Here is a 55,801-nt window from a genome sequence, read left to right on the forward strand (position 1 = left end):
GACCTGGCAGGTCCGACGCCCGATCTGCGCGCGGCCGTTCGTCAGCCGGTTGAGGCGGATCCGGCGTGCGGGTCTCCCGAGAGCCGCCTCAGGGGCCCCGATCGCTCGTCGGGCTCGAGCAGCAGCGCCCGCACGAGCAGCGTCAGCGGGATGCAGAGGATCGCCCCGATGGGGCCGATCACGAGCGTCCAGAACACCACGGAGAAGAAGGTCAGCGTGAGGCTGAGGCCCACCGCGTCGCTCACGAACTTCGGCTGCACGAGCACTTGCAGCACGACGTTGATGACGCAGTAGGCGGCCACCACAGCGAGCGCGAGCGGCCAGCCGCCGACGACGAGCGCGAGCACCGCCGGCGGGATGAGGCCGATCACGAAGCCGATGTTCGGGATGAAGTTCGTGACGAAGGCGAGGATCGCCCACACGATCGGGATCGGCACGCCGATCCACCAGAGGAAGAGACCGTCGAGCACGGCGACGACGAGGCCGAAGCTCGCGTTCACGACGTAGTACCGCCGCACGCCCGAGAAGTACCGGGCGCCGATCACGTCGGCCGCCGCGGTGCCGAAGACCCGGTCGCGACGACTGAGGCTCGAGGCATCCGCCGCCATGAAGATGACGTAGGCCAGCACGAAGAAGAAGGCGGTCGCCGCGCCGAGCACGGCGTCGGCGACGCCGGCGGCGAAGGCGAGCAGCGTCTTCGGGTCGATCGCGGCGGCGGCCGACGCGGCCGCCTCGCTCGTCATGCCGAGCGACGTGAGCCAGTCGTACACGGCCTGGACGGTCGCGGCCAGCTCGTCGGCATAGTCGGGCAGCATGCCGATGAACTGCGCGGATGCCACGACGAGCAGGGTGCCGAGGATGGCGAGGATCAGGTACGCGACCACGATCACCGTGGTCGTCGCGAGCCAGCTCGGCCAGCCGCGACGCTCGAGCGGGCGGCGCACCGGGTGGGCGATGATCACCACGACCGCGGCGACCGCGGCGGGGGCGAGGATGTCGCGGGCGAACCACACCCCGGCGAAGACGATGGCCGCCGCAGCGATGGTGATGAGCACCCGCGTGCCGTGGGCGAGCCCGCCCTCGGTGCCGCGTGCGGGCGTCGGCTCGGTCGAAGGCCGGTGGAGGGCGTCGTCGGAGTCCGCGACGGCGGCCACCGGCGTTGCGGCCTCCTGGACGGCAGCGGTCTCGACCGGCGGCCCGGCCGGCACCGGTTCGGCGGGAGGGTTCGGCTCGGCGGCATCCGTCATCAGAAGCTCCCGATCCCCTTGCCGATCATCACGACGCCGATGACGAGCAGGAGCACCGCCATGACGGTCGCGTTGTTCTGCACGAGCCAGCCGCGAAGCGACTCGAGCGGGGCGGCCATCCTCTCGGAGGCGATGAGGTAGGCGATCACGGGCACCGCGACGGAGCACGCGGCGATGAGCACGAAGATCACGATCACGAGCGTGATCTCGCCGCCGTTCAAGCCGGCCGTGCCGATGAGCACGCCGGCTCCGGCGGCCATGAGCAGGTTCTTCGGGTTGACCGCGGAGAGCAGGAACCCGAGCACCGCACCGCGCACCGTCGTCATCGAGTCGATCGCCGACATCCACTTCGGCAGGGCTGCCGCCTCGCCGTCCTTCGGGCGACCGCGCCACTGCTTCAGGGCGAGGAGGAGCAGGCCGGCGCCGAGGAGGAGCTTGATCACGCCGGCGATCGGCTTCGAGGCATCCGGGTCCTGTTCGGGGATGATCGAGGCGAGCAGCGTGAACACGACGACCGCGACGACGATGCCGAGCACCCAGCCGATGAGGAAGCCGACGCTCGTGCCCTTCGCCTTCGGCGAGAGCAGCATGAGGATCGCCGCGATGATCGGGATCGGGCTGATCGCGATGCCGAGCGCGAGCGGCAGGATGCCGCCGATGACCTCGCCCATGTGTGTGTACTCCTGTCTGGCGACGGGGCCGCCGCCGTTCGTCTACCGCTGCTGCGGCGTGCTCGAGAGCACCGCGATCGCGGCGCGGTTGGTGTCGAAGATGCGGTGCTCGCCGAGCAGGCCGAGGTCGGTGAGCCGCGCTCGCGCGTCGGGCCGCACCCGGCTGAACTCGAGCTCGATGCTCCTCGCGTCGAGCCAGCCGACGAGCGCGGTGAAGCTCTCGGCGCCGGTCACGTCGACGTCGGTGACCGCCTCCATATCGATGACGATGTGCCGCACCGAGCCGTCGGGCACCGCCTTGACCGCCTTCTTCACGGCGTCGTCGAACACCGAGCCGTTGGCGAAGAACAGCGGCGCGGCGAGGCGGATGACGATCACGCCCGGCGCGGTCATCGTGCCGGGAGGTGCCTCGCCGAGGAGCGATTGGGTCGGCGAGTCACCGGCCGCGAGCACGTCGATCGGCGGGTTCGCCGCGCGCTTGGCGAGGTTGATGAGGGCCAGCACGAACGCGACGACGATGCCGGGGATCGACCCGATGAGGAGCGTCACGAGGAAGCACACCGCCGCGATGGCGAACTCGAACCGATCGGCCCTCCACAGCATCCTGAAGTCCTTGATGCCGAGCAGCGGCAGGATCGCGACGCCGACGATCGCGCCGATCGCGGGCGACGGGATGTCGGCGAGCAGGGCGGTGCCGAAGAGCAGGAGCAGGAGCGTGCCGACCGCGAGCACGAGCGACGGCAGCTGCGTGCGCGAGCCCGCCTGGTCCATGGCCGCCGTGCGCGAGGTCGACGAGCCCATGGCGAAGCTGCCGCTCGCACCGGCCGCGACGTTCGAGAGGCCGAATGCGAAGAGGTCGCGGTTCGGCCGGGTCGGGTAGTTGCGCTTCTCGCCGTAGGAGCGGGAGACGAGCAGGCCCTCGGCCGTCGTCACCATCGTGAGGGCGATCGCCGACGGCACGAGCATGAGCCACATCGACCAGTCGATGACGGGCCAGGTGAGTGCCGGCGGGCCGGCGGGCACGTCGCCGAGCACGTCGACGCCGGCACCGTCGAGCCCCCCGATGACGACCGCGACCGTCGCGACGACGAGCACGATGAGGGCCCACGGCACGAGGCGCAGGAACCGCTGGCCGACGATGAGCACCGCGACCGAGAGCGCCGCGATGAGCAGCGACCACCCGTTCACCGTGCCGAGACCGGTGATGAGCCCGACGACCTTGTCGGTGAACTCACCGCCCGAGTCGATCTTCACCCCGAGCATCTTCGCGATCTGGCTCACGAGGATGTCGAGCGCGAGCCCGCCGACGAAGCCGACGAGGATCGGCTTCGACAGGAAGTTCGCGATGAAGCCGAGCTTGAAGACCGACATGAGCACGAAGAGGATGCCGCAGATGATCGCCTGCGCGAGGGCGAGCGTCGAGTAGTCGGCGCTGCCGGCGGTCGCGAGTCCGCCGAGCGACGAGGCGACGAGCGCGGCGGCCGCGGCATCCGGCGACACGATGAGCTGGCGCGACGAGACGAGGAGCGCGTAGACGATGGTCGGCACGATGAGCGCGTACAGACCCGCGGTCGCCGGCAGGCCGGCGATCTGGGCGTAGCCGATGTTCAGCGGAATCGCGATCGCGAGCAGCGTGACGCCCGCGGTCAGTTCGCGAGCCAGGTTCTTCCTCGTGAGTCCTGCGAGCGGTTTCTGCACCGGTCCCCCTCCGTCTGCTCAGAACGACACTAGCGAGCGGATGCCTCGCAGCACCGCCGGTCCCCCGCCGCGTCGCGGCGCCGTCAGTCGGCGCCGGTGGTCGCGGGAGTCGCTGCGGGCTCGGGGCCCTTCTTCGGAGCGGCGATCCGGAACTCCGGCGCCCCGGTCACGAGGAGCCAGGCCGGCAGCACGATGACGCACAGCATCGGCAGGATCGTGATGTCGCCGGCGACCGCGACGGCGACGAAGATCGCGATCCACCCGTCGCGGGTCACGACGAGCAGCACGCCGACGATCGCGCAGCCGACCGCGAGGCCGAGCGGCAGCGACGGGATGAGCGCGTGGCCGAGCATGCCGAGCGCCACGGCGATGAACGTGGCCGGGAACACGCGACCGCCGCGGAAGAGGGAGCTCGCGGCGATGAGCAGCGCGAGGATCTTGATGCCCGCCATCGCCGCGAGCTGCGGCGCGTCGTAGGCGTCGGGGTCGTTCAGGAGGTCGCCGATCTCCTCGAGGCCCTTGAACATCGTGATCGGGCCGCCGAGCAGGCCCAGGAGCCCGAGCAGGAGCCCGCCCGCCGTGGCGATGAGCACCGGATGCCGGAGCGAGTGCATCGCCCGGTAGATGATCGGGAATGCGGCGAGCATCGCCAGTCCGATGACCGCGGCGGCGGTCGCGACGATCGCGCCGGTGAGGAGGTCGAGCGCCTGCGGTGCGCCGTAGGGCGGCAGGCTGAACGTGAACAGCGGGGCGCCGACGAGCCGCATCGTGAACGAGCCGGCACCGGCCGCGACCAGCGGCAGGAAGAGGCGGTCCCAGAGGGCGCCGCCCGACTTCAGCGCCGCGACGATGCCCGTGAAGACGAGGGCGGCGGCCACGGGGGTGCCGAAGAGGGCGCCGATCGTGGCCGAGGCGGCGAGCAGCACGGTGAGCTGCTTCGGCACCGAGGGGATGAGTCGCGCGATGACCGCGACCATGAGGGCGGTGTTCACGGCGATGATCGGGTTCTCGGGGCCGAGGCTCACTCCACCGGCGAGCGCCAGCACCGTCACGATCAGGAGCCCGGGGAGGTTCCGCAGCGGCTGCGGCTCCTCGACGAGCTCGGTGGTCGCCGAGTCGGGGCCGCCGTGGCCGGGCACGAACCGCAGCACGAGTCCGACGGCGAGCCCGGTGAGCGTGAGCACGACGACGATCCACCAGCCGTTGGGGTCGACGCCGAGGGTGTCGGGGAGCGAATCCCAGAGCGCCGACTGCAGCACGGCGGAGAGGCGGTCGAGCCCGAACAGGATGAGCGCGGACACCACGCCGATCGCGAGGGCCGGAATGGCGAGGAGGAGGAGGCGCTTCGGCGTGACCTCGGGGTCACGCGGCGGGATGGCGAGGCTCACGGTCAGATCCTGTCTGCGGGGGTGAGGGGTGCGGTCGGCACGTCGCTCGTCACCACGGCGTCGAGCGAACGGGATGCCAGCGCGTCGGCGACGGCGTCGACGACCGCGGAGCGCACGGCGACGCCGTGCAGGGGGTGGTGCCAGAACTGGAGGTGCAGCACGGAGCGCGTCGAAGTGCGTGCGATGGTCTGCACGACGAGCGGCTCGTGGCGGTGCACCCCTGCCGCAGCGCCGACGGCGTCGATCGCGACGCCGCCGACCTCGTCGATGGAGGGCCCGCCGGTCGCGGTCGCGACGCGCACCTCGACGGTGCTCCGGCGTGCGCCGTGGGCCGAGTTGTTCACGAGCGGGTTCTGCAGCACGTTGGCGTTCGGCAGGTGCACGGTCTGCCCGTCGGCCGTCCGCACGACGACCGACCGCCCGTTCAGCTCCTGCACGATCCCGACGGTGCCGTCGCTCTCGATCTCGTCGCCGATCGCGATCGGTCGACGGGTCTGCAGCACGACGCCGGCGGCGAAGTTGTCGGCGATGCCGCGCAGCACCAGCACCAGCACGACGCCGACGATGATCGCGACCGCGATGAGCGGCTGGATCGAGGCGCCGAAGAAGCTCAGGGCGATCCCGACGCCGAGCAGGATGATGGCGTAGTTCACGACCCGGACGATGAGCGTCTGGAGCGCAGGAGTGAGGGCGGGAACCCTGGCGAGGAGCTTGCGCGTGCCCTTGCGGGCGAGCACCGCGAGCAGCCACGTCGCGATCGCCGTGAGCAGCGCGAGGCCGAGGCTCCATCCGTCGATGTCGAGCGATGCCACCCAGTCCGCCACGTGCCCTCCCGGTGCCGAGGGTACCGCTGCACCGGCCGCGCCGTGGGGATGCACGCCGTGGATGCACGCGTCAGGCCGCGAGCCGCCGCCCGCGCGGCATATGGACGCGCGACCACGCCAAGCGATAGGTTCGCCTCAGCGGCGCTCATTGGGGGGCGCGCAAAGTGAAAGGCTGCACACACATGAGTTTCTGGGAAAGCTTCTGGGACCTGATCTGGTGGTTCCTCTGGGCGTTCGCGTTCATCGCCTACCTGTTCGCGCTGTTCGCCATCATCGGCGACCTCTTCCGCGACCAGAAGCTGAACGGCTGGTGGAAGGCGGTGTGGATCATCTTCCTGATCTTCGTGCCGTTCCTCACCGCGCTGGTCTACCTGATCGCACGCGGCAACGGCATGGCCGAGCGCTCGCAGAAGGAGTACAAGCAGGCGCAGGCGGCGACCGACGCGTACATCCGCCAGACCGCCGGCGCGGCAGCCAGCCCGTCCGATGAGATCGCGAAGGCCAAGGGCCTGCTCGACTCGGGCAGCATCACCCAGCAGGAGTTCGAGCTCCTGAAGGCGAAGGCGCTCGCGCACCCCACGCAGACCGTCTGATTCCAGACCTGCAGCTGAGAGGGTCGGATGCTTCGGCATCCGACCCTCTTCGCGTCTGCGTACCCGGTGAAGAATCGAATACCGGACGGGAACTGGCCGGATGACTCCGTAACGTCGCTCACATGACTCACGACAGCACCGAGATTCGGCCCTTCCGCATCAACATCCCCCAGGCGGAGCTCGACGACCTGGACCGCCGCCTCGCCGCGACGCGCTGGCCCGACGAACTGCCGGGCGTCGGGTGGTCGTACGGCACGCCGAGCAGCTATCTGCAGGGCATCGCCGACTACTGGCGAACGGCGTTCGACTGGCGCGAGCGTGAGGCGGAGCTCAACGCGTTCCCGCAGTTCACGACGACGATCGACGGCCAGAACGTCCACTTCCTGCATGTCCGCTCGCCCGAACCCGACGCCATGCCGCTGCTCCTCACGCACGGGTGGCCGGGTTCGATCGTCGAGTTCATGCGGATCATCGGGCCGCTCACCGACCCGCGCGCGCACGGCGGCGACCCGGCCGACGCCTTCCACGTCGTCGCCCCCTCGATGCCCGGCTTCGCGTTCTCGGGCCCGACGCACGAGACCGGTTGGGACATGTCGCGGATCGCTCGCGCATGGGCCGAGCTCATGAGCCGGCTGGGCTACGAGCGATACGGCGCCCAGGGCGGCGACACCGGCGCGGTGATCTCGCCGATGCTCGGCCGGATCGCGCCCGACCACGTGATCGGCGTGCACGTGAACGGCAGCCTCGGCTTCCCCTCGGGGGATCCGGCGGAGTTCGCGGCGATGAGCGAGGCGGAGCAGGCGCGGCTCGCCGCCATGCAGCGGCAGATGGAGGAGGGCACCGGCTACGCGGTCATCCAGTCGACCCGGCCGCAGACGATCGGCGTCGGGCTCTCGGACTCGCCCGCCGCGCAGCTCGCCTGGATCGTGGAGCGGTTCAAGGAGTGGACGGACCCCGCGGCGGAGCTGCCCGAGGACGCCGTCGACCTCGATCAGCTGCTCACGAACGTGAGCGTGTACTGGCTCACGGGCACGGCGACGTCGGCCGCCAGGCTCTATCGGGAGGGCCGCGCCAGCTGGGGGCAGGAGACTCCGCCGAGCGGTGTCCCGTCAGGGGTCGCGGTGTTCCCCGGCGACTTCGGGATCCGGGTGATCGCCGAACGCGAGAACAACGTCGTGCACTGGTCCGAGTTCGATCGAGGCGGCCACTTCCCCGCGATGGAGGTCCCCGATCTCCTGGTCGGCGACGTGCGCACGTTCTTCCGCGGGCTGCGCTGAGCGCGACCCGGCGTTCGGCGCCCTACCGCTGCGGCGACACCGACGCCCCGTCGGGAATCGGCGTCGCCGCGGCATCCGCCGTCGACTGCCCGTGCATGGCGCCCGTGTTGCGGAGGAAGACGATGATCCAGCTGAAGATCAGCACGGCCGCGACGAGTTCGACCGCGGTGAGGTTGTAGTACCCGGTCGCGAAGAAGACGGCAAGCATGACGATCACGCCGACGTAGACGTAGCCGAGCAGGATGAAGACCTTCGGCATCGACGGGATGAACCACCGCAGCCCGATCACGAGCACCGCGTATGCCACCGCCATCCCGGTGGCGACCGTGTTGTGCAGCACGAAGAACCGGTCGACCGGGAAGATGCCGACGCACGCGAGGAAGATGCCGATGAGGATCATGCCGACGCGCACGATGTTGCGGCCGCGCAGTTCGGCATGCGTCGTCGTCGGCACCGCGGCGGTGGCATAGCGGGCGATCGTCGTGACGATCACGCCGGCGATGATGAGGGTCAGGTTGAAGGCGAGGGCCGAGATGTCGTTCGTCATTCCGAGCGCGCTCAGGTTCATCTGCCACCAGAGCGGATCGCTCGAGCTCAACATGCTCGCGAGCGCGCCCACCACGAGGAAGAGGGCGAGCACGAACGAGAGCAGCATCGGCGTCAGGTGCGCCGCCGAGAGGAACACGGCGTACGCGGTGACGGCCATGCCGACGCCGGCGAGCACGGCGCCGGGGATCGTGAAGACCACCGCACCCTGGAAGCTCTGCTCGAGCAGGTCGGCGAGGCCGATCCAGCCGAGCAGCGCGATGAACGCGTGCGCCAGCGCGATGGCGGTGAGGTCGAACCAGTGGATGCGCGCGCCCGGCGCATCGAGGCCGGGCAGCGCTGCGTCGGCGAAGCCCGCGGCGCTGCGGGTGCGCAGCGAGAGACGGCCGAGCAGGAAGGCGATGAGGGTGACGATCGCGGAACCGAATGCGACGAACTCGCCGAGCGAGCCCTCGCCCGCGATCGGCAGGTCCTTGCCCATGAACACGAACCATGCGACGAGTCCGCCGACGACGAAGACCGCCGCCCCGATGAGCAGGGCGATCGACTCGAGCGACTCGGCGTTGGCCGCCGGATGGCGGAGCACGCGGCCGATCGACGTCGGGGCGATCGAGACGGGCGTCGCCGGGGAGTCGATGGTCGTGGTGTTGCGGCTCACTGGCGCTCCTCGAGATGTGCACCACGCGCGGGTCCCGGCTGCGCCGGCGGCGACGGTGATTCGGCATCAGCATGGCAGCGATCGGGCCCGCCGATCGAGAGCGACCCGCCCACGGACACGGCTCAGCCCTTGATGGGGTCGAGCACCTCGAGCATCGAGCCCTGCACGAACCCGGCCCATTCGTAGGCCGCCCGCAGGTAGTCGTCACGGGTCTCGTCGGCGTCGGCCTCGTCTTCGTCGACGATGCCGACCCGCTCGGCGAGGATCAGGCGCAGGTCGGTGAGGAAGGTCAGCCAGCCCCACGCCTCCGATTGGTCGAGCTCGATCTGCACGACCCCGCCGTGCTCCTCGACGGCGGTGGCGTCGCGCACCCGCTGCGCCGCCTGCCGCTTGCCGTCGACGAGGCTGTCCCGCGTGTAGCGGGTGTAGTCGTGGCCGGCCTCGTGGTCGTCGGGGTACGCGTTCGGCAGCAGCCGACCGAGCGCGGGGTCGTCGGCCTCGCCGAGGAGCAGCACCGAGTCGACCTGGTCGGCGAGCTCCGAGAGGAGCATCGCCTCTTCGGTCTCGAGCACGATGCGCACGCCCTCGCCGCCGCCGAGCCCCGCGACGATCACGGCTCGGTCCGCTCGACGGTGGCCTGCAGGCCGTAGCCGTGCATCGCCTGCGCGTGCCGCTCCATGGCCTCGCGGTTCCCGGTCGCCACGATGGCGCGGCCCTCGGTGTGCACGAGCATCATGAGCCGCTCGGCCTCGGCCCGCGGCAGGCCGAAGTAGCTGCGGAAGACGTAGCTCACGTAGGTCATGAGATTCACCGGGTCGTCCCACACGACCGTGCGCCACGGCAGCTCGACCCGGGCGTGCAGGGCGCCTTCGGTGTCGAGTTGCTCGAGCGTCGATGTCATTCTCCAAGCCTGACACGATGTGCTCGCGTCCGCACCCCGCCGGGCGCTTCCGTCACCGGCGGGCGGGGCGGGTACACGAGCGTCACGAGCACCACCGAGATGATCATCAGGAGGAACCACGACACGAGCTTCGACGGCGACACGAGGTGCCAGCCGTCGAGCTGGTCGGGGTAGAGCCATGCACCCGCCCACGTGCCGATGTTCTCGGCGAACCAGATGAAGAGGGCGACGAGCAGGAAGCTCACGAGCACGGGCATGCGCGGCGTGCGCCGCCACACCCGGAAGTGCATCACCGTCGGCCACCACACCACGACGACGGCCGCGACGAGCACCCAGCGCAGGTCGACGACGAAGTGGTGCGTGAAGAAGTTCGCGTAGATCGCCGCTGCGACGACGACCGTGAGCCAGCGCCGGGGGTACCGCGTGAACCCGAGGTCGAAGAGCCGGTAGACCCGCACCATGTACGACCCCACGGCCGCGTACATGAAACCCGTGAAGAGCGGCACGCCGGCGATGCGCAGCACCCCGTCGCCGTCGTACGACCACGAGCCGACGTCGGTCTTGAAGAGCTCCATGACAGTGCCCGTGATGTGGAAGAGCACGATGACCCAGAGCTCGCGCCCCGACTCGAGTCGCGTCGCGACCATCACGACCTGGATCACGACCGCGGCGATCGTGAGGGCGTCGTTGCGTGCGAGCGCCGCGTCGTCGGGGTACCAGAGCCGCGCGGCGACGATCACCGCGAGCAGCGCGGCACCGAAGATGCAGGCCCAGGCCTGCTTCGCGCCGAACACCAGGAACTCGATGAGCCCGGCACGGATGCCGCGTTCCGACGCCCCCGCGAGCAGGCGATGCGCACCTCGATCGAGGGCCCGTTCGACCGCCGTGAGCTGTCGTGCGTCCTCCCGACCGACCGCTCGAGTCCCGGCGGTCACGACCGGCGCCTCGTCGGTCACGCCGCCCGCCGCGAAGCCGTGACCGTGAACTTCGGGTTCCTGGCGATCTGCCGAGTGCGCCCGACGACCCGTTCGAGGAGCGGCCGGTAGGCCAGGTGCGAGTTCCACACGCACCAGAGCTCGCCGCCCGGAGCGAGCACGCGTGCCGCGTCGGCGAAGAGGTGCGCCGCGATGCCGGTCGAGATCGCCGCGTCGCTGTGGAACGGCGGGTTCAGCACGATGAGGCGCTCGCTCGCGTCGGGGAGCGCTTCGAGGCCGTCGGCGCGGGTGACGTGCACGCGGTCGCCGACGCCGTTGGCATCGGCCGTCAGCCGAGCGGATGCCGCGGCCGACGCCGACCGGTCGGTCGCCGTGACCTGCAGCCCGGGTCGCTCCCGTGCCAGCCACGTCGCCACGACGCCCGTGCCGCACGCGAGATCGACGGCGGTCGCGGCATCCGGAACCGCTTGGCCGAGCTGCCCGAGCAGGAACCGGGTGCCGATGTCGACACCGGTGCCGGCGAAGACGCCGCCGTGGGCGACGACGGTGAGGCCGAGGTCGTCGTGCCGGGCGCTCCGCGGCCAGGTCTCGACTGCCGGAGCCGGGGCCCGCGGCGCGGCGGCGGGCTCGCGCGCGAGCAGCACGCGCGACTTCTGCCGGGCGCGGCTCACGTCGAGCCGCCCGAAGCTGCGACCGAGCACGTCGTTCATCGCGAGGGACATGTGCTTGATCCTGCCGCCGGCGACGACGACGACCTCGCGGTCCGCGTGCGCCGAGATGAGCTGCGACACCTCGTCGAGCCGGTCGAGCGAGCGCGGCAGGCGCAGGAGCACGACGCGCGCGCCCGCGACGAGCTCGGGGCCGAGCGGCAGCGAACGCACCTCGCCGTCGAGGCCGAGCCGATTCGCGTTCGCGGCGAGCGCCCGCTCCCCCGTCACGAGGTCCTGGTGCACGCGGATGCCCTGCGCGCCGGCGTCGGCAGCAGCGAGGGCGAGCGCCCCGTAGGAGTCGTCGATGACGACGACGTCGCCCGGTGCCGCGGCGCCGATGAGCGCCTCGGCCTCGTCGAGGATCAGACGGTCCGCGGCATCCGATGCCTCGAGGCCCGGGCCCTCGACATCGGGATGGCGCCGCAGGGCGCCGAAGTCGAAGGGCATCACCCCAGCGTACGGCGCGTCGAAACGATGTCGATTCCCTCTCCCGCTCGGGGCATCCGGCGGGCTAGCCTGTCGATTGTCGACAGACTTCTGGGGGTTCGCGATGACCATCGAAGCTCAGCACAGCACGACCGACGACCACGCCGTCGCATGGTGGGCGCTCGCCCCCGACGACGTGGTCGCGCGGGCGAAGACCGACGCGACGCGCGGACTCACCGCCGCGGAGGCCGAGCGGCGACTCGCCGAGGCAGGGCCGAACGCCCTGCAGAGCGCCCCGCCGCCGAGCGTCTGGCGCATCGCGCTCAGCCAGGTGCTCGAGCTCATGACCCTGATGCTCATCGCGGTGACGATCGTGTCGCTCCTCATCGGGCAGGTCACGACGGCGATCATCGTGGCGATCCTGGTGCTCTTCAACGTCATCACGGGCACCCAGCAGGAGGTCAAGGCGCGCCGCAGCGTCGATGCGCTCGCGAAGCTGCAGACCCCGAAGGCACGGGTCGTGCGCGATGGCGCCCTGCTCCAGATCGACGCGACAGGGCTCGTCCCCGGTGACATCGTCGAACTCGAGTCGGGTGATCTCGCGCCCGCCGACGGCCGGATCCTCCGCTCGGCGAACCTCGAGACCCAGGAGTCCTCGCTCACCGGCGAGTCGCTGCCGATTCCCAAGGGCCCGGCCGAGAACCCCGCCGAGACCGCACTCGCCGATCGCACGTCGATGGTGTTCCAGAACACGTCGGTCACCCGCGGCACCGCGCGCGTCGTCATCGTCGAGACCGGCATGCGCACGCAGATGGGCCGCATCGCCTCGCTCCTGACGCAGGTGGGCGACAAGAAGTCCCCCCTGCAGCTCGAGCTCGACGGGCTCACGAAGGTGCTCGGCATCATCGCCTGGAGCGCCGTGCTCGTGATCGTGATCATCGGCTTCGCGCGGGGGCAGAGCCTCGACGAGCTGCTGTTCCTCGCCACGGCCGTCGCGATCTCCGCGATCCCGACCGGCCTGCCGGTGTTCGTGCAGAGCCTGCTCGCCTGGGGAGCCTCGCGGCTCGCGAAGGAGCGCGCGATCGTCACGTCGCTGAACGACGTCGAGACGCTCGGCGCGACGAGCGCGATCTGCTCCGACAAGACGGGCACCCTCACGCTCAACAAGATGACGGTGCGCACCGCCTGGTTCGGCGGCAACACCTACCGGGTCGTCGGCGAGGGCTACTCGTTCGAGGGGAAGGTGCTCGGCACGTCCGACGAGCCGCTCGACGCGCCCACCCTCGGACTCGCGATCAGCCTGCCGAACGACGCGACGGTGTCGCCCGACGGCGACGTCGTGGGCGACCCGACCGAGGCCGCGCTCGTGGTGCTCGCCGCGCGACTCGGCATCGACGCCGACCAGGCCCGGAAGGACTACCCGCGCCTCGCCGAGGTGCCGTTCGACTCGGACTACAAGTTCATGGCCACCCTGCAGCGCATCCCGGTGCAGGGCGAGCGACGGCTCGTGCTCATCGTGAAGGGCGCACCCGACGTGGTGCTCGGGCGCTGCGTCACGATGCTGAGCGAGACGAGGGAGATCGTGCCCGTGGCATCCGACGCTGCGACGGCGGAACTCGAGCGCATGTCGGCCACCGGCCTTCGCACGCTCGCCTTCGCCGCCCGGTTCCTCGACGACGCCGACGAGGGCCGGGTCGCGGCCGACCCGATGTCGTGGGTGTCCGATCTCGCACTCCTCGGCATCGTCGGCATCGTCGACCCGCTGCGAGCCGAGGCGAAGGCGGCCGTCGAGGTGGCGCACCGGGCCGGCATCGACGTGCGCATGATCACGGGCGACCACGCCGTCACCGCCGGCGCGATCGGCGCCGAGCTCGGTCTCGGCACCGGAGCCGTCAGCGGCGCCGACCTCAAGGCGATGAACGACGAGGAACTCGCGCGCCGCCTGCCCGACCTGCACGTCTTCGGTCGGGTCACGCCCGACGACAAGCTGCGACTGGTCGGGCTCCTGCAGGCCGACGGCGCCATCGTCGCGATGACGGGCGACGCCGTCAACGATGCGGCGGCGATCAAGCAGGCGAACATCGGCGTCGCGATGGGCTCGGGTTCCGAGGTCACGAAGCAGGCCGCGAAGCTCGTGCTCACCGACGACAACTTCGCGACGCTCGTGCACGCCGTGGAGCTCGGCCGCATCGTCTACTCCAAGATCACCGCGTACCTGCGCTTCCAGATGACGCAGCTGCTCAGCCTGATCATGCTCTTCCTCGCCGCGAGCGCGTTCTCGATCGCGGAGGGCGTCGCACTCTTCCCGGCGCAGGTGCTGTTCATCAACTTCTTCGTGGCCCTGTTCGCGGTCATCGCGATCGCCGCCGACGCGAATCCGCCCGGCATCATGAACCACCCGCCGCGCGATCCGAAGGTCGGCGTCGTCAACCGGGTGTCGCTCGTGGAGTGGCTGGTCTACGGCGCGGTCATCTTCCTCATCGCGCTCGTGCCGCTCGTGTGGGGGCCCGATGTGCCGAGCCCGGTCGAGCCGACCGCGTCGATGACGATGGCGTACGTCGTGCTCGGGCTCTCCACCGTGCTGAGCGCCCTGCTCATGCGCCGCACGCCCGAGTCGGGCCTGCTGCCGCCCATCGCCGCGGTCGCGAAGATCCTGATCTGGCCGGTCGTGCTCATCGTCGTCTCGACCGAGCTGGGACTGTTCCAGCGCATGCTCGGCACCGTGTCGCTCACGGGCTGGCAGTGGCTCGAGTGCATCGGGCTGACCCTGATCCTCCTGGTCGTGGTCGAGGGCGACAAGTGGTTCCGGCGGCGCCGGCTCGCGCGCCGTCAGGCGGCCTCGCCGGTGGCCACGGCGGCGGTCATCCGCTGAGGGTCGAGCACCGCCGATCTCTTCGCTGGGTGCGGCTCTCGGCGGGGTTTGCTACCCTCGGTGCCGCATGCAGGACGCACGGGCCGGGGGACGACGGGCGGCGCGACATGAGGTCGCGACGCCCGTGACGCGTCCCCGGCGGCCGTCGCCGTCGCGTGCGCGCCCGCCGCGCCGATCGCTCGCAGCAGCCGCAGTGCTCTCGGTGCTCGGCCTGCTCGCCGGCCTCGCCTTCGCGCCGCTGCCGCAGCCCGGCGGTCTCGCGTCGTTCGCCTCGGCGAGCGCACCGCACCTCGGCGACGTGCAAGACCTGAAGGTCGCATCAGATGTCGCGGCCCCGACCGTCTCGCACGAGTCCTACGTCGCGACCACCGGCGCCCAGACCTTCGTCGCCGGCGGCACGAACGCCGACTGGGCCAAGCTCGTGCTCGTCGAGGGCGCCTGGCCGGTGACCGAGGAGAACGTCACCTTCATGATGCGCTGGATGCGTCAGGAGAACGGCGCCGACAACTGGTGGAACCGCAACAACCCGTTGAACAACGGACAGGGTTCGGGCGGCGGCTCGGGCCTCGGCAGCTACCCGACGCTCATCGAGGCCGCGTTCTACGCCGCCCAGAACCTGCAGTCGGGTCGCTACCCCGAGGTCGACGCCGCGCTCGCTCGGGGCGATTCGGCCGATGCCACCGCGCAGGCGATCTGGGCCTCTGCGTGGGCCTCGAGCCACTACGGCTACGGCACCCACTGGAGCTCGCGGCCCTACGAGGTCATCGAGGCGCCGGCCTCCGCCTGGGGTCGCTGAACACCCGGCCGAAGGCGAGCCACAGCAGCCAGCCGAGCCCCGCGGTCGCGGCGAGCGCGAGCACCACGAAGATCGTGAGCGGCACGGGCTCGCCCCCGAAGAAGACGAGGCCCACGGGCCCGGGGCCGATCACCAGCGCCACGAGGAGCACGGCGAAGTAGACGGCTCCGTTGACGAGGAGCTGGAGCACGAGGCCGAGGCCGGCCGCCGACCAGGTCACCGCGTGCGGTGCCGGGCTGCCGCGCCGACGCAGCGCCGCCACGCTGCCGGCGATGCCCGCTGCGAATGCGGCGACGCCGACGAGCATCGGCAGGATGACGAGCCACGGCTGCTCGGCGAGCACACCGCCGCCGACGAGGGTCGTGAGGAAGCCGACGAGGGCGGCTCCGCCGAGTCCGCCGGCGACGAGGCCGATGCTCGTGAAGACGAGGAGCGCGCCGACGAAGACGAGCGCCGGCAGCACGCCGATCACGAAGCCGAGGGTGATGAGCGGCAGGGCCCAGGCGCCCACCGGGCCGGCGGACGGCGCTGCGACGGTGGAGGACGGCGCCGCCGGAGCGGCGATCACTCGCGCTCGAGCGGGCGCCACACGACGACCGCGTTCTCGCGGCGCACGCGCGTGCCGGCCTTCAGGGAGATGACCTCGCCGGCCGAACCCGCTGCGAAGACGCGGCGGCCGGGGCGGTTCAGCATCTCGTCGGCGAGGGCGCCCTCGAGTTCGCGCACGCGGGCGCGCAGCGTCGCCACCTCGTCTTCGAGCCCGAGCACCCGGCGGATGCCCTCGAGGCTCACGCCCTCGCTCGAGAGCTGGGCGATCTCGCGCAGCTGCACGACGTCGTGCATCGAGTAGCGGCGCGACTTGCCCGCGGTGCGGGTCGGTGAGACGAGCCCGAGCCGGTCGTACTGGCGGAGCGTCTGCGGGTGCATGCCCGCGAGCTCGGCGGCGACGGAGATGACGAAGAGCGGGCTCCTCTCGTTCATCTCCACCGCCTAGCCCTTCGCCTTCGCGAGCAGCTCGGCGCGGGGGTTCTCGTCGGGAAGCAGGGCGGCGAACTCCTCGAGCTTCGCCTCCGCGTCCTTCGAGAGGTGCGAGGGGACGGCGACCTGCACGACCGCGAGCAGGTCTCCGGTGCCCTTCGACGTCGTGACGCCGCGACCCTTGACGCGCAGCACTCGGCCGCTCGGCGTACCGGGGGCGACCCGCAGCTTCACGGGATCGCCGCCGAGCGTCGGCACCTGGATGGTCGCTCCGAGCGCGGCCTCCGCGAACGTGACGGGCACGGTGACCCGGAGGTTCAGGCCGTCGCGCTCGAAGACCGGGTGCTTGCGCACGGTCACGGTCAGCACGATGTCGCCGGGCTCTCCGCCGTCGGGCGAGGGCTGGCCCTTGCCGCGCAGGCGGATCTTCTGCCCGTCGGCGACGCCCGCCGGGATGCGCACCGTGATCGGCTTGCCCTCGGAGGTCTGCAGGGTGATCTGGTCGCCCTTCGTGGCGGTGACGAAGTCGAGCGTCGTCGACGCCGTGACATCCCGGCCCCTGGTGGGACCGCCGGCGCCGCGGTAGCCGCCCGTCGGCTGGCCGAAGCGGCCGCCGCCGAAGAGCCCGCCGAGCAGGTCGTCGTAGTCGCCGCCCTGCTGGAAGGTGTACGACTGGCCGCGGCCCCCGCCGCCCTGGCCGAACATGCCGCCGAAGACGTCCTCGAAGCCGCCGGCGCCGCCGGCACTGCCCGGCGCGGTGAATCGTGCGCCGGAGCCCATGGCCCGCACGGCGTCGTACTCCTTGCGCTGCTCGGGGTCGGCGAGCACGGAATGCGCCTCGCTGATCTCCTTGAACTTCGCCTCGGCGGCAGCGTCGCCGGGGTTGGAGTCGGGGTGGTACTTGCGCGCGAGCTTGCGGTACGTCTTCTTGAGCTCCGCGTCGCTCACATCTTTGGAGACGCCGAGCACCTTGTAGAAGTCCTTGTCGAACCAATCCTGACTGGCCACCGGCACCTCCTCTCTCGTGTGTGTCTGAAGTCTGTCTTGAGTCTGTCGGAAAACCGTGTCGGCCGGCCGGCGACATCCGCGAACGGATGCCGCGGGCCGGCCGAGTCGGGTCTACTGCGGGGTCTTCACGACGACCTTCGCTGCGCGGAGCAGCGTGCCGCCGAGGGTGTACCCGGTCTCGACGACGTCGGCGATCGTGTCGATCTCGACGTCGTCTGAGGGCTGCTGGAAGATCGCCTCGTGCCGCTGCGGGTCGAACGCCTCGCCGACCTCGCCGAACGCGGTGAGGCCGAGCTTCTCGACCGAGCCGCGCAGCTTCGCGGCGATCGTCGCGAACGGAGCGTCGCCCTCGAGGTCGCCGTGCTTCTCGGCACGGTCGAGGTCGTCGAGCACCGGCAGCAGCACGGCCACCGCCGCGCCGACGGCGCGCTCGCGCTCGAGCTCACGGTTCGCCTCGGTGCGCTTGCGGTAGTTGGCGTACTCCGCGGTGATGCGCTTGAGGTCGGCCAGGTGCTCGTCGCTCGGGTCCTGCACCTCGGCGTTCGCCGCGTTCAGGATGTCGTCGACCGTGAGCACCTCGTCGTCGTCGACCTCGAGGTCGGCCCCCTCCGGGGTGACGGATGCCGCGGCATCCGTCACCTCGTCGGTGGCGCCGGCGTCGGGATCGGGGACCTCGGGAGTCTCCTTCTCGTCTGCCATGGCTACTTCTTTTCTTCCTCGTCGTCGATGACCTCGGCGTCGACCACGTCCTCATCGGAGGACTGGTCGCCCTCGGCGCCCGACGCGTTCGCGTCTTCGCCGGCCGCGGTGCTCGCGTCGGCCTGCTGCGACTGGGCGTAGATCGCCTCGCCGAGCTTGCCCTGCGATGCGTTGAGCTTCTCGAAGGCCGACTTCACGGCCTCGTCGTCGTCGCCGGCGAGCGCGGTCTTCAGCGCGTCGACGTCGCCCTGCACCTCGGACTTGACGTCAGCGGGGAGCTTGTCGTCGTTGTCCTTGATGAGCTTCTCGATCGAGTAGACGAGCTGCTCGGCCTGGTTGCGGGTCTCGGCCGACTCGCGACGCGCCTTGTCTTCGGCGGCGTGCTCTTCGGCCTCGCGCACCATGCGCTCGATGTCGTCCTTCGGGAGGCTCGAGCCGCCCGAGATCGTCATGCGCTGCTCCTTGCCGGTGCCCTTGTCCTTCGCGGACACGTGCACGATGCCGTTGGCGTCGATGTCGAACGTGACCTCGATCTGCGGGACGCCCCGCGGCGCCGGCGCGATGCCGGTGAGCTCGAAGGTGCCGAGCGGCTTGTTGTCGCGGGTGAACTCGCGCTCGCCCTGGAAGACCTGGATCGCGACCGACGGCTGGTTGTCGTCGGCGGTCGTGAAGGTCTCGCTGCGCTTCGTGGGGATGGCCGTGTTGCGCTCGATGAGCTTCGTCATGATGCCGCCCTTGGTCTCGATGCCGAGGCTGAGGGGGGTGACGTCGATGAGCAGGACATCCTTGCGCTCGCCCTTCAGGACGCCCGCCTGGAGGGCGGCGCCGACGGCGACGACCTCATCGGGGTTGACGCCCTTGTTGGGCTCCTGGCCGGTCTCCTTCTTCACGAGCTCGCTGACCGCGGGCATGCGCGTCGACCCACCGACGAGCACGACGTGCGCGATGTCGGAGAGCTTGACGCCCGCCTCGCGGATGACGTCTTCGAACGGCTTCTTGGTGCGGTCGAGCAGGTCGCTCGTCATGTTCTCGAACTCGGCGCGCGTGAGCGTCTCGTCGAGGTTCGCGGGGCCGTTCTCGGTGAGCGAGAGGTAGGGCAGCTGGATTGACGCCTTCAGGTTCGAGGAGAGTTCCTTCTTGGCCTGCTCGGCGGCCTCCTTCAGGCGCTGCTTCGCGATCTTGTCGTTCGAGACGTCGACGCCCGTCGACTCCTTGAACTTCTTGATGAGCCAGTCGACGATGCGCTGGTCCCAGTCGTCGCCGCCGAGGCGGTTGTCGCCCGCGGTGGCGCGCACCTGGATGGTCGAGAAGTCGTCGTCCTTGCCCACCTCGAGGAGGGACACGTCGAACGTGCCGCCACCGAGGTCGAAGACCAGGATGAGCTCGTCTTCCTTGCCCTTGTCGAGGCCGTACGCGAGCGCGGCCGCGGTGGGCTCGTTGATGATGCGCAAGACGTTCAGGCCCGCGATCTCGCCGGCCTCCTTGGTGGCCTGGCGCTCGGCGTCGTTGAAGTACGCGGGGACCGTGATGACGGCGTCGGTGACGGTGTCGCCGAGGTACTGCTCGGCGTCTCGCTTCAGCTTCTGCAGGATGCGCGCCGAGATCTCCTGCGGCGTGTACTGCTTGCCGTCGATCTCGTCGGTCTTCCAATCGGTGCCGACGTGGCGCTTGACCGACGCGATGGTGCGGTCGACGTTGGTGACGGCCTGGCGCTTCGCGGTCTCGCCGACGAGCACCTCGCCGTCCTTCGTGAATGCGACGACCGACGGAGTGGTGCGCAGACCCTCCGCGTTCGCGATGACCGTGGGCTCGCCGCCCTCGAGGACCGCGACGACCGAGTTGGTGGTGCCGAGGTCGATTCCTACTGCACGTGACATGTGTGTTCTCCTTCTCTCCGCCAGCGGTCCGGGCCGCACTGGAGTGCCGCACGGCCTGTGGATCAGCTGGCCGGATACCGGTTCGACCCTTCCTGGCCCGCAACCGAAGTACCTGAGGCAAGACTTGAGCCTTGCCGACTCAAGCTTCTCAGCGCCCCGTGAACGTGTCAAGTCGAGGCGGTAAAACTTGAGTGTACTTGACTCAACTCACAGCGGGCGTCCAGTATTCCGCGTCGGGGGCTACCGGCGTCGTCCGCGCATCCCTAGAGTTTCGCGCAAGTGCGCCACGTGGAGACGATGAGGGGGACGATCGTGAACGGGAGACGGATGAAGCTGGTCGGCGGCCTGGCGGTCGCGCTCGCGGTGATCGGGGGGCTCGGGGCGACCGGAGCGGTCGCAGCGCCCGGAGCAGCGGGTGGGCCGCGCTACACGGCGGGCGCGCCAGGGGCGGGCGATTCGTACTTCCCGTACGCCGGCAACGGCGGCTACGACGTGCAGCACTACGACCTCGGCGTCACGTACTCGCCGCCCGCGGCCGCGCCCGCACCCCTCGCGGGACGGTTCGACGGCACCGCCACGATCGACCTCGTCGCCACGCAGGACCTCGACCGGTTCAACCTCGACCTCCGCGGCATGACGGTCAGCTCGCTGACGGTGAACGGCAAGACCGCGAAGCTCGTCGCACCCCCGGCCGCCGGAGCAGTGGTCGACGGAGCCGCCTACTGGCAGGTCCAGAACGACGCCGAACGCGTCTGGGAGCTCACGGTGCAGCCGCGCCCGAAGCTCAAGGCGGGCCAGAGCGCACGGGTGGTCGTCGAGTACGGGGGCCCGACCACGCGGCCGCTCGACATCGAGGAGGCGCTCTACGGCTGGGTGACCACACGCGACGGCGCCATGGTGGTGAGCGAGCCCGAGGGCTCGATGACGTGGTACCCCGTCAGCGACCACCAGACCGACAAGGCGAGCTACAGCTTCGCGATCACCGTGCCGGAGGGCAAGGTCGCCGTGGCGAACGGCACCCAGCCCCGGCCCGAGGAGACGGCCGGCGGATGGACCACGTGGTTCTGGGACGCCCCCGACCAGCAGGCCAGCTACCTCACGACCGCGTCGGTCGGCGACTTCGACCTCCGCGAGACCTACTTCTCGTCGAGCGGGGTGCCGATCGTCGACGCGGTCGACACGAAGCTGTCGGCCGGGCGACTGGCGACCACCGACGCGAGTCTCGCGCGACAGGTCGCGATGATCGACTTCTTCGAGAGTCGATTCGGCCCGTATCCGTTCTCCTCGTTCGGAGCGATCGTCGACAACGACTCGGTCGGATACGCCCTCGAGACGCAGACCCGCCCGGTCTACTCGAGCCAGGCGAGCCAGGGCACGGTCGCGCACGAGCTCGCGCACCAGTGGTTCGGCGACGCCGTGAGCCCCGAACGCTGGCAGGACATCTGGCTCAACGAAGGCTGGGCGACCTACGCGACGCGGATGTGGACCGAACACACGGGCGGCACTACCGCGCAGCAGGCCTACGACAACTGGTACAACCAGACCCGCCCGGCCTCGTACTGGCAGCTCCGGATCGGCGATCCCGGCGCACTGGGCCTCTTCGCCGGCCAGATCTACGACCGCGGCGCCGGCACGCTGCACGCGCTGCGCGTCGAGCTCGGCGACGAGGCGTTCTTCGCCGGCACCCGGCTCTGGCTCGAGCGCTACGACGACTCGGCCGCGACGGCCGACGAGTTCCAGGCCGTCTTCGAGGAGGCATCGGGAGCGGACCTCGACGCCTTCTTCAAGATCTGGCTGTACGACCAGGTGAAGCCGCCGGCCACCTGGACGACGCCGTAGCGACGACGCCGTAGCGACGGCGCCGTCGGGCAGCCGCCTCGAACGGCCGGGCCCACCGAGCGCCGGTGCAGCCGGCGACTATGGTGGGTCCGTGCGAGGTGGTTCCGGGGTGCGGCTGGCGTCGAGAGCGGTCGCGGCCGCCGGACTCGTGGGCGTCGGCGTGCTGCACGCCGCCTGGGCGAGCGGTTCGAGCTGGCCCGCGAAGAGCCGTGCCGAGCTGGCGGACGCGACGGTCGGATCGACGACCGCCCCACCGGCGCCCGTCGCGACCGCGACGGTGGCGGTGATGGCGACGGCGGCCGGCATCATCGTCGGCGGAGCGCTCGGGGATCGTCCGATCGCCGTGCTCGCCCGGCGCGCTGCGGGGCTGGCGCTCCTGACCCGAGCGGCAGTCGGCGGCGTCATCGCCGGCCGGGCCCTCGGCCTGCCCGACCCGAGCGATCGGTTCCGCACGCTCGACGCACGCTACTACCGGCCGCTGTGCCTCATCCTCGGCGCCGGGGCGCTGCTCGGCGCTCGTCGGCAACGGCGGGGCTAGGCTCGCAGCCATGACACGAAGCCCTTCCTTCGGCGGTGCCCTGCTGATCGCCGTCACGGTCGGCCTGCTCAGCGGGTGCACGGCCACCGGCGATGTCGCGGCGCCGACACCGTCGACATCTCCGACCGCGACCGCGACCGCGACCGCGACGCAGGATCCATCGCCGACGCCGAGCGCAGTTCCTGCTGCGACATGCGGGACGGTGCTCTCGGCCGAGGCGTACCAGAAGCTCGCCGACGACGGCCTCGAACCGCTCCCCACGCCGCAGGTGTTCGATGCACTCGCCATTCGGATGGTCGAGGCGGACGGCATCGCCTGCGCCTGGGGGAAGCCGAGCACCGACATCACGCTGACCGTCGTCGAGGTCGGCGTCGCTCCCGCCGACCAGGTCGCCTGGACGGAGATGCTCGGCGAGACGGGATACGTCCTCACCGACGACCCGGTACCCGGGGCCTACGTCGGACCGGTGGAACCGGGCAGCGGCATCAGCCCGATCGCCGTGCTCACCGACGCGTCGCTCACCTTCGTCAGCGCCCCGTCGTACGCGTCGATGCTCGCGCCCGCGGCATAGCCCGCGACGAGACCCGACCGCACCTCAGCCGAGCGCCGCCCCCTCGGCGGATGCATTGGGCTTCGGATCCGGCAGCCGTCGCATCCGCAGCGCGTTCGCGACGCCGAGGAGCCCCGCGAGGATCGGCACCAGCAGGGCGACCTGCAGGGCGATGAACCGCGAGTCGGTGTTGATGCGCAGGATCTCCTCCTGCACTTCGGGCGTCTGATCGACGAGCAGCGACTCGAGGCCGGTGTTCGTCATGATCTCGGCGTCCTCCTCGAGCACGGTGGAGACCTGCTGCTGCTCGTCGGGGGTCAGCACCGAGCTCGCCTCGGCGCTCGCGGTGAACGTGAAGGCGAGCGTCGCGAGCATGATGGCACCGGCGAAGGCGAGGCCGAACGAGAGGCCGAAGGAGCCCGCGGCCGAGTTCACGCCCGCCGCCTCGCTCACGCGCTCGTCGGAGATCGGCGAGAGCGTGTAGTTGTTCAGCTGCGAGACGAGCAGGCCGAGGCCGCAGCCCGCGACGATGAGCGGCAGGGTGAGGTACCAGCCCGAGTCGGCGATGGGCACGATCGGCACCAGCACCGTGACGCCCACGACGACGAGCGCGAAGCCCCACAGGATGATGGTGGCCGGGCGCCGCTTGAGTCCCCGGCCGGCGAGCAGCGCGACGACGAACATGCTGAGCGAGAGCGGCGCGATCGACAGCCCCGCCTGCAGCGCGTTGTACTCGAAGACCATCTGCAGGTAGATCGGCAGCACGATCATCGTGCCGCCGAGGGCGATCTGCTGCAGCAGCTGCCCGCTCGCACCCGACCGGAACATCTTCGAATCGAACAGCGTCGGGTCGAGCAGTGTGGGCTTGCCGCGACGCTTGCGGCTGCGCAGCCAGAACACCAGGAGGCCGAGGCCGAGCACCCCGATGCCGATGATGAGGCCGACGTACCCGCCGCCCTCCTGCCAGACGAGGATGCCGGTGACGACGCCGCCCATGCCGACGATCGACAGCACCGCCCCGACGAGGTCGATCGATCGGTCGCCGTGGTACGGCACGTCCTTCACGAGCCCGATGCCCGCGAGCACGACCGCGATGATGACCGCCTCGAGGGCGAAGCCGACCCGCCAGGAGAGGAAGGTCGTGATGAACCCGCCGAGCAACGGCCCGACGGCGGCGGCGATGGCGGCGGATGCCCCGACCAGCGCGTACACCCGCGTCTGGTGCGCGCCCTCGAAGTTGCCGTGGATGAGCGACTGCATCGCGGGCAGCAGCAATGACGCGCCGATTCCGCCGATGAACGCCCAGAAGATGATGATCGCGGTGAGGTCCTGCGCGAAGACCATCGCGATGGCCCCGATCGCATAGCCGAGCAGGCCGAGGATGTAGGCGAGCTTGCGCCCGATGAGGTCGCCGGTCTTGCCGCCGATGAGGATGAACGCCGCCGAGACGAGCGCCTCGAGCGCGATCGCACCCTGCACACCACTCACCGTGGTGTCGAGATCGCGTACCACGGCCGAGATCGACACGTTCATGAGCGAGGTGTCGACGACCAGTACGAACATTGCCATCGCGAGAAGGATGGCGAGTCTGCCGTTGAACCGCCCCCCGGCGGCTGCGTTGGGGTCCATGGCTCACTGAACCACATCGCGGACCTCGACGGAAGAGCCGTTCACGGCGCGTTTCCCTGCTGGGGCTACGATGCGGCCATGCCGAAGCCGCCCTCCGCCGACACCACCGGCCACGTCGTGCACCTGCTCGATCGACTCGACGCCTTCGAGAGCGTTCCCGAGTCGCTCGGCCTCCCGGCTCGGCTGGGCCCGGTCGGCCATTCGCTGTTCGCGGCCGCGAACGTGGTCGCGACCCTCGGCGTCGTCGCGGTCCTCATGCTGCTCTGGTCGGGCGCGACGCCCGGGTGGTGGTTCGATGCGATCTTCACGATCCTGCTCGCCGCGATCCCCGTGACCATCTGGGCACTCCTCGTCGGATCGATCTCCGGGGCGAGGAAGGAGCGCGCGATGCAGGCGGAGTGGGCCATGCTCCGCGACGGCGTGCGCGCTGAGCACGGAGTGGTGCTCGCCCGCGACATCCGACTCTCGGAGGACGGCACGGTCTCGTCGTTCGACCTCACGGTGTCAGGTGCCGAGGAGTCGGTGTTCCACGCGGAGTGGCGTCCGCGATCGGCGACGAGCCGTGGACTGCTGCAGCCGCAGGTTCCGGGCATCGGTGCACCGGTTCGGATCTGGCGGACTCCCGTTGACGGCGACGGCGTCGAGCCGACGTCGCTGATCGTCGTCGAGGTCGCCGATCCGAGTGTGGTCGCGGCATCGGGGCGCGTGTGAGGGAGCCCGTCCCGACGCGGTGCTTCGCCCCGTCAGCGACGCGGCGCTGACGGCCGCGCGGCGGGCACCCGCTCGACCGCGGTCTCGACGAGTCGCCGCATGGCCGAGGGGATGCGGTGCTCGTCGAGTGCGTCGATCATGAGCGGCGCGAACTGCGCCTTGCGCCCGGCGTGGGTGCCGAGGAACCGCCGGAGCTGCGCATCAGCCGCCCGCAGGCGCTGGGCGGGCTGGTGCTGGAACCCTCGGAAGCGCACGATCTCACCGTGCTCGGCGAGCAGCTGCTGCATGCGATCGATGCCGAGCGCGCGGATCAACTCGCCCTCGAGGTCGGGATCGCACGCGAAGAAGCCCAGCGCGGCGAGCTCGTCGAGCGTGCCCGCCGAACCGAGGCCGGCGTCGTCGACGGCACGTCGCACGTAGCCGATCTCGGCGGCGTCGTAGAGCCCGAGCACGCGCGGCGGCCGGTGCCGTCCGGCGATCTCGCCGAGGTGGCGGTGCAGGTTGGTCACGCCGTGCATCGAGACGACGCGCGCACCCGCCGAGGCGAGATCGTGCCCGAGCCGGGTCGCGAGCGCCTCGACCGCGAGCCGGTCGCTGTCGCCCTCGACGAGCACCACGGTGGCGGATGCCTCGTGCTCCACGTCGCCCTGCATGGCGCCGACCCTACTCCGCGCGCGCCTGCGCAGCGACGAACTCGGCTCTGGACGTGGCGCTCGAACGCACCTAGACTGCCGGAGTTGCCGATTCGCGCAGCATCCGCTCCGGTGCATCCGGTGAAGAAAGGAGTCGATCATGGCTGTCGTTGTCGTGAACCTCCACGTTCCCTTCACTTGCGAGGCCTCCACCCGCTAAGCGGCCCGGTGGCCTCCGCGACCTTCGGAGATCCACCTTGCACATCACCTCGTCTCTCGACGAATCCGCCGTCGTGCGTGCGCACACGGCATCCATCGCCTTCACGACCCCGCGCTTCGACGCGGGCGACCTCGCCTTCCAGACCACGGAACCCGGCGAGGGCCAACGCTGGTCGACCTGGCCGGCCACCACTCCCCTCGAACGCGGCCCCCAGCCTCGGCCAGCCTGGCTCGTCACGGATGCCGCGGCGATCGACACCGAACTCGGTGTCGTGAAGACCGGCAAGGAGGCCTACCTCTTCCTCATCGAACGCGCCGTGCCCGATGCCGAGCCCGGCACCCTCGGCGCGCACGTGCTGCTCGCCGCGAAGCGGTACCGCGGCACCGAGCACAGCGACTTCCACCGCTCGACGGTCTACACCGAGGGGCGCGGCACCCGCCGCAGCCGCGACGCCCGCGCCCTCGCGAAGGGCACGACGTTCGGACGCGAGGTCGCTCGCGTGCAGTGGGCCTACGCCGAGTTCGAGGCGCTCAAGCGGCTGACCGAGCTCGGGGCGGCCGTGCCGTACCCGGTGCAGGTGAGCGGCACGGAGGTGCTCATGGAGTTCATCGGCGACGGCCGGGTCGCCGCGCCGCGCCTCGCGCAGGTGCGCGCCACGCCCGACGAGCTGCGCGAGCTGTTCCACCAGGTCATCGAATTCATGCGCACGCTCGCGCGCTCGGGGCTCGCCCACGGCGACCTCTCGCCGTACAACCTGCTCGTGCACGACGGCCGGATGGTCGCGATCGACCTGCCGCAGGTGGTCGACGTGGTGTCGAATCCGCAGGGCTTCGACCTGCTGCATCGCGACTGCCGGAACGTCTGCGACTGGTTCACCCGGCAGCGCCTCGAGTGCGACGCGGAGCAGTTGTTCGGCGAGCTGATCGCCGAGGTCTACAGCTGAGCGGCGGTCGCCCGGCCGCGCTGTCGTCTCAGGGCTACCCCTGAACGCGGGTCACGATTCGAGCACATCCGTTGCGAATAGGAAGATATGTTCCTATTCTCTGGGCATGGCATCTCGAACCCCAGTCCTCGCGGCGATCGCCGCCGGCGCGCTCACCCTCGTCCTGACCGGTTGCGGCGCGGGCGCGGCCGATCCGTCCGCCTCCGGCGCCGCTGCGGAGACCGTGGCGAGCGTCGAACCCTCGGCTCCCGCCACCGATGCCCCCGTCGATCCTCCGGCCGCGGCGGCGGGCTGCGACACCGTGTTCACCGACGCCGAGTACGCACGCCTCGCCGACGAGGGCCACGAACTCGAGGCGGAACCGTTCCTGCTCGGGCCGGTCATGGAGCGCATGGCGGAGGCAGGGGCGCTCGTCTGCGTCTGGACCAAGCCGAACAGCGATGTCGCCGTCTGGTACGCGCGACTCGAGGTGGGCGACGAGGGCCAGGCCTGGCTCGATCAGCTGCAGGCCGAGGGCTGGCTCGAGGACACCGAGCGCGGCGACGGCACCTACCTCGCGCCTGCCGACTACGACTCGAACTACCAGCCGTCGGTGCAGCTCGAGTCCGGTGTGCTGCACTTCGGCAGCTACAACCCGATCCTCCAGGAAGTGCTCGAACTGCAGTAGGAGCGCGCCGGCTCGCGGCACTGCAGGCCGCGAGCCGCGAGCGGTCGGATGCACAGCAGCGATACAGTGCCCTCGGGTCGATGAGGACCCCGGCTCGCGTGAGCGTGCCGACCGGGCAGCGCCCGGCCGCGGCATCCGCCACCCGCTGTTCACCTGAGAGAACGAGACTGCAGCCATGACCGACCCCGACGCGTCGCGCTCGCCCGAAGCGCCCCGCAACTTCCCGCCGTCCCACCTCACCCCGCCCGACGGGGCCGCGGCGACGATCGGGGTCGCGACCGGCCAGGTCGAGGCGGTCTCCGAAGCCGGCGCCCGCAAGGGACGCATCTTCGCGTGGGGCCTCTGGGACTGGGGATCCGCCGCCTTCAACGCGGTCGTCACGACGTTCGTGTTCACGGTGTACCTCACGAGCGAGTCGTTCGGCCCGAAGGGCACGGTCGAGGCCCAGCTCGGCTGGGCGCTCGCGATCGCCGGCCTCCTGATCGCAGTGCTCGCGCCGATCACGGGCCAGCGCTCCGACACGAGCGGTCGCCGCAAGTTCTGGCTCGCCGTCAACACGTACATCGTCGTGGCCATCACGGTCGCGATGTTCTTCGTGCAGCCCGGCCCCGAGTACCTGCTGCTCGGCCTGTTCCTGGTCGCCGCCGGCAACGTGTTCTTCGAGTTCGCGGGCGTCAACTACAACGCCATGCTCGTGCAGGTCTCGACGCCCCGATCGATCGGCAAGGTCTCGGGCTTCGGCTGGGGCATGGGCTACGTCGGCGGCATCGTGCTGCTGCTCGTCGTGTACTTCGGCTTCATCCAGCCCGAGGTCGGCCTCTTCGGCGTCACCGGCGACAACGGCATGGACGTGCGCGTGACGATGCTCGTCTCCGCACTGTGGTTCGGCCTCTTCGCCCTGCCCGTGCTCTTCGCGGTGCCCGAGTACCGCAACCCCGCCGCCGTCGAGCGGGAGAAGATCGGCTTCTTCGCCTCGTACGCGCGGCTCGGACGCGACATCAAGCGACTCTGGAACGAGCAGCGGAACACCGTCTGGTTCCTGTTGGCGAGCGCGGTGTTCCGCGACGGACTCGCCGGCGTCTTCACGTTCGGCGGCGTGCTCGCGGCATCCGTCTTCGGTTTCTCGGCCGGCGAGGTCATCATCTTCGCGATCGCGGCGAACGTCGTCGCGGGCATCTCGACGATCGCGGTCGGCGCGCTCGACGACCGGCTCGGGGCGAAGCCCGTGATCATGGCCGCCCTCATCGGGCTCGTCGTGAGCGGACTGCTCGTCTTCTTCCTGCACGACGGCGGCCAGATCGTGTTCTGGACCGCCGGCCTGGCGCTCTGCCTCTTCGTCGGTCCGGCGCAGTCGGCGAGCCGCACCTTCCTCGCCCGGCTCATCCCCGCCGGCCGCGAGGGCGAGGTCTTCGGCCTCTACGCCACGACCGGCCGTGCGGTGAGCTTCCTCGCGCCGACCGCCTTCGCGCTCTTCGTCACGATCGGCGGCGAGCCGTACTTCGGCATCCTCGGCATCGTGCTCGTGATCGCGCTCGGGCTCGCGCTCCTCATCCCCGTGAAGGCGAGCGCACCGGCGAAGTAGCGATCAGTCGCCCGCCCGCGCCCGCAGGCGGGCGACGATCTCGTCGAGCGTGCGGCTCACGATGCGGGGCATGTCGACCGCGTCGGGGTTCAGGAGCCACTGCACCTGCAGGCCGTCCATGACGGCGATGAGCGCCGAGGCCGAGTCCGAGAGCTCCTCGGGGTCGGTGTTGCCAGTGACCTCGCCGAGCACACCGGCGATCTTCTCGCGCAGCACGTCGAGGCGCATCTCGAAGTACTCGTGGGCCGGATGCCCGTCGGTGACCGACTCCCCCGAGAGCACCGAGTAGGCCTGCACGACGCCGCGGCGGTGCGTGTTCTCCTCGACCGTGTCGACGAGGTGCTGCAGGAACGCCGGGCCCTCGGTCTGCGCGCGGGCGGGCACGCCGGCGACCTCCTCGCCGTCGCGGTACTTCAGCATCGCGACGAGCAGCCCCTCCTTGCTGCCGAAGTGGTGCAGCACGCCGGCATGGGTCATGCCGGCCTGCTCGGCCACCTCGACGAGTGCGCCCTTGTTGTACCCGCGGGCACCGAACACGTTCATCGCCGCCTTCAGCACGGCCTCGCGGCGCTCGGTGGTGCGGGCCTGCGGACGCAGGGCGCGCTCGGCGGCCGGCTTGCCGCGCGCGTCGTCATGGGCTGTGGCCACGGGGTTCCCTCCTGTGCGGATGCCTCGCGGCCCCGCGTCTCGCTCGATTGCAGCATTCCACGGCGACGCCGGCACTGCCCACCATCTGGTGTTATCGAAACGTTACCAGCTCAACTTACTTACAGGTCAGTAAGTATGCCAGCATGGCCGCAGTCCCTCGACGACGAGACACGAACGGAGTGCAGGCGTGAGCCCGAACCACATGGTGACCGAACCGGCCGACACGGTGACCCCCCTCTCGCCCGCGGCGACCGCCCGCAGCCTTCCGCTCGACGAGAAAGTGCGACTGCTCACCGGCGCCGGAACGTGGACCCTGCACTCGCTGCCCGAACTCGGCCTCCGCACGATCACCGTCTCCGACGGCCCGATCGGCGTGCGCGGCGGCGACGACACCTCGAGCCTGCCGTCGGCGCAGCTGCCGGCGCCCTCGGCGACCGCCGCGACCTGGGATCCCGAGATCCAGCGCCGCATCGGCACGCTCATGGCCTCCGAGGCCCGCCGCAAGGGCGTCGACGTCGTGCTCGCGCCGGTCGTGAACCTGCAGCGCACCCCGGTCGGCGGGCGGCACTTCGAGTGCCTCTCCGAGGACCCGACGCTCGCGGCGAACCTCGCGGTCGCGTTCGTCGAGTCGATCCAGGCCGCGGGCGTCGCCGCCTGCATCAAGCACTTCATCGCGAACGAGTCCGAGACCGAGCGCACCGAGTACATCGCCCGCATCGACGAGCGCACCCTGCGCGAGGTCTACCTCGCCCCCTTCGAGGCGGTCGTCGAAGCCGGCGTCTGGACCCTCATGGCGGCCTACAACGGGCTCGCCGTCGGGGGCGTCGAAGCGACGTCGACCGAGCACGAGGTGCTGCTCACCGACATCCTCCGCACCGAGTGGGGCTTCGACGGCGTCGTCGTCAGCGACTGGCTCGCGACGAAGACCACGGATGCCCCGGCCAACGCCGGCCTCGACCTCGTGATGCCCGGCCCGCTCGGCCCGTGGGGCGACGCCCTCGTCGACGCCGTGCACGCCGGCCGGGTGAGCGAGGCCGCCATCGACGAGCACGTCGAGCGCATCGTGACGCTCGCCGCCAGGGTGGGCGCCCTGAGCGGCACGCCCGGACTCGTCGAGCCGGCGCCCGCGGGCGACTTCCCCGCTCCCGACTCCCCCGAGGTGCGCGGCCTCCTCACCGAGCTCGCCGCCCGCTCGACGGTCGTGCTGCGCAACGAGGGCGGCGTGCTGCCGCTCGACCTGCCGGCCGGGGCATCCGTCGCCCTCATCGGCCCGAATGCCGTGAAGCCGTTCACCCAGGGCGGCGGCAGCGCGTTCGTCACGCCCCCGCTCGTCGCCGACCCGCTCGCGGCGCTCGTCGAGGCGCTGCCCGGCGCCTCCGTCACGCTCCATCGCGGCGGCACGGCCGAGGCGACCGCACCGCTCGTGCCCCTCGACCGGCTCTCGACCCCGGCTGGCGAGCCCGGCCTCCTGGTCGAACTGCTCGGCGACGACGACGGCGTGCTCGAGCAGTTCGCCGTCACCGACCCCGCCCGCATCTGGTTCCCGGTTCAGCGAACGGATGCCGCGCGCGTGCGACTCGTCGCCGAACTCGAGCTGCCCGGTGCCGGGCGGCACGAGATCGAGATCGCCCCGGTCGGCGCGCATCGCGTGCTGGTCGACGGCGAGCTCGTCGGCGAGTCGGAGCGGCGGGTCGGCGCCGAGGTGGTGCTCGACTCCTCGTACGCGAACCCGCCGAGCCTCACCGCCGTCATCGACACCGACGAGACGCGGTCCGTCACGATCGCCGCCGAGCTGCAGATCGTCGACGCCGAGTCGTACGGCCGCTTCGTGCGCGTGCACCTCCGCTCGCGCACGCCCGGCAGGTCGGTCTCCGAGGAGATCGACGACGCCGTCGCCGCCGCAGCCTCATCCGACCTCGCGATCGTCGTCATCGGCACGAACTCCGAGACCGAGTCCGAGGGGTGGGACCGACCGAACCTCGCCCTGCCCGGCCGACAGAACGAGCTCGTCCGCCGCGTGGTCGCCGCGAACCCCCGAACCGTCGTCGTCGTGAACGCGGGAGCACCCGTCATCCTGCCGTGGCTCGACGAGGCGCCGGCGGTGCTGTGGTGGTGGCTGCCCGGCCAGGAGGCGGGCACCTCCCTCGCGGCGGTGCTCACGGGCGCGATCGAACCCTCGGGTCGCCTGCCGTGGACCCTCCCGGTCGACGAAGCGGATGTCCCGGTGCCGAACGGCCTGCCCGTCGGCGGCTACCTCGACTACATCGAGGGCATCCACGTCGGCCACCGCGGCTGGGATCGGCTCGCACGCACGCCCGCCCGCGAGTTCGGCTTCGGCCTCGGCTACACGAGCTGGCAGTACGAGGCGCTCTCGGTCGCACCGGCTGACGCCGGCGCGCATGCGGAGGCATCCGTCACCGTCTCGAACGTCGGCGGTCGCGACGGCCGCGAGGTCGTCCAGGTCTACCTCGAGGGCCCCGACGACGGCATCGAGCGACCGGTGCGCTGGCTCGCCGGTTCCGCCGTGGTCGACGCCGCAGCGGGGGCATCCGTCACCGTCACCATCCCCATTCCGCGTCGCGCGTTCGAGATCTGGGATCTCGAACGCGGAGACTGGAGCCTGCCGCGCGGCGAGTACCGCGTGCGCGTCGGGCGTTCCAGCAGAGATCTCCGTCTGGAGGCCGTGCTGCAGGTTCACCCCTGAGGCGCGCACGAACACACGCACCATCCAAGGCACCACACACAACAGAAATGCAAGGAGGCATTCTCATGAGAAAGAGCATCCTCGCCGCCGGCGCCGTACTGGTCGTCGCCGGCTTGGCGTTCACGGGCTGCAGCGCGGACTCGGGCGGCGACAGCGGCGGATCGACCAAGGTGCTGACCGTCGGCATGCCCAACGGCCCGCAGGCACCGAACCAGAACCCGCTCGCCACCGGCTCGGCCTCGCTCTCGCTCGGCTACGCGTTCGTCGTCTACGAGTCGCTCATGCAGATCAACGAGCTGCACCCCACCGACGACCCGACGCCCTGGCTCGCCGACTCGGTCGAGTGGAACGAGGACTCGACCCAGGCGATCATCACCGCTCGCGAGGGCGTCAAGTGGTCCGACGGAGAGGACTTCACCGCCGACGACATCGGCTTCTCGATCCAGCTCCGCAAGGACACGCCCGCGCTCAACACCGACTTCCCCGACCAGTACGGCGACATCACCGTCGACGGCAACCAGGTCACCGTGGACTTCACGACCTCGCAGTACGTGAACCGCGACAAGCTCTACAAGCTGCTCATCGTACCCGAGCACATCTGGGCCGAGGTCGACGACCCGGTGGAGTTCACCGACGACGAGATGATCGGCACCGGGCCGTTCCTGCTCGACACGTTCACCTCGCAGTCGGTGTCGCTGAAGCCGAACCCCGACTACTGGGGCGGAGAGCCCAAGGTCGGCGCCCTGCGCTACGACACCTTCAACGACAACAACGGCCTGACGACCGCGCTCACGACCGGCGAGGCGCAGTGGGGCTGGACCTTCATCCCCGACTACGAGAACACCTTCATCGCGAAGGACCCCGAGCACTTCCACCAGGTCGCCGGCGGCGGCTTCGGCGCCGACGTGCTGTTCCTGAACAACGAGACGAAGCCGTTCGACAACGTCGCATTCCGCCAGGCGCTGAACCTCACGATGGACCGCGAGGAGATCTCGACCAAGGCCGGCTACGGCGTCTGGCCGACGATCTCGAACGTCACGGGCCTACCGCAGCCGACCGGTGACGAGTTCATCGCCCCGCAGTTCCAGGGCGAGGAGCTCTCGGTCGACGTCGACGCCGCGAAGCAGGTACTCACCGACGCCGGCTACACGTGGGACTCGGCCGGAAAGCTCATCGACCCCGATGGCGAGGCCGTGTCGTTCGTGCTCACGAACCCCGCGGGCTGGAGCGACTACCTGAGCGCGCTCGACATCATCAAGGCGGGCGCCGAGGAGCTCGGGGCCACCGCGAGCGTCGAGCCCGCGGTGCAGGACACGTGGTTCAACGACATCATCCCGTTCGGCAACTTCCAGGCGACGCTGCACTGGGTCGACAACGGCTCGACGCCGTGGAACCTCTACTCGAACATCATGGACGGCGCCTCGTACGTGCCGCTCGGCGAGACCGCGAACTGGAACTTCGGCCGGTACGACAACGCCGCGGTGACCGAGGCCCTCGCAGCGTTCAAGGGCGCCTCCGACGACGCCGCCCGCGACGCGGCGATGGCGACGATCCAGCAGGCCTTCGTCGATGACGCCCCGGGCCTCGTGCTCTGGTCGCGCCCGGCAGTGGCTCAGTACTCTACGGTCAACTACACCGGCTTCCCGACCGACGAGGACCCCTACGCCAACCCGCAGCCCACCGGCCCGCAGGCGGCGCTCATCCTCTCGAAGCTCGAGCCGACGAAGTAGCCCGAGGCGAGCACGCCGAGCCCGTCGAGGGAGACTCCCACGACGGGCTCGGCACCCGCGTCGACCCGAACCGATTTCCCGAGCCCCAGGTGATCCGATGAGCAACGAAGCCCCCGTCCTGCAGACGGTGAAACTGCAGAAGCACTTCCCGATCGGCGGCATCCGCTCGCGCGGTGCGGTGCACGCCGTCGACGACGTCGACCTCGAGCTGCACCGCGGCCGCGTCGTCGCCCTCGTCGGGGAGTCCGGCTCGGGCAAGTCCACCATCGCCCGGCTCCTCGCCCAGCTCATGCCGGTCACCGGCGGCAGCATCCTGCTGCACGGCGACGACGCGACCGCCAAGCACCGCCGCGCCTTCCGCCGCTACGTCGGGCGCGTGCAGATGATCTTCCAGGACCCGTTCGGCTCGCTGAACCCGGTCAACACGGTGCGCTACACGCTGAGCCGCAGCCTCCGCATCCATCGCGGCCGCCTGCGCGGGGCCGAGCTCGATGGCGCCCTCGACGAACTGCTCGAGCGCGTGCAGCTCACCCCCGCCGAGCGGTACATCGACAAGTACCCCCACGAGCTCTCGGGCGGCCAACGACAGCGCGTCGCCATCGCCAGGGCGCTCGCCGCCGACCCCGAGGTGCTGCTCGCCGACGAACCGATTTCGATGCTCGACGTCTCGATCCGCCTCGGCATCCTGAACCTCCTGAAGGACCTGCGCGACCGACTGCAGATCGCGATCCTCTACATCACCCACGACATCGCCTCGGCCCGCTACTTCGCCGACCGCACCATGGTCATGTACGCCGGCCGCATCGTCGAGAGCGGCGACAGCGAGTCGGTCACGCAGGACCCGAAGCATCCGTACACCCAGCTGCTCGTGCGCTCGGCCCCCGACCCCGACGACCTCGAGGCCCGCGCCCATGGCGCGCGCGGCGAGGCGCCGAGCCTCGTGACTCCCCCGAGCGGATGCCGCTTCAACCCGCGCTGCCCGTTCGCGACCGAGCTGTGCCGCACCGAGGTGCCGCCGCTCGTCTCCGTCGGCGAGGGCCGCGAGGCGGCGTGCTGGGGCTACTCCGACCGACCCGACCGACCCGAGCTCGGATCGGTGCTCGAGGCCTTCGGCGAGCGCCCGCACCTCGACGCCGACGCGCTCGACGCGGTGCTCGACACCGACGCGGAGGTGGCGCCGTGAAGTTCGTCACTCGACGCCTGTTCTTCTACGCGATCACGGCGTGGGCCGCGGTCACCATCAACTTCTTCATCCCCCGGCTGCTGCCGGGCGACCCGGTCAAGGCCCTCATCGCGAAGAACCAGGGCAAGATCTCGACCGACGCGATGCAGGCGCTCTACGCGATGTTCGGCCTCGACGAGGAGTCCTCGCTCTGGGACCAGTACGTCGAGTACTGGAACCTGCTGCTGCACGGCGACCTCGGCGTCTCCTTCGCCTTCTTCCCGATGCCGGTGAACGAGGTCATCGCGCAGGCGATCCCGTGGACCGTCGGGCTCGTCGGCATCGCGACGATCCTGAGCTTCGCGATCGGCACGCTCATCGGCACGGGCATCGGCTGGCGCCGCGGCACCTGGGCCGATTCGCTGCTGCCGATCTCGACCTTCTTCTCGGCGGTGCCGTACTTCTGGCTCGGCCTGATCGCGATCTTCGTCTTCTCGGTCACCCTCGGCTGGTTCCCGGCGAGCGGCAGCTACGACCGCTCGCTCATCCCCGGCTGGAACTGGGAGTTCGTCAGCTCAGTCATCTACTACGGCACGCTGCCGGCGCTGACGATCGTGATCTCCTCGATCTCGGGCTGGATCCTCGGCATGCGCAACATGGTCGTGACCGTCTCCTCCGAGGACTACGTGACGGTCGCCCACGCGAAGGGCCTCTCGGAGCGCCGCGTGATGTTCGGCTACGCCGCCCGCAACGCGGTGCTGCCGCAGGTCTCGAGCTTCGCGCTCTCGCTCGGCTTCATCGTGGGCGGCACGCTCATCATGGAGATGGTGTTCACCTACCAGGGCATCGGATTCCTGCTCTTCAACGCGGTGAACGCGAAGGACTACCCCCTCATGCAGGGCTGCTTCCTCGTCATCACGGTCGCCGTGCTCGTGGCCAACATCATCGCCGACTTCATCTACGTCGTCCTCGATCCGCGCACCCGACAGGAGGGTTGAGATGACCATCGACTCCAGCATCGTCGAAGAGACGAACGAGCTCGCGATCCCCTCGCAGGCTCCGCAGACCGGCGTGGTCTCCGCGGCGCGCACGCCCGGCCGGCGACGACCGACGAAGTTCCTGTTCCTCCGCAACTCGAAGGCCGTCACCGGTCTCGTGATCCTCGGGTTCTTCACGCTCATCGCGATCATCGGGCCGTGGATCGCCCCCTACGACCCGAGTGCGCAGAGCGACGACCTGCTGCAACCGCCGTCGTGGGAGCACTGGATGGGCACCACCCACCTCGGCCAGGACATCCTCTCCCAGCTCATCGTCGGCACCCGGGGCGTCATGGTGGTCGGCTTCGTCGCCGGCATCCTCGCGACCGTCATCGGCGTGATCGTCGGCATCGCCGCCGGGTACCTCGGCGGTGTCGGCGACGAGACGCTCTCGGCGCTCTCGAACGTGTTCCTCGTCATTCCGCAGCTGCCGCTCATCATCATCATCGCCGGGCAGCTGCCGAGCGCGGGCGGGCTGACGGTCGCCGTCGTCATCGCCGTGACCGGCTGGGCCTGGGGTGCGCGCGTGCTGCGCGCCCAGACCCTGTCGCTGCGCCGACGCGACTTCGTCGAGGCAGCCCGCGCCAACGGCGAGGGCACCTGGCGCATCATCACGCGGGAGATCCTGCCGAACCTCACGGCGATCATCGCCTCGGGCTTCGTCGGCACCGTGACGTTCGCCGTGCTCTCGCTCATCACCCTCGCGTTCATCGGCATCGGCTCCGGCAGCGACTGGAACTGGGGCACGATCCTCTTCTGGGCGCAGAGCCAGCTCGCCCTGCAGCGCGGAGCGTGGTGGTGGTTCATCCCGGCCGGGCTCTGCATCGCGCTGCTCGGCATGGGGCTCACCCTCATCAACTTCGGCATCGACGAGTTCGTGAACCCTCGCCTGCGCTCGACCGGCATGAACGCGAAGACGCTGCGCAAGCGCGGCATCCGCCCCCGCATCGGGTTCACGCCCGTCGTGCACGAAGCGAAGGAGGACCGCGCATGAGCGCCGGCGCATTCGACCCGTCCACGATGACGGATGCCTCTGCGAGCACGCGTGCCGCAGCGGCATCCGACCCGGTACTCGAGATCAGGAACCTGTCGGTCGACTACGGCTACGACGACGACCCCGTGCACGTGCTGCGGCAGGTGTCGCTGACGCTCGGCCGCGGCGAGGTGCTCGGGCTCGCGGGCGAGTCGGGCTGCGGCAAGTCGACGCTGGCGTATGCGGCCACGCGGCTGCTGCCGCCGCCCGGGCTCATCACGGGCGGCGAGGTGCTCTTCACCGACCGCGACGGCACGAAGACCGACATCCTGCGGCTGAACGACGCGCAGCTGCGCGCCTCGCGCTGGCAGGACATGGCGATCGTGTTCCAGGGCGCGATGAACTCGCTGAACCCCGTGTTCCGCATCGGCCGGCAGATCGCCGACGGCATCATGGCGCACCGGCCGGGCATATCGAAGACCGAGGCGCTCGAGCGCTCGGCCGAGCTGCTCGAACTCGTGGGCATCTCGCCCGACCGGCTGCGCTCGTACCCGCACCAGCTCTCGGGCGGCATGCGGCAGCGCGTCATGATCGCGATGGCGCTCGCGCTCGACCCCCAGGTGCTCATCATGGACGAGCCGACGACCGCGCTCGACGTCGTCATGCAGCGCCAGATCGTCGAGCAGATCGCCGAGCTGCGTGCGCGACTCGGCTTCTCGGTGATCTTCATCACGCACGACGTGTCGCTGCTCATCGAGATCGCCGACCGCATCGCCATCATGTACGCGGGCGAGATCGTCGAGGATGCCGCGGCGCTCGACGTCTACCAGCGGCCGCGGCATCCGTACTCGTCGGCGCTGCTGCACTCGTTCCCGCCACTGCGCGGACCGCGACGTGAGCTGACCGGCATCCCGGGCTCGCCGCCCGATCTCTCGAAGCTCGGCGGTGGGTGCGCGTTCCGCGACCGCTGCGCGTTCGCATTCGACGCGTGCGCGACGGTGACGCCCGAGCTCGTGCGTCCCGACGTCGTCGACGACGACCCGCGCCGCTCGGTGGCGTGCCTGCGGCACGCCCCGGCCCGGGTCGAGGCGGCGGGGTTCCCCGCCGTCGAGGTGCCCGAGGAGCTCGCGCTCGAGTGATGGGGTGGCCGGTCCGCGATGAAGCGGCGACGGCCTCGTCGCGTGGCCGGTCCGCGATGAAGCGCCGACGTTCTAGTCGCGCGGCCACGCTTCGATGAAGCGCGAGAGGAGGCGCGCGAACTCGGCGGTCTCCTCGGGCGTGAATCCGGCGAGCGCGGTCTCGACCGCGTCGCGGCGGGTGTCGCGGGCGCTCTCGAGCAGCTTCCGACCGGAGGCCGTGAGCACGAGGGCGCTCCGTCGGGCGTCCGACGGGTCCGCCTCGCGCCGCACGTGGCCCGCCTCGACCGCGGCCTGCACGAGCCGGCTCGCGCGGGGCTGATCGACGCCGATCGCCTCGGCGAGTTCGCTCACCGACGGCGGGTGCTCGGCGCCCGCGAGGGCGTCGAGCAGGCGGAAGCGCGCCGCGTGCGCGAGTGCGTGCCGGCCGGGTCCGCCGCCTGAGCCGCGTCCGCGACCCCGCCCGCCCCAACCTTCGGGGCCGCCGCGGCCGCCGTCGCGGTGGCCGCGATGGTCGTGCCCGAACGGGTCGCCGTGCTCATCGTGCTCCGGGTGCCCAGGGTGCTCCCCCGGGCGACGCCCGTGCCCGTGGTCGCCGCCGTGCCCGTCGTGCCCCTCCTGGCCGAAGTGCTCGGCCCTGCGCTGCAGCCGTCGGCGCTCCTGGTCGCGGCGCATCGTGACGAGGGCCTGCTCGATCAGCGTGATCGGGTCGTTCGGGGCGGAGCCCGCGGCATCCGACCCTGAGTGTTTTCCGGGAGGGACTTGACTCGATCCGTTCATGTATGTCATTGTACATATACATGCTACAGTGCATGCAATTGATCGGGTGCTCCACCCGGGTCCGTGCGAACGCCGTCTGAGCGAACGCCGCCCGAGCGCACCCGCCCTCAGCGGGCGAGCCTCCAGTGCCGACCGCGACACCGACGCGCAACCGCGTCACGAAAGGAACACCCATGACCACCCCCGACAACACTCAGAACACCAACGACGACTCCGCGACCCCCCGCCCCTTCGGGTTCTGGCTCCGGGTCATCGACCGCCGCCTCGACGAGGCGATGCGCGACCTCTTCGCCGAAGAGGGCATCACCCGCCGCGACTGGCGGCGACTCAACCTCGTGGCGGGCACCGTCACCGACCCCCGCATGAGCGAGCGGCTCGCGGCGCGCCCCGAGCGCGTCGAGCCCCTCGTCGAGCGAGGCTGGGTCGAGGGCGAGCCCCGCGCCTGGCGCCTGACCGAGGCGGGCGAGAGCGCCCGCGCCTCACTGCAGGAGCGCGTCGCAACGCTCCGGGCGAAGGTCGCGGGCGCCGTCAGCCCCGAGGACTTCGCCACCACGCTGGCCTCGCTCGAGGCGATCGCCGGCGAGCTCGGCTGGGTCGAAGGCGAGCGGATGCCGCGTCGCCACGGCCGCGGCTTCGGCCGCCGTCAGCACGGCGAGGGCTTCGGCCGCCGCCACGGCGAGGGCTTCGGCCCGCGCGACGGCGACGGGCACGGTCGCGGGCACGGCGACGGGCACGGCCGCGGCCACGGCGAGAGCCACGGCCGCTGCGGCCACGGCCACGGCCACGGCGCCGCCCGCACCGACGTGCACGTCCACGTGCACGTGCACGGCGATGCCGACCGGCACGGCCACCCGCGCGAGCACGGCGACCACGGCCACGAGGGCCACGGCCCCGAGGGGCACAGCCGCGAGTGTCACGGCCGCGGTCGCAACCGCGCCTGACCAGGACCGATCCACACCACGAGGGACCCGCCACCGGCGGGTCCCTCGTCTGTCGCGGCATCCGCTCGCTCGACCTCAGCGCCGCTCGGCCTCAGCGCCGCTCGGCCTCAGCGCCGCTCGGCCTCCGAACCCGAGAGGCGCTGCGCGATGTAGATCGGGATGATCGAGACGAGCACGAGCACGACCGCGATCACCGAGACGATCGGCGCCTGGTTCGGTCGGAACATGTTGTTGAGGATGAAGATCGGCAGGGTCGTCACCCCCGAGCCCGCTGTGAACGTCGTCACGATGATCTCGTCGAAGCTCAGCGCGAAGGCCAGCAGGCCGCCCGCGAGGAGGGCGGAGCGCAACTGGGGGAAGGTGACGAGTCGGAACGTCGTCCAGACGCCGGCGCCGAGGTCGGCGGACGCCTCCTCGAGGTTGAGGCCGAGCCGGCGGAGCCTCGCGATCACGTTGTTGAACACCGTCACGATGCAGAAGGTCGCGTGCGCGATCACGACCGTCCAGATCGAGAGCGGCACCCCCATGATCGTGCGGAAGAAGTTGTTGAGCGCGATACCGGTGATGATGCCGGGCAGGGCGATCGGCAGGATCACGAGCAGGCTGATCGCCTCGCGCCCGAAGAACTCGAACCGCTGCAGCGCGAGCGAGATGAGGGTGCCGAGCACGAGCGAGACGGCGGTCGCGACGAGCGCGACGGCGACGCTCGTGCCGACCGCGTCGAGGGCGCCGGCGCTCTGGAACGCCTTGCCCCACCACTCGAGCGTGAACCCCGGCGGGGGCCAGGTGAGCGACGTCGACGTCGAGAACGAGTTCACGAGCACGACGAACAGCGGCACGTAGACGATGACCAGGATCGCCGTGGTGATGACGCCGAGGGTGATGCGGAAAGGCCGCGACAGTCGCATGCGTTCGTCCCTTAGAGGTTGTCGAGGGCGCCGGTGCGACGCACGAGGAAGAGGTAGCCGAAGATGATCACGATCGGGATGAGTGCGATCGCGGCGGCGAGCGGCAGGTTGTTCGCCGCACCCACGTTCGTGTAGACGAGGTTTCCGAGCATCTGGCTCGCCCCGCCCACGATGTTGACCGTGATGTAGTCGCCCAGCGAGAGCGCGAAGCTGAAGATCGTTCCGGCGATGATCGCGGGCAGCACGAGCGGGAAGACGACCAGGCGGATGGTCGGCCACGTCCGTCCACCGAGGTCGGAGGATGCCTCGAGCAACGAGTCGGGCACCCGCTCGAGTCCCGCGTAGATGGGCAGGATCACGTACGGCAACCAGAGGTACGACAGCGTGATGATCGTCGCCGGCAACCCGTAGCCGATCGTCTCCCCGCCGAACGGTTCGACGAGCCATTGGAGGATGCCGTCCTGCGAGAGCACGGAACGCCACGCGTACGCCTTGACGAGGTAGCTGGCCCACAGCGGGGTCAGCACCAGGATGAGCAGCACGCGTCGCATCCGCGGCGTCGCGACCTTCGCCATGAAGAACGCGATCGGCAGCGCGAGCGCCACGTCGATGAGCGTGACGGCGAGCGCCACGCCGAGGGTGCGCAGCGTGACGGTCTGGTACAACGATCCCGTCACGACCTCGACGATGTTGTCGAGCGTGAACTCGGTCGTGATCTCGCCGGTGAAGCTGTCGACCGACCAGAACGCGGTGACGAGCAGCAGCACGAGCGCCACGATGTAGACCACGCCGAGCCAGAACAGCGGGGCGCTGAGCAGCAGCGCGAGCCTCGTTCGCGGGTGGGTGCTGAGGAAGACGGATGCCGCGCGCGCGGGTGTGCGCCGCGGGCGCGGAACCGAGGGGCGCGCCGGTGCGGGCGCGGTCGCCCGGGTGTTCGTCGTCATGCGTGTCCTGTCGTGTCGAGCGGGAATGGGGCGGCCCGGCGGACGGGCCGCCCCGAAGGGCGGGCTGCGTCAGCCCTTGATCTCCTGCCAGGCCTCGGTCCATGCCGAGTAGTCGGTGCACTGCACGTCGCTGCGTCCGTCGATGCACTCCTCGATCGGCGTGGTCCAGTACCAGATGTTCTCCGCGTACGCGGCGTCACCGGCGTGGTACGCCTCGCAGTCCTCGCGGAAGTCGCACGCCTCGTCGCTCGACGGCGCCTCGCCGAAGTACGAGGTGGCCTGGCCGTTCGCCTCGGGGCTCGCGATGTAGTCGAGCCACGCGTACGAGCAGTTCGGGTTCTCGGTGCCCGACGAGATCATCCACGTGTCCGACCATCCGGTCACGCCCTCCTCGGGGACGGTGACGTCGGTCGGTGCACCCTCGGCCGCGGCGACGTTCTGGATGACCTGCCACGTCGTGCCGACGACGCTGTCGCCGGTCGTGAACGCCTGGATCTCCTTGAGGTAGTCCGACCAGTACTCGCCGATGTTCGCCCGCTGCGTCTTCAGCAGGTCGACGGCGGCCGCGAGCTGTTCCTCATCGAGCGCGTAGGGGTTCTCGATCCCGAGGTCGGGCTGCGTCGCCATGAGGTACATGGCCGCGTCGGCGATGTAGATCGGCGAGTCGTAGGCCGTGACCTTGCCGGTGTAGGCGTCGGACTCGTCGAAGACGACACCCCAGCTCGTGGGCGCCTCGGTGAAGACGTCCGTGCTGTACATGAGCAGGTTCGCGCCGTAGCCGTGCGGCATGCCGTAGTTCTCGCCGTCGACGGTGTTCCACGCCTTGTCCTTGAGGAAGTCGTAGACGTTCTCGTAGTTCGGCGTCAGCTCCATGTTCACGGGCTGCACGTCGTCGCCCGCGACGAGCCGGAGCGAGGCGTCGCCCGAGGCCGACACGACGTCGTAGTCGCCCGTCTTCATCAGGTTGACGGCCTCGTCGGAGGTGTTGAACGTCTTGACCGTGACCTCGCAGCCGGTGTCCTCCTCGAAGGGCGTGACCCAGTCGACGGCCGGGTCGTTCGTGCCGTCCTCGGCGTAGCCCGGCCACGCGAGCACCGAGAGCTGACCCTCCATCTCGCCGAGCTCGGTCGCGGCCTCGTCGCCTCCGCCGCCTCCGCCGCCCGAGGTGCCGCAGGCGGTGAGCATCGCGATCGAGGCGATCGCGAGTCCGACGGTCGCGCCTCGTCGCGCGTTCCGCATTCGCATCATGGTTCTCTCCTGTTTCTCTTGGTGGTGCAGTCGGGATGCCTCAGCCGGGATGCCTCAGCCGGCGGTGCCGGGCAGCATCGCGCCGAACGACGCGGTCGGGGTCGGGTTCTGCGGGCCGACGGCCGTGCCGTCGATCGCGACCACGTCGCCGTCGTGCCACGAGACGACGACCCGGTCGCCGTGCTCGTCGTCGTGCGCGCGGCCGCGCACGTTCTGCTCGAGCACGCTCACGCGGGGCCCGGCGTCGAGGTCGACGACGAGCCGGACGCCGCTGCCGAGGTAGATCGCCTCGACGATGGTGCCCGGGGCGTTCCGGACGCCCTCGCCGTGCTGGGCCTCGGCGCCGACCGTCATCTTCTCGGGGCGCAGCGAGTGATGGCCGACGCGCTCGAGCAGGGCGAGCGAGTGCTCGGGGTCGAAGAGGTTCGAGGTGCCGACGAAGTCGGCGACGAAGCGCGAGACGGGCCGTTCGTAGAGTTCGGCGGGGGTGCCGAGCTGCTCGATCCGGCCGGCGTTGAAGACGGCGATGCGGTCGGAGAGCGTGAGCGCCTCCTCCTGGTCGTGGGTGACGAAGATGAAGGTGATGCCGAGTTCGCGCTGGATCTGCTTGAGCTCGACCTGCATCTGCTCGCGGAGCTTCAGGTCGAGGGCGCCGAGCGGCTCGTCGAGGAGGAGCACCTTCGGCTCGACGACCGTGGCGCGGGCGAGGGCGACGCGCTGGCGCTGGCCGCCCGAGAGCTGCGAGGGCTTGCGGTCGGCCAGCTGCTCCAGCCGAACGCTCGCGAGCGCGCGGCGTGCGCGCTCGTTGCGCTCCTTCTTGCCGAGGCCGCGCACCCGCAGGCCGTAGGCCACGTTGTCGAGCACGCTCATGTGCGGGAAGAGCGCGTAGTCCTGGAACACCGTGTTCACGTCGCGGTCGAACGGGGCGCGCTTCGTGACATCCTCGCCGAAGAGCTCGATGGCCCCGCCGGTGGGCTGTTCGAATCCGGCGATGAGCCGCAGCACCGTGGTCTTGCCCGAGCCCGAGGGGCCGAGCATCGAGAAGAACTCGCCCGCCGCGATCTCGAGGTCGACCTGGTCGACGGCCGTGACGGCGCCGAACTCCTTCGTGAGCCCCGTGAGTCGGATCGCCGGCTGCGCTTGGGTCATGACATCTCCTTCGATGCTGACAAGTTCAATCATCTGGTTCCAGATGTTCGTCAATTCCAAATCATATGACTCCAGATGTAAATGTCCAGACCCTCGTGTTACGGTCGTGTCACAGATCAGCATCGACACGAGCACGGGAGGTCGGATGCCGCAGGCCACCAGCCGCTCCGACGCGACGCATGCGGTCGTGTTCTCCCCCCTCGAGGGCGCCGGACGCGCCGAGCTCGTCGAACAGCGACTGACGGATGCGATCGTCGCGGGCGTGCTCCGCGACGGCGAGCGCCTGCCGAGCGAATCCGAGCTCGCGAAGAGCCTGGGCGTGGCCGTGGTCACCGCTCGGGAGGCGCTCGTCGCCCTTCGCGACAAGGGACTCGTGCTCACCCGACGCGGCCGCGACGGCGGCAGCTTCGTCACCCACGACCGCGACGCCGCCATGCGCATGATCGACGCGCGCGTGCGTTCGCTCAGCCGCATCGAGCTCCGAGACCTCTCGCTGCACTACGCGGCGATCGCGGGGATGGCGGCCGAGGTCGCCGCCGATCGCGCGAGCGACGACGACCTCGCGAGCCTCGTCGAGATCGACGCCCGTGCCGACCTCGCCACCCCCGGCGGCGCTCGGCGGGCGGTGGGCAGGTTCCAGCTCGAGATCGCCGCGGTGAGCCAGTCGCCCCGGCTCGTGCACGAGGAGCTCCGCCTGCAGGCGGAATCCGGCCCTCTGCTCTGGCTGTGCCTGCGGGAACAGGCGTATCGTGACCGCAGTAGGCAGGCACGCGTCGAGGTGATCGAGGCGATCCGCGGGGTCGACCCGGCACGCGCCCGCCGCGCGACCACCGACCACATCGCATCCGCCACCGAGTGGCTCATCGATGAGAAGGCTCGGCTCGAGTCCCCCGAGCAGGGCCCGCAACCGGCACCGGGTGCCGAAGACCGGAAGGGGTGAGGACATGACCACCACCGTCGCCAACGCAGCCGACACCATCGCCCACCGCATCGCCGCCACGATCGATCCGCTGTTCGCGCTCATCGACACCTGGCGCGATGTGCTCGAAGCCCGGCTCGCGGTCGCGGCCGAACCGACCGCCGCCGCGCTCGACCCCGTCATCGCGAAGCTCGTGCGTCCGGCGCTCGACGATTCCAGGGCGCTGATCACGGGTGCGGGCTTCGTCGCTGCGCCCGGGTTCCTCTCCGATGCGCCGTGGCACCTCGCGTGGTGGCTGAGCGGCACCAACACCTTCCGCGCGGCCGCCGACGGGGGCGTGCGCCGCCTCGACGCGGTGAGCGATCCCGATGCCGAGCAGTTCCGCGACTACACGACGCTCGAGTGGTGGCGCACGCCGGCGCGCACCGGCACCCGGCACCTCACGGGCCCCTACGTCGACTACCTCTGCACCGACGACTACACCGTCACGATCACCACCCCCGTCATGGTCGACGGCGAGATGGCCGGAGTCGTGGGCACCGACGCGTACGTCGCCCGCCTCGAGCAGGAGCTGCTGCCGGTGCTGCGGGAGTCGGGGCATCCGTGCACGCTCGTGAACGCGTCGGGCCGCATCGTCGCCTCGACCGATTCACGGCATGCGACCGGAGCCCTGCTCCGGCTCGACGGGCTCGCCTCGGTGCTCGCGCCGCTGCACGAGCACCAGGGCCAGGCATCGGCGAGCGTGCTGCCGGGCGGGCAGTTCGTCGTGCCGTGCGGCGACACGACGCTCGCGCTCGTGTTCGCGTCGGCCTGAGACCGGGCGGCACGGCCACCGATCAGCGAGGTCGTCAGGCCGCAAGGTCGTCGACGTCGGCGAGCCGGGCGACGAGCGCGTCGTCGGCCCCAGCGGCGCGCAGGCGGCCGACGAGCGCACGGCGCGCGAAGACGTACGGCTGGTTCGAGCCACCCAGCAGCGACCGGTTGTTGGCGGCATCGAGCAACGCGGTCGCCTCGAAGGCGAACTGCTGCGGGTCCTCGTCGGCGCCGACCTCGCCCTGGGCGATGGCGTAGCCGAACGAGGCTGCGATGTAGCCGTTCCACTCGGCGAGGGCCGCGGCGAGCGCGTCGCGCACGGGCCCCGGCTTGGTGTCGAACTCCGAGGTGACGCCGGCGAAGAAGCATCCGCCCGCGAACACGCGACCGCGCGAGTAGGCGATCCAGCCGTCGAGCAGGGCGACGATACGGCGGATGCCTCGCGGCTCGACCCGCGCCGGCTCGATGACGCTCGCGACGAAGCGCTGGCGCGCCGTGTCGACGGTGGCGAGCTGCAGGCGCTCCTTCGAGCCGAACAGGGTGGCGACCCCGCTCTTGCTGACCTGCGCGGCGTCGGCGAGGCGCGCGATGGAGAGCCCGTCGAGGCCTTCGACCGAGGCGAGGTCGACGGCGTGCTCGAGCACGAGGCGCCGCGACGCGTCGCCCTTCAGCCGTCGCCCATCCGTCTCGATCATGCCTTGATTGTACGCACGATCGTTCGTATAGTATGCGTACGACCGTTCGTATTGTTACTGAATCGATCCGAGGAGACCCGATGCCAGCAGCATCCGCCATCGCCACCGGAGTGCGCGCCGCATCGCGCGTCTCCCCCGAGCTCGGCGCGGCCGTCGCGCTCCCCTTCTTCCGACGCGTCGGCAAGCGCGCACCCGTCGTCGCCGCCGACCTCGCGACGCATCGCGCCGCTCGTCGCGGCACCGTGCGCATCCCGGGCATCCGCGGCTCGGGCGTCGACGTCGTCACCTACGAGTGGGGCGCGGGCGAGCGCACGGTGCTGCTCGCGCACGGGTGGCAGTCCCGCGCCAGCATGTTCGCCCCGCTCATTCGCGAGCTCCGCAGCGAGGGGTTCCGGGTGCTCGCCTTCGACGGTCCCGCGAACGGCGATTCGCCCGGCCGCCACACCTACGTCGTCGATCACCTCGACGTCATCCGCGAGCTCAGCCGGCGCGAGGGGCCGTGGCACGCGCTCGTCGGCCACTCGTTCGGGTCGCTCGCCGCACTCATGGCCGTGCACGACGGAACCCCCGCGACCCGGGTCGTCGGCATCGCGAGCGCAGCCGACCCGCGCATCTTCGTCGACGGCTTCGGCGCGATGCTCGGCCTCGACGCGCCGACTCGCGACGCCCTCGCCGCGCGATACGCCGCGCACGACTTCACGGGGCAGCCCGACCCGTTCGAGCGCTACTCGGCTGCGCTGCATCCGCTTCCCGCCGACACGCCGCTGCTGCTCGTGCACGATCGAGGCGACCTGCGGATCCCGTTCACCGAGTCGGAGCGCCTGCTCGAGGCCAACCGCGGCAACGCCCAGCTGCTCGCGACCGAGGGCCTCAGCCACAACCGGGTGCTCCGCGCCGACATCACGCTCGACGCGGTGATGGACTTCCTGGTCCCGAGCGACGTGCCGAGCGACGTGCCGAGCGTCGAGCCCGAAGCGACGCGCGCGACCGCCTGACGAGCGGCACCGCCCGACCGCTCGTCAGCGCGTCAGCTCGTGATGAGCGCGAGCAGCGCGGCCAGTCGATCCTCGCCGTCGCCCGGGATGCGACGCGTGCGCTGCAGCATCGTCAGGCCGTGCAGGCTCGCCCACAGCACCTCGGCGAGCGTGTCGGGGTTCTCGGTGAACGGCTGCACCGCCGCGCGGATCTCGGAGAAGCCCGCGACGAGTTGCGGCAGCGTGCGCTCCTCGGCGAATGCGAGCCCCGTGCCCCGCACGAACATCGCGTCGTACATGGCGGGATGCGCCGCGGCGTACCCCAGGTAGGCGCGACTGAGCGCCTCGAGCGCCTGTTCGGGCCGGGACGCGCTCGCACGAGCCCGGGCGAGCGCGTCGGCGATCTCGCCGAATCCCTCGACCGCGACGGCGTCGATCACGGCGTCCATCGACTCGAAGTGCGAGTAGATGACCGGCTGCGTGTAGTCGATCGCATCGGCGAGGCGTCGCGACGTGACCGCGGGCCAGCCCTCGGCCTCTGCGAACTCGCGGGCCGCCGCGAGGATCGCACCCCGCCGCTGCTCTCGTCGCCGCGCCATTCGTTCACTCGTTGCCACGAAACCGAGACTATCGCTCGATCGAAAGGAATGCTAGCGTCGCAATAAATCTTTCAGCGAAAGGAATCAAATGGACCTCGCACAGTTCACCCCCGCGACCTGGATCGGCGCCTCCCTCGCCCTCGTGGTCGCCGCCGGCATCGTCTACGTCGGCATCTCGTACCTCGTCGCGCCGACCGCGACCGCGAAGGGCTTCGGCTTCACGAGCGCGATCACGCCCGAGACGACCCCATGGCAGCACATCAAGGGACCGCGCGACATCGTCTCCGGGCTCGTCGTCGTCGCGATGCTCGTCTGCTTCGGGCCGGCTGCTGCGGCCGTCATCCTGCTCGTCGAGGCGCTCATCCCGATCGGCGACGCGCTCATGATCATCCGCAACAACGGGCGGCTCGCGATCGCCCTCGGCGTCCACGCCTCGACTGCGGCGGTGATGATCGTCGCCGCCGTGCTGCTGTTCCTCTGACGCCCCGGGGGGTCAGTCGCCCCGCGAGCCGGCGTCGGTGACACCGACATCCGTGCGGTGGAACCGGTGGAACGAGCGCGACGCGGTCGGCCCGCGCTGACCCTGGTAGCGGTTCGCGTACTCGGCCGAGCCGTAGGGCCGCTCACTCGGCGACGACAGACGGAAGAAGCACATCTGGCCGATCTTCATGCCCGGCCAGAGCTTGATCGGCAGGGTCGCGACGTTCGACAGCTCGAGCGTGACGTGGCCCGTGAAGCCCGGGTCGATGAAGCCGGCGGTCGAGTGCGTGAGCAGGCCGAGACGGCCGAGCGAGCTCTTGCCCTCGAGGCGCGCGGCGATGTCGTCGGGCAGGGTCACCGCCTCGTACGTCGAAGCGAGCACGAACTCGCCCGGGTGCAGGATGAACGCCTCGTCGGGCCGCACCTCGATGAGGTGGGTCAGCTCGGGCTGGTCTTCGGCCGGATCGATGAACGGGTACTTGTGGTTGTCGAAGAGGCGGAAGTACCGGTCGAGGCGCACATCGATCGACGAGGGCTGGATCATGCCCGGTTCGTACGGCTCGAGCCCGATGCGGTTCGCGTCGAGTTCGGCCCGGATGTCACGATCTGAGAGCAGCACGCTGCCAGCGTAGCAACGCACTTGCTAGGATGACTGACGTTGCCTCTGCAGCCGCTTCTGCGGCCGGCGGATGCCGCGTGCGGATGTAGTTCAATGGTAGAACTTCAGCTTCCCAAGCTGATAGCGCGGGTTCGATTCCCGTCATCCGCTCCACAAGACGACGCCCGGCCACTCACTGCGCGGCCGATCCGGACCCGGCCACTCAGTGCGCAGCAGCGCCCTTCGCCTTCGTGGGGATCGCAGCGGCGATGACGGCAGCGACGAGCGCGATGCCGCAACTGATGAGCAGCGAGACGATGAATCCGGCCTGCGTCGGGATGACGTGCCCGCCGACGTTCTGCACCATGGCAGCGAGCACGACGCCGATGATCGCGGCACTGGCCGTCGTGCCGAGCGAACGCATCAGGGAGTTGAATCCGTTCGCCGCTGCCTTCTCGCTCGCCGGAACGGAGCCCATGATGAGCGCGGGCATCGCACCGAAGGCGAGTCCGATGCCGCAACCGGTGACGACCATGGCCACGAGCAGGAGGATCAGCGTCCAGAGGATGGCGGTCGGGTCGACGTCGCCCGGGGCTCGCGTGCCGATCGTGGCGAGGATGATCGCCACGAGTCCGTAGCCGATGGCGATCACGACCCCGGAGATCGTGAGGGTGACCTTCGGACCGCGGATGCGGCTGATCCACGCGCCGAGGTTCGAGACCGCCATCATCCCGAGGCCCATGGGCGCGATCCAGAGGCCCATCTGGATCATCGACTGGCCGAGTCCGTAGCCGAGCTCGGCCGGAAGCTGCATCACCTGCGGCACGATGAGATTCATCGCGTACATCGTGAAGCCGATCAGGACCGAGGCGATGTTCGTCAGCAGCACGACCGGTTTCGCCGTCGTGCGCAGGTCGATCAGCGGCGCACTGCGGCGCAGCTGGTACCAGCCCCAAGCGAGGAGCACGAGTGCTGCGGCCGCGAAGCATCCGATCGTCAGCGCACTCCCCCAGCCCCACTCCGCGCCCTTCGACACGGTGAGAAGCAGTGCCACCAGGCCGACGGCGAGGCCGACGGCCCCGAGGAAGTCGAATCCGTGCGCATGGCCCTTCGGCTCGTGCACCGGGATGACACGCCAGATCGCCACTCCGACGATCGCCGCTGCGACGCCGATCGCCCAGAAGAGCACCCGCCAGTCGGCGAACTGCGCGACTGCTGCGGCGATCGGGATGCCGAGTGCACCGCCGATGCCCATCGATGAGCTCATCAGGGCGATCGCGCCGCCCGCCTTCTCTTTCGGGAGCACATCGTGGAGCAGCGCGATGCCGAGCGGGATGATGCCGGAGCCGAGGCCCTGCAGGCCTCGCCCGATGATCATCGTGACGACGTCACCGGCGAGCGCGCAGACGACCGAGCCGACGATGAACGGGATGATCGCGATCAACAGCATGCGCTTCTTGCCGTACATGTCGGCCAGTCGGCCCATCACCGGCGTGGACACTGCTCCGACGAGCAGCGTCACCGTGATGATCCACGAGGTGTTCGAGGCCGAGGTAGCGAAGATCTCGGGCAGCGAGGCGATGATCGGCACGACGAGCGTCTGCGCCAGCGAGACGACGATTCCCGCTGCTGCGAGCACGGCGACGACGAGCCCCGTCTTGGCGCGGGGGTCGAGCGAATCGGTCAGCGCTTCTTCGGTGGTCACATCAGCAGTCGCAGTCACTTATGCATCATACATATCTTGTGCATCATGCACAAGAATGAGAGGATGGATGCATGTCCGCAGACCCGATCGACGCCATCGAGTACGAGGCCATGGTGCTGGCCCGCCACCTCACCGAGCTCCCCGGCCGCAGCCGGCGCACCGGCGGCACCCTCGACCAGAGCGCGTACATCCTGCTGAACATCCTGCGCGCCGGGGGGCCGGCCAGCATCGGCGAGCTGAGCAGGATCACGGGTCTCGACGCGTCGACCCTGAATCGCCAGACGGCCGCGCTCCTGCGCGACGGCTACGTCGAGCGCATCTCCGACCCCGCCGGCGGCATCGCCCGGCGGTTCCGCCCCACCGACCACGGCGATACGGCCCTCGACGACGAACGCGCCGCGAGCCGCACGGCGCTGGCCTCGATCATCGCGGACTGGTCACCGAGCGATCGAGCGGCGTTCGCCTCGTACCTCGAGCAGTTCAACCGCGCGATCGAGACGCGAACCCGACGCGAATGGCCCCGAGCGAACTGACCCGCGACACGCGACACTTCGCACACACGCGTGCCTACCCCACAACGGGGGTGATTCTGGTGATAGCCTCGACCCACCACCACGACCGGCGGCGACTGCGATTCGGGTTCGCAGCCTCCTCACTACCGGTCGTGTTGGACGGACGGAGAGCAGAAGGGGGCCAACCGCTCTTCGCCCCTGAGTGACGCGTGCGCTCGTGCGTACGCCATCGGTGGAACCGCGACCCTACCCGCGTAGGTCATCGATGGCCGGGCTGGTGAAACCCCTTCACCGGCCCGGCGGCCCCGCCCTCCACACGGCGGAGATCGCTGGCCTCGTGTCGGCGGCCTGGTGCAGACTGGCAGCATGTGCGGACGATTCGCGAACGACGCAAAGATCGACGAGCTCATCCAGGAGTTCGTCGCCGAGGGCGGCGACTACCGCGACTGGCGGCCCCAGTTCTCGATCGCACCGACCGAGGTCGTGCCGATCGTGCGCGAGCGCAAGAACAGCGAGACCGGTGAGGTCAGGCGCTCGGTCGACCCGGCGGTGTGGAACTTCCGCCCGTCGTTCATGAAGGAGTCGAAGCGCCCGCAGTTCAACACGCGCATCGAGACGGTCTCCACCAACGGTCTGTGGAAGGGCGCCTTCGCGTCGTCCCGCTGCCTCGTGCCGATGCGCGGCTACTACGAGTGGACGGGCGAGCCGGGCAGCAAGCAGGCCTGGTTCCTGCACGGCGACGCGCCGCTGCTCGCCGCGGCGGGCATCTACACCGCGCGCAAGGTGGGCGACGACTGGGAGGTCTCGACGTCGATCATCACGCGCGAGGCCCGGGATGCCTCGGGCGAGGTGCACGACCGCATGCCCGTCTTCCTCGAGCGCGATGCGTGGGACGACTACCTCGCGCCCGTGAAGCTCGACGAGGCGGGCAAGGCCGAGATGCTCGCACTCATGACGGCCGAGTCCGAGCGCGTGGCGCGGTCGATCTCGAACTACGAGGTCGACCGGAGGGTCAACAACTCCCGCGCCGTCGACCCCGGCGACCCCACCCTGATCGAGCCGCTCGGCTGACACCGACGGGCGCCAACGGCGCCGGCGCCCGCCCGAGCCGACCGGCTCGGGTCAGAACTTGCCGCCGAGCGCCTTGTTCTTCAGCGCGTCGAACTCGCCGTCGGTGATGAGCCCCTGCTCGCGAAGCGCCTGCGCCTTCGCGATCTCGTCGGCCGGGTTCGCGAACGACGTCGCGCGGATCTCCTCCTCGGAGTACTCCTGGTACTCGACCTGCTTGCGCGCGGAGCGCTCGGCCATGCCGTTGCCGCGCGCGATCAGGTAGACCAGCGCCGTGACGAACGGCACGAAGACGAGGAAGAGCACCCACAGCGCCTTGAACCAGCCGTTGAGGCTGTGGTCGCGGAAGATGTCGATCAGGATGTAGACGAGCGCGAACAGGTACGCGACGTAGGCGAAGATCCAGAAGCAGAACCAGAACCAGTCCCAGACGCTGTTGAGGAAGTACATGGTGATCGCCCCTTCGACAGTGCCGGATTCCCGGCGCGCAGAATCGGCACCGTGACGGCGCCCTCGGTCCTTCTGCCGTCAACCTAGCGCAGCCCCCGCCCCGCACGGGAGAAGCCACGCGGTTCACTTCGGCAGGGCGTACGAGGGGAGCCCTCGGCGTCGGATCAGCCACTCCGCGACGATGAGGTTCGGGATCCAGCAGAGGAACGGCACTGCGGCGTAGGCGTTCTCGAACGCGGCCTCGAACTCGAACTCGCCGCCGGGCAGCGCCTGCACGCCGAGCAGCACGCCGATCCAGAGGCGCAACGTGACCGCCGCGTACGTCAGCGCGAAGTTGCGCATCATCCAGGCACGGTGGCTCGCGACATCCCCCGCCCTGATCGCGCGGTAGGCGCGCAGGCCGGTCGCGATCCACAGCACGGCGAGCGCGCCGAACCCGAAGAAGCCGACGAAGCCCGCCGAGTTGAACGGAGCCATCACGAGCGCGGCGACGCCGGCGATCAGCACGGCGACGAGGTAGGCGCGGCCCGTCCATCGATGCACACGCGGATGCCGCGAACGGAGCCCGCGCCAGAACTGCAGCGGCCCGACGACGAGCGCCACGCCGCCCGCGACGACGTGCACCATGAACGCGAGCTGCACGAACCAGGGCCGGCCGTCGTAGTTCGACGCGAGCCCCACCCCGTCCTCCGAGAGCGCGGCGAGCGACGCGGTGAGGTAGGGCACGACGGCGTAGACGGCGATCGCGAGCGATGACAGCAGCAGCCACGTCCACCCCGCACGCGTCGCGACGGCGGGCGGGGCCGGCTTCCCCTTCGATGCCGACGGTTCGGGTGCTGCTGCGGTCGTGGTCCGGTTCCCGATGCTCATGGCGGCCATCCTGACGATCGCGACGCGCCGCCGGCATCGAGCACTCCCCCTGATCCGTCCGGGTGGTAACCCCCCTCCGGGCGCGCTTCGGCGCGCTTCGATCGACCTTCGGTCAGCCGTCCGATCGCGGGCGGCGGCGCACCCGGTGCGACGCCGTCACGACGGCGCCGAGGCCCAGCGCGAGCACCGCGAGCGACGCGCCCGCGCGCGGGTCGAGCGGCGGACCCGATTCGGCGAGCGCCGGCTCGGCCCCGGCCGCTGCCGGTGCAGGGGCGGGAGTGGCGGGTGGCGGCGCATCGGCGAGGAACACGATGCGCCCGTTCGCCGAGTCGAAGTGCACCGCACGGTGCAGGAAGAACCCGAGCCCCGTGTTGTAATGGCCGCCGTTGTCGGTGGTGGTGTCGAGCTTCACCACCCCGCCCGGCTCGTCCATCGCCGTCGTCGTGAACGCGTTGAACGGCGCGGCGACATCGGCTCCGGCCTGGGCGACCGACTGGCCCGGGTCGAGCAGGTGCTCCTGCTGCGGCAGCGCGCCGTAGACCTCGGCGAAGACGTGGGCGATCGGTTCGCCGGTGTCGAAGACGGTCGTGTGGTGCGAGCGGATGTCTCCGATCGTCCAGGTGATCCCGACGGGCTTCTGGTAGCGGGGCATCCCGTTCGCGTAGGTGCCGGTGCCGGGCTCCTGGTGCACCCAGGTCGACCCGTCGGGAACCCGAACCGGCCCGATCACGAGCCGGGAGTTCGACGGATCCGTGAAGTCGAGCGTGAATCCCTCGCCCGCGCTGCCGGGTGCGAAGCCGAGCGGCGATTCGAGGATGGCGGCCTCGCCCGCCTGGCCGATGCCGAGCATGCCGTCGGACTGGGTCGCGGACGGGTGCAGCGGCCATCGCGTGGGCGGCGTGCACGGCTGCGGCTCCCAGTCGGGGCACGTGAGCTCGTCGCCGAGCAGGAAGGGGACGTTCGGGATGGCGAGGTCGCCGAACTCGATCGTCGCGAGCTCGACCTCGCCGGTGACGCCGCCGGAGACGTAGTTCTGGTGATGGGTGACGCCCGTCGGGACCGCGTCGGGCACGACCACCCCGGGCCGCAGCACGAGGCCGTTCGACCCGGTGTCGAGGTTGAGCGTGAGCTCGGCGCCGCCGACCGTGATCGTGATGGTCGGCGTCGGACCGATGCCGGGCGACTCGACGATCTCGACGGGAACCGCGGTCGTGCCCGGGCCGTCCAGGTCGAGCGCGAGCGCCGGTGCGGCTGCCCCCGAACACGACAACGCGGCGACGACCGTCACCGCGATTCCAGCTCCGATGGCATGGCGATTCCTCATCGATCCCCCGTTCCGAGGG

Annotated in this window: 54 protein-coding genes and 1 tRNA gene; 25 read left to right on the plus strand and 30 right to left on the minus strand. The window is 70.4% G+C overall.

Features of this window, described 5'->3' with window-relative positions; genetic code table 11:
- Positions 1-41 precede the first annotated feature (41 nt).
- The 5 genes from ACFTQE_RS04935 to ACFTQE_RS04955 all read right to left on the minus strand — a co-directional run bounded on the left by ACFTQE_RS04935 (position 42) and on the right by ACFTQE_RS04955 (position 5,828).
- Positions 42-1,247, minus strand: a complete 1,206-nt coding sequence (locus ACFTQE_RS04935) for an AI-2E family transporter (RefSeq protein ID WP_376924018.1) — start codon at positions 1,245-1,247, stop codon at positions 42-44.
- Positions 1,247-1,918, minus strand: a complete 672-nt coding sequence (locus ACFTQE_RS04940; protein WP_376924019.1) for a GAP family protein — start codon at positions 1,916-1,918, stop codon at positions 1,247-1,249. The genes ACFTQE_RS04935 and ACFTQE_RS04940 overlap by 1 nt, the downstream gene beginning before the upstream one ends.
- A gap of 42 nt (positions 1,919-1,960) precedes the next feature.
- Positions 1,961-3,616, minus strand: a complete 1,656-nt coding sequence (locus ACFTQE_RS04945; RefSeq protein ID WP_376924020.1) for a SulP family inorganic anion transporter — start codon at positions 3,614-3,616, stop codon at positions 1,961-1,963.
- A gap of 83 nt (positions 3,617-3,699) precedes the next feature.
- On the minus strand, positions 3,700-5,004 hold the full coding sequence (locus ACFTQE_RS04950; RefSeq protein ID WP_376924021.1) for an ion channel protein: 1,305 nt from the start codon (positions 5,002-5,004) through the stop codon (positions 3,700-3,702).
- Between the two features lie 2 nt (positions 5,005-5,006).
- Positions 5,007-5,828, minus strand: a complete 822-nt coding sequence (locus ACFTQE_RS04955; protein ID WP_376924022.1) for a mechanosensitive ion channel family protein — start codon at positions 5,826-5,828, stop codon at positions 5,007-5,009.
- 182 nt (positions 5,829-6,010) lie between these two features.
- Between ACFTQE_RS04955 and ACFTQE_RS04960 the strand changes: the two genes are divergently transcribed.
- Together ACFTQE_RS04960 and ACFTQE_RS04965 are read left to right on the plus strand one after the other, a co-directional pair.
- Entirely contained in the window at positions 6,011-6,421 is a 411-nt protein-coding gene (locus ACFTQE_RS04960) for an SHOCT domain-containing protein (protein WP_375836085.1), read from the plus strand.
- Between the two features lie 122 nt (positions 6,422-6,543).
- Entirely contained in the window at positions 6,544-7,698 is a 1,155-nt protein-coding gene (locus tag ACFTQE_RS04965) for an epoxide hydrolase family protein (RefSeq protein WP_376924023.1), read from the plus strand.
- 22 nt (positions 7,699-7,720) lie between these two features.
- On the opposite strand, the gene ACFTQE_RS04970 is transcribed toward ACFTQE_RS04965, so the two are convergent.
- From ACFTQE_RS04970 to ACFTQE_RS04990, 5 genes are all read right to left on the minus strand, one after another.
- Positions 7,721-8,902 (minus strand): hypothetical protein, encoded by a 1,182-nt coding sequence (locus ACFTQE_RS04970; protein WP_376924024.1) that lies wholly within the window; start codon positions 8,900-8,902, stop codon positions 7,721-7,723.
- Positions 8,903-9,024: 122 nt separating this feature from the next.
- Positions 9,025-9,516: a DUF2017 family protein gene (locus ACFTQE_RS04975; protein ID WP_375836088.1), complete on the minus strand. Its 492-nt coding sequence runs from the start codon at positions 9,514-9,516 to the stop codon at positions 9,025-9,027.
- On the minus strand, positions 9,513-9,803 hold the full coding sequence (clpS, locus tag ACFTQE_RS04980; protein WP_376924025.1) for an ATP-dependent Clp protease adapter ClpS: 291 nt from the start codon (positions 9,801-9,803) through the stop codon (positions 9,513-9,515). The genes ACFTQE_RS04975 and clpS overlap by 4 nt, the downstream gene beginning before the upstream one ends.
- Complete coding sequence (locus ACFTQE_RS04985) at positions 9,800-10,738, minus strand: DUF817 domain-containing protein (RefSeq protein ID WP_376924026.1); 939 nt, start codon at positions 10,736-10,738, stop codon at positions 9,800-9,802. Before ACFTQE_RS04985 ends, clpS begins: the two co-directional genes overlap by 4 nt.
- Positions 10,739-10,755: 17 nt before the next feature.
- Entirely contained in the window at positions 10,756-11,895 is a 1,140-nt protein-coding gene (locus ACFTQE_RS04990) for a class I SAM-dependent methyltransferase (RefSeq protein WP_376924027.1), read from the minus strand.
- Between the two features lie 103 nt (positions 11,896-11,998).
- Here ACFTQE_RS04990 and ACFTQE_RS04995 point away from each other — a divergent pair, with 103 nt between their 5' ends.
- Complete coding sequence (locus ACFTQE_RS04995; RefSeq protein ID WP_376924028.1) at positions 11,999-14,746, plus strand: cation-translocating P-type ATPase; 2,748 nt, start codon at positions 11,999-12,001, stop codon at positions 14,744-14,746.
- A gap of 67 nt (positions 14,747-14,813) precedes the next feature.
- Positions 14,814-15,542, plus strand: a complete 729-nt coding sequence (locus tag ACFTQE_RS05000) for a hypothetical protein (protein ID WP_376924029.1) — start codon at positions 14,814-14,816, stop codon at positions 15,540-15,542.
- Here ACFTQE_RS05000 and ACFTQE_RS05005 read toward each other — a convergent pair.
- The 5 genes from ACFTQE_RS05005 to dnaK all read right to left on the minus strand — a co-directional run bounded on the left by ACFTQE_RS05005 (position 15,508) and on the right by dnaK (position 20,104).
- Positions 15,508-16,110 (minus strand): hypothetical protein, encoded by a 603-nt coding sequence (locus ACFTQE_RS05005; protein ID WP_376924030.1) that lies wholly within the window; start codon positions 16,108-16,110, stop codon positions 15,508-15,510. The genes ACFTQE_RS05000 and ACFTQE_RS05005 overlap by 35 nt on opposite strands.
- The gene (locus ACFTQE_RS05010) at positions 16,107-16,523 is read right to left on the minus strand and encodes a heat shock protein transcriptional repressor HspR (RefSeq protein WP_056656247.1); all 417 of its coding nucleotides are present in this window, start codon (positions 16,521-16,523) and stop codon (positions 16,107-16,109) included. Before ACFTQE_RS05010 ends, ACFTQE_RS05005 begins: the two co-directional genes overlap by 4 nt.
- A gap of 9 nt (positions 16,524-16,532) precedes the next feature.
- The gene (locus tag ACFTQE_RS05015) at positions 16,533-17,528 is read right to left on the minus strand and encodes a DnaJ C-terminal domain-containing protein (protein WP_376924031.1); all 996 of its coding nucleotides are present in this window, start codon (positions 17,526-17,528) and stop codon (positions 16,533-16,535) included.
- Between the two features lie 111 nt (positions 17,529-17,639).
- Complete coding sequence (locus ACFTQE_RS05020) at positions 17,640-18,227, minus strand: nucleotide exchange factor GrpE (protein ID WP_376924032.1); 588 nt, start codon at positions 18,225-18,227, stop codon at positions 17,640-17,642.
- 2 nt (positions 18,228-18,229) lie between these two features.
- Positions 18,230-20,104, minus strand: coding sequence for a molecular chaperone DnaK (gene dnaK / locus ACFTQE_RS05025; RefSeq protein WP_376924033.1), 1,875 nt, complete (start codon positions 20,102-20,104; stop codon positions 18,230-18,232).
- Positions 20,105-20,416: 312 nt separating this feature from the next.
- Between dnaK and ACFTQE_RS05030 the strand changes: the two genes are divergently transcribed.
- The 3 genes from ACFTQE_RS05030 to ACFTQE_RS05040 all read left to right on the plus strand — a co-directional run bounded on the left by ACFTQE_RS05030 (position 20,417) and on the right by ACFTQE_RS05040 (position 23,052).
- The gene (locus ACFTQE_RS05030; RefSeq protein WP_376924034.1) at positions 20,417-21,943 is read left to right on the plus strand and encodes a M1 family metallopeptidase; all 1,527 of its coding nucleotides are present in this window, start codon (positions 20,417-20,419) and stop codon (positions 21,941-21,943) included.
- A gap of 91 nt (positions 21,944-22,034) precedes the next feature.
- The gene (locus ACFTQE_RS05035) at positions 22,035-22,481 is read left to right on the plus strand and encodes a DUF3995 domain-containing protein (protein ID WP_376924035.1); all 447 of its coding nucleotides are present in this window, start codon (positions 22,035-22,037) and stop codon (positions 22,479-22,481) included.
- Between the two features lie 10 nt (positions 22,482-22,491).
- Positions 22,492-23,052: a hypothetical protein gene (locus ACFTQE_RS05040; RefSeq protein WP_376924036.1), complete on the plus strand. Its 561-nt coding sequence runs from the start codon at positions 22,492-22,494 to the stop codon at positions 23,050-23,052.
- A gap of 24 nt (positions 23,053-23,076) precedes the next feature.
- Here the strand turns inward: ACFTQE_RS05040 and ACFTQE_RS05045 are convergent, their stop codons facing one another.
- Positions 23,077-24,600 (minus strand): MFS transporter, encoded by a 1,524-nt coding sequence (locus tag ACFTQE_RS05045; RefSeq protein WP_376924037.1) that lies wholly within the window; start codon positions 24,598-24,600, stop codon positions 23,077-23,079.
- A gap of 138 nt (positions 24,601-24,738) precedes the next feature.
- Here ACFTQE_RS05045 and ACFTQE_RS05050 point away from each other — a divergent pair, with 138 nt between their 5' ends.
- A complete protein-coding gene (locus ACFTQE_RS05050) occupies positions 24,739-25,371 on the plus strand; it encodes a hypothetical protein (RefSeq protein ID WP_376924038.1) in 633 nt (210 codons plus the stop codon).
- 32 nt (positions 25,372-25,403) lie between these two features.
- Here the strand turns inward: ACFTQE_RS05050 and ACFTQE_RS05055 are convergent, their stop codons facing one another.
- On the minus strand, positions 25,404-26,024 hold the full coding sequence (locus ACFTQE_RS05055) for a TOPRIM nucleotidyl transferase/hydrolase domain-containing protein (RefSeq protein WP_376924039.1): 621 nt from the start codon (positions 26,022-26,024) through the stop codon (positions 25,404-25,406).
- Positions 26,025-26,260: 236 nt separating this feature from the next.
- On the opposite strand from ACFTQE_RS05055, the gene ACFTQE_RS05060 reads away from it, so the two are divergent.
- The 3 genes from ACFTQE_RS05060 (at position 26,261) to ACFTQE_RS05070 (ending at position 29,415) form a co-directional block, all read left to right on the plus strand.
- Positions 26,261-27,166, plus strand: a complete 906-nt coding sequence (locus ACFTQE_RS05060) for a serine protein kinase RIO (RefSeq protein ID WP_376924040.1) — start codon at positions 26,261-26,263, stop codon at positions 27,164-27,166.
- A 106-nt stretch (positions 27,167-27,272) separates the two neighbouring features.
- Positions 27,273-27,833 (plus strand): hypothetical protein, encoded by a 561-nt coding sequence (locus ACFTQE_RS05065; RefSeq protein ID WP_376924041.1) that lies wholly within the window; start codon positions 27,273-27,275, stop codon positions 27,831-27,833.
- 175 nt (positions 27,834-28,008) lie between these two features.
- Positions 28,009-29,415: an MFS transporter gene (locus ACFTQE_RS05070; RefSeq protein ID WP_376924042.1), complete on the plus strand. Its 1,407-nt coding sequence runs from the start codon at positions 28,009-28,011 to the stop codon at positions 29,413-29,415.
- A 3-nt stretch (positions 29,416-29,418) separates the two neighbouring features.
- Here ACFTQE_RS05070 and ACFTQE_RS05075 read toward each other — a convergent pair whose 3' ends face one another.
- Entirely contained in the window at positions 29,419-30,063 is a 645-nt protein-coding gene (locus ACFTQE_RS05075; protein ID WP_376924043.1) for a TetR/AcrR family transcriptional regulator, read from the minus strand.
- Positions 30,064-30,250: 187 nt separating this feature from the next.
- Here ACFTQE_RS05075 and ACFTQE_RS05080 point away from each other — a divergent pair, with 187 nt between their 5' ends.
- The 6 genes from ACFTQE_RS05080 to ACFTQE_RS05105 all read left to right on the plus strand — a co-directional run bounded on the left by ACFTQE_RS05080 (position 30,251) and on the right by ACFTQE_RS05105 (position 38,808).
- Positions 30,251-32,767: a beta-glucosidase gene (locus ACFTQE_RS05080; RefSeq protein WP_376924044.1), complete on the plus strand. Its 2,517-nt coding sequence runs from the start codon at positions 30,251-30,253 to the stop codon at positions 32,765-32,767.
- A gap of 65 nt (positions 32,768-32,832) precedes the next feature.
- Positions 32,833-34,497 carry an ABC transporter substrate-binding protein gene (locus ACFTQE_RS05085; RefSeq protein ID WP_376924045.1) on the plus strand — a complete coding sequence of 555 codons (1,665 nt, stop codon included), beginning with the start codon at positions 32,833-32,835 and terminating at the stop codon, positions 34,495-34,497.
- A gap of 97 nt (positions 34,498-34,594) precedes the next feature.
- Positions 34,595-35,680: an ABC transporter ATP-binding protein gene (locus ACFTQE_RS05090; RefSeq protein ID WP_376924046.1), complete on the plus strand. Its 1,086-nt coding sequence runs from the start codon at positions 34,595-34,597 to the stop codon at positions 35,678-35,680.
- Positions 35,677-36,657: an ABC transporter permease gene (locus ACFTQE_RS05095; protein WP_375836112.1), complete on the plus strand. Its 981-nt coding sequence runs from the start codon at positions 35,677-35,679 to the stop codon at positions 36,655-36,657. The genes ACFTQE_RS05090 and ACFTQE_RS05095 overlap by 4 nt, the downstream gene beginning before the upstream one ends.
- A 1-nt stretch (position 36,658) precedes the next feature.
- Positions 36,659-37,690, plus strand: coding sequence for an ABC transporter permease (locus ACFTQE_RS05100; protein WP_375836113.1), 1,032 nt, complete (start codon positions 36,659-36,661; stop codon positions 37,688-37,690).
- Positions 37,687-38,808, plus strand: a complete 1,122-nt coding sequence (locus tag ACFTQE_RS05105) for an ABC transporter ATP-binding protein (protein WP_376924047.1) — start codon at positions 37,687-37,689, stop codon at positions 38,806-38,808. The genes ACFTQE_RS05100 and ACFTQE_RS05105 overlap by 4 nt, the downstream gene beginning before the upstream one ends.
- 72 nt (positions 38,809-38,880) lie before the next feature.
- Here the strand turns inward: ACFTQE_RS05105 and ACFTQE_RS05110 are convergent, their stop codons facing one another.
- The gene (locus ACFTQE_RS05110; protein WP_376924048.1) at positions 38,881-39,585 is read right to left on the minus strand and encodes a MarR family winged helix-turn-helix transcriptional regulator; all 705 of its coding nucleotides are present in this window, start codon (positions 39,583-39,585) and stop codon (positions 38,881-38,883) included.
- Positions 39,586-39,758: 173 nt separating this feature from the next.
- Here ACFTQE_RS05110 and ACFTQE_RS05115 point away from each other — a divergent pair, with 173 nt between their 5' ends.
- Positions 39,759-40,526 (plus strand): MarR family winged helix-turn-helix transcriptional regulator, encoded by a 768-nt coding sequence (locus tag ACFTQE_RS05115; RefSeq protein ID WP_376924049.1) that lies wholly within the window; start codon positions 39,759-39,761, stop codon positions 40,524-40,526.
- Positions 40,527-40,633: 107 nt separating this feature from the next.
- Here the strand turns inward: ACFTQE_RS05115 and ACFTQE_RS05120 are convergent, their stop codons facing one another.
- From ACFTQE_RS05120 to ACFTQE_RS05135, 4 genes are all read right to left on the minus strand, one after another.
- Positions 40,634-41,434, minus strand: coding sequence for an ABC transporter permease (locus ACFTQE_RS05120; RefSeq protein WP_376924050.1), 801 nt, complete (start codon positions 41,432-41,434; stop codon positions 40,634-40,636).
- 11 nt (positions 41,435-41,445) lie between these two features.
- Positions 41,446-42,378: an ABC transporter permease gene (locus ACFTQE_RS05125; RefSeq protein WP_376924051.1), complete on the minus strand. Its 933-nt coding sequence runs from the start codon at positions 42,376-42,378 to the stop codon at positions 41,446-41,448.
- 69 nt (positions 42,379-42,447) lie between these two features.
- Positions 42,448-43,626 carry an ABC transporter substrate-binding protein gene (locus tag ACFTQE_RS05130; RefSeq protein WP_376924052.1) on the minus strand — a complete coding sequence of 393 codons (1,179 nt, stop codon included), beginning with the start codon at positions 43,624-43,626 and terminating at the stop codon, positions 42,448-42,450.
- 54 nt (positions 43,627-43,680) lie between these two features.
- Entirely contained in the window at positions 43,681-44,775 is a 1,095-nt protein-coding gene (locus tag ACFTQE_RS05135) for an ABC transporter ATP-binding protein (protein ID WP_376924053.1), read from the minus strand.
- A gap of 106 nt (positions 44,776-44,881) precedes the next feature.
- On the opposite strand from ACFTQE_RS05135, the gene ACFTQE_RS05140 reads away from it, so the two are divergent.
- A complete protein-coding gene (locus ACFTQE_RS05140) occupies positions 44,882-45,715 on the plus strand; it encodes a FadR/GntR family transcriptional regulator (RefSeq protein WP_376924054.1) in 834 nt (277 codons plus the stop codon).
- Positions 45,716-45,719: 4 nt separating this feature from the next.
- Complete coding sequence (locus ACFTQE_RS05145) at positions 45,720-46,508, plus strand: hypothetical protein (RefSeq protein ID WP_376924055.1); 789 nt, start codon at positions 45,720-45,722, stop codon at positions 46,506-46,508.
- A gap of 34 nt (positions 46,509-46,542) precedes the next feature.
- Here ACFTQE_RS05145 and ACFTQE_RS05150 read toward each other — a convergent pair whose 3' ends face one another.
- Positions 46,543-47,202: a TetR/AcrR family transcriptional regulator gene (locus tag ACFTQE_RS05150; RefSeq protein ID WP_376924056.1), complete on the minus strand. Its 660-nt coding sequence runs from the start codon at positions 47,200-47,202 to the stop codon at positions 46,543-46,545.
- 80 nt (positions 47,203-47,282) lie between these two features.
- On the opposite strand from ACFTQE_RS05150, the gene ACFTQE_RS05155 reads away from it, so the two are divergent.
- Entirely contained in the window at positions 47,283-48,197 is a 915-nt protein-coding gene (locus ACFTQE_RS05155) for an alpha/beta hydrolase family protein (RefSeq protein ID WP_376924057.1), read from the plus strand.
- A gap of 32 nt (positions 48,198-48,229) precedes the next feature.
- Here ACFTQE_RS05155 and ACFTQE_RS05160 read toward each other — a convergent pair whose 3' ends face one another.
- Positions 48,230-48,775 carry a TetR/AcrR family transcriptional regulator gene (locus ACFTQE_RS05160; protein ID WP_376924058.1) on the minus strand — a complete coding sequence of 182 codons (546 nt, stop codon included), beginning with the start codon at positions 48,773-48,775 and terminating at the stop codon, positions 48,230-48,232.
- A gap of 88 nt (positions 48,776-48,863) precedes the next feature.
- Between ACFTQE_RS05160 and ACFTQE_RS05165 the strand changes: the two genes are divergently transcribed.
- Positions 48,864-49,256, plus strand: a complete 393-nt coding sequence (locus tag ACFTQE_RS05165) for a DUF4267 domain-containing protein (protein WP_376924059.1) — start codon at positions 48,864-48,866, stop codon at positions 49,254-49,256.
- Between the two features lie 12 nt (positions 49,257-49,268).
- Here ACFTQE_RS05165 and dcd read toward each other — a convergent pair whose 3' ends face one another.
- Entirely contained in the window at positions 49,269-49,874 is a 606-nt protein-coding gene (gene dcd, locus ACFTQE_RS05170) for a dCTP deaminase (protein WP_376924060.1), read from the minus strand.
- A gap of 79 nt (positions 49,875-49,953) precedes the next feature.
- On the opposite strand from dcd, the gene ACFTQE_RS05175 reads away from it, so the two are divergent.
- Positions 49,954-50,027 (plus strand) — tRNA-Gly (locus ACFTQE_RS05175).
- 49 nt (positions 50,028-50,076) lie between these two features.
- On the opposite strand, the gene ACFTQE_RS05180 is transcribed toward ACFTQE_RS05175, so the two are convergent.
- Positions 50,077-51,576 (minus strand): MFS transporter, encoded by a 1,500-nt coding sequence (locus ACFTQE_RS05180; RefSeq protein WP_376924061.1) that lies wholly within the window; start codon positions 51,574-51,576, stop codon positions 50,077-50,079.
- Between the two features lie 53 nt (positions 51,577-51,629).
- On the opposite strand from ACFTQE_RS05180, the gene ACFTQE_RS05185 reads away from it, so the two are divergent.
- Positions 51,630-52,091, plus strand: a complete 462-nt coding sequence (locus ACFTQE_RS05185; protein ID WP_376924062.1) for a MarR family winged helix-turn-helix transcriptional regulator — start codon at positions 51,630-51,632, stop codon at positions 52,089-52,091.
- Positions 52,092-52,436: 345 nt separating this feature from the next.
- Positions 52,437-53,141: an SOS response-associated peptidase gene (locus ACFTQE_RS05190; protein WP_376924063.1), complete on the plus strand. Its 705-nt coding sequence runs from the start codon at positions 52,437-52,439 to the stop codon at positions 53,139-53,141.
- A 51-nt stretch (positions 53,142-53,192) separates the two neighbouring features.
- On the opposite strand, the gene ACFTQE_RS05195 is transcribed toward ACFTQE_RS05190, so the two are convergent.
- From ACFTQE_RS05195 to ACFTQE_RS05205, 3 genes are all read right to left on the minus strand, one after another.
- The gene (locus ACFTQE_RS05195; RefSeq protein WP_375836132.1) at positions 53,193-53,588 is read right to left on the minus strand and encodes an SHOCT domain-containing protein; all 396 of its coding nucleotides are present in this window, start codon (positions 53,586-53,588) and stop codon (positions 53,193-53,195) included.
- Between the two features lie 123 nt (positions 53,589-53,711).
- Positions 53,712-54,458: a DUF2306 domain-containing protein gene (locus ACFTQE_RS05200; RefSeq protein WP_376924064.1), complete on the minus strand. Its 747-nt coding sequence runs from the start codon at positions 54,456-54,458 to the stop codon at positions 53,712-53,714.
- A 112-nt stretch (positions 54,459-54,570) separates the two neighbouring features.
- Positions 54,571-55,782, minus strand: coding sequence for a hypothetical protein (locus ACFTQE_RS05205; protein WP_376924065.1), 1,212 nt, complete (start codon positions 55,780-55,782; stop codon positions 54,571-54,573).
- Positions 55,783-55,801: the final 19 nt, after the last annotated feature.

This window comes from Agromyces sp. NPDC056965, from assembly GCF_042673425.1.
Lineage (GTDB): Bacteria > Actinomycetota > Actinomycetes > Actinomycetales > Microbacteriaceae > Agromyces.

What these genes read in the sequence shown, in the direction of transcription:
- ACFTQE_RS05165 (WP_376924059.1), top strand. Translation starts at nt 48,864, where the DNA reads ATGGACCTCGCACAGTTCACCCCCGCGACCTGGATCGGCGCCTCCCTC.
- ACFTQE_RS05130 (WP_376924052.1), bottom strand. Translation starts at nt 43,626, where the DNA reads ATGATGCGAATGCGGAACGCGCGACGAGGCGCGACCGTCGGACTCGCG.
- ACFTQE_RS05185 (WP_376924062.1), top strand. Translation starts at nt 51,630, where the DNA reads ATGTCCGCAGACCCGATCGACGCCATCGAGTACGAGGCCATGGTGCTG.
- ACFTQE_RS05090 (WP_376924046.1), top strand. Translation starts at nt 34,595, where the DNA reads ATGAGCAACGAAGCCCCCGTCCTGCAGACGGTGAAACTGCAGAAGCAC.
- ACFTQE_RS05020 (WP_376924032.1), bottom strand. Translation starts at nt 18,227, where the DNA reads ATGGCAGACGAGAAGGAGACTCCCGAGGTCCCCGATCCCGACGCCGGC.
- ACFTQE_RS05115 (WP_376924049.1), top strand. Translation starts at nt 39,759, where the DNA reads ATGACCACCCCCGACAACACTCAGAACACCAACGACGACTCCGCGACC.
- ACFTQE_RS05070 (WP_376924042.1), top strand. Translation starts at nt 28,009, where the DNA reads ATGACCGACCCCGACGCGTCGCGCTCGCCCGAAGCGCCCCGCAACTTC.
- ACFTQE_RS05200 (WP_376924064.1), bottom strand. Translation starts at nt 54,458, where the DNA reads ATGAGCATCGGGAACCGGACCACGACCGCAGCAGCACCCGAACCGTCG.
- ACFTQE_RS05205 (WP_376924065.1), bottom strand. Translation starts at nt 55,782, where the DNA reads ATGAGGAATCGCCATGCCATCGGAGCTGGAATCGCGGTGACGGTCGTC.
- ACFTQE_RS05050 (WP_376924038.1), top strand. Translation starts at nt 24,739, where the DNA reads ATGCCGAAGCCGCCCTCCGCCGACACCACCGGCCACGTCGTGCACCTG.
- ACFTQE_RS05145 (WP_376924055.1), top strand. Translation starts at nt 45,720, where the DNA reads ATGACCACCACCGTCGCCAACGCAGCCGACACCATCGCCCACCGCATC.
- ACFTQE_RS05040 (WP_376924036.1), top strand. Translation starts at nt 22,492, where the DNA reads ATGACACGAAGCCCTTCCTTCGGCGGTGCCCTGCTGATCGCCGTCACG.
- ACFTQE_RS04940 (WP_376924019.1), bottom strand. Translation starts at nt 1,918, where the DNA reads ATGGGCGAGGTCATCGGCGGCATCCTGCCGCTCGCGCTCGGCATCGCG.
- ACFTQE_RS05135 (WP_376924053.1), bottom strand. Translation starts at nt 44,775, where the DNA reads ATGACCCAAGCGCAGCCGGCGATCCGACTCACGGGGCTCACGAAGGAG.
- ACFTQE_RS05195 (WP_375836132.1), bottom strand. Translation starts at nt 53,588, where the DNA reads ATGTACTTCCTCAACAGCGTCTGGGACTGGTTCTGGTTCTGCTTCTGG.
- dnaK (WP_376924033.1), bottom strand. Translation starts at nt 20,104, where the DNA reads ATGTCACGTGCAGTAGGAATCGACCTCGGCACCACCAACTCGGTCGTC.
- ACFTQE_RS05120 (WP_376924050.1), bottom strand. Translation starts at nt 41,434, where the DNA reads ATGCGACTGTCGCGGCCTTTCCGCATCACCCTCGGCGTCATCACCACG.
- ACFTQE_RS05125 (WP_376924051.1), bottom strand. Translation starts at nt 42,378, where the DNA reads ATGACGACGAACACCCGGGCGACCGCGCCCGCACCGGCGCGCCCCTCG.
- ACFTQE_RS05055 (WP_376924039.1), bottom strand. Translation starts at nt 26,024, where the DNA reads ATGCAGGGCGACGTGGAGCACGAGGCATCCGCCACCGTGGTGCTCGTC.
- clpS (WP_376924025.1), bottom strand. Translation starts at nt 9,803, where the DNA reads ATGACATCGACGCTCGAGCAACTCGACACCGAAGGCGCCCTGCACGCC.
- ACFTQE_RS05085 (WP_376924045.1), top strand. Translation starts at nt 32,833, where the DNA reads ATGAGAAAGAGCATCCTCGCCGCCGGCGCCGTACTGGTCGTCGCCGGC.
- ACFTQE_RS05045 (WP_376924037.1), bottom strand. Translation starts at nt 24,600, where the DNA reads ATGGCAATGTTCGTACTGGTCGTCGACACCTCGCTCATGAACGTGTCG.
- ACFTQE_RS05110 (WP_376924048.1), bottom strand. Translation starts at nt 39,585, where the DNA reads ATGAACGGATCGAGTCAAGTCCCTCCCGGAAAACACTCAGGGTCGGAT.
- ACFTQE_RS04960 (WP_375836085.1), top strand. Translation starts at nt 6,011, where the DNA reads ATGAGTTTCTGGGAAAGCTTCTGGGACCTGATCTGGTGGTTCCTCTGG.
- ACFTQE_RS04965 (WP_376924023.1), top strand. Translation starts at nt 6,544, where the DNA reads ATGACTCACGACAGCACCGAGATTCGGCCCTTCCGCATCAACATCCCC.
- ACFTQE_RS04995 (WP_376924028.1), top strand. Translation starts at nt 11,999, where the DNA reads ATGACCATCGAAGCTCAGCACAGCACGACCGACGACCACGCCGTCGCA.
- ACFTQE_RS05065 (WP_376924041.1), top strand. Translation starts at nt 27,273, where the DNA reads ATGGCATCTCGAACCCCAGTCCTCGCGGCGATCGCCGCCGGCGCGCTC.
- ACFTQE_RS05105 (WP_376924047.1), top strand. Translation starts at nt 37,687, where the DNA reads ATGAGCGCCGGCGCATTCGACCCGTCCACGATGACGGATGCCTCTGCG.
- ACFTQE_RS05150 (WP_376924056.1), bottom strand. Translation starts at nt 47,202, where the DNA reads ATGATCGAGACGGATGGGCGACGGCTGAAGGGCGACGCGTCGCGGCGC.
- ACFTQE_RS05010 (WP_056656247.1), bottom strand. Translation starts at nt 16,523, where the DNA reads ATGAACGAGAGGAGCCCGCTCTTCGTCATCTCCGTCGCCGCCGAGCTC.
- ACFTQE_RS05000 (WP_376924029.1), top strand. Translation starts at nt 14,814, where the DNA reads ATGCAGGACGCACGGGCCGGGGGACGACGGGCGGCGCGACATGAGGTC.
- ACFTQE_RS04935 (WP_376924018.1), bottom strand. Translation starts at nt 1,247, where the DNA reads ATGACGGATGCCGCCGAGCCGAACCCTCCCGCCGAACCGGTGCCGGCC.
- ACFTQE_RS05160 (WP_376924058.1), bottom strand. Translation starts at nt 48,775, where the DNA reads ATGGCGCGGCGACGAGAGCAGCGGCGGGGTGCGATCCTCGCGGCGGCC.
- ACFTQE_RS05155 (WP_376924057.1), top strand. Translation starts at nt 47,283, where the DNA reads ATGCCAGCAGCATCCGCCATCGCCACCGGAGTGCGCGCCGCATCGCGC.
- ACFTQE_RS04990 (WP_376924027.1), bottom strand. Translation starts at nt 11,895, where the DNA reads ATGCCCTTCGACTTCGGCGCCCTGCGGCGCCATCCCGATGTCGAGGGC.
- ACFTQE_RS05100 (WP_375836113.1), top strand. Translation starts at nt 36,659, where the DNA reads ATGACCATCGACTCCAGCATCGTCGAAGAGACGAACGAGCTCGCGATC.
- ACFTQE_RS05190 (WP_376924063.1), top strand. Translation starts at nt 52,437, where the DNA reads ATGTGCGGACGATTCGCGAACGACGCAAAGATCGACGAGCTCATCCAG.